The organism is Blautia sp. HCN-1074, from assembly GCF_037890165.1.
Taxonomy (GTDB): domain Bacteria; phylum Bacillota; class Clostridia; order Lachnospirales; family Lachnospiraceae; genus Blautia_A.
In genome coordinates, this window is record NZ_JBBKBP010000008.1 from 1 (window position 1) to 57,671 (window position 57,671).

Here is a 57,671-nt window from a genome sequence, read left to right on the forward strand (position 1 = left end):
GATGTTAGATAGAATACGGATATAAGGAGATTACTAGTATGGATATACAGAAATTTCAGCAGAAGCTCACAGAGGCCTGCGAGCTTGGCGAGAAAAATGGGAAAGTGCTGAAACCGGCACAGATAAAAGAATGTTTTGGGGAACTGGATCTGGATAAATCACAGCTGATCAAAATTTTACAGTATCTGAAATTAAAAGGCATTACGATTGAAGGCGCAGAGGTACTTGCGGCGGCGCCACAGGAAGAACATGAAGAGGAATCCGCACAGAGCGAAGAGAAAGTACCTTTAACACCGGAAGAGGAAGTTTATCTGAAAGAATATCTGGAAGGGTTAGAGGAACAGGAGCAGGGAACAAGAAGTGCTGAAGAGCTTTTTGCACTGCTTTCTCAGGGAGATGCTATGGCACAGGCAGAACTGTCACAGAAATATCTGCGCGCAGCAGCCGAAATGGCGGTTGAAATGAACTGTGAGGAGATTTTCATCGCTGATCTGATTCAGGAGGCAAATATCAGCCTTCTGATGGCTCTTGGAGAGGAAGGAGCGGCCCGGAAGGATGAAAACTGGCTGCTTGGACGTATCCGTGCGGGAATACGCAATGCGATCGAAGAACAGACACAGAGAAAGTTTGAAGACGATTATCTGGTGGCAAAGGTTGAAAAACTGGAATCAGCGGTACGTGAGCTCACAGAGGGTGACGATGATGAAAGTGCTAAGTTCAGCATAGAGGAACTGGCAATCATCCTTGATATGGATGTGGAAGAAATTCGTGATGTTTTACGCCTTACGGGAGATGATAAATAATATGATACCAGGGTCAAAAGGTCAAAAAGCTGTTCGTGCTTGCACGATAAAGCTTTTGAACTTGGGACCCGCCAAATATGAGGAAGTAGCGATTTACGCAGTAAATCAGCGGATTCCGAATATTTGAAGGATTGCGGGAGCAGCACAGCTGCGGAGCAATCCGTGATATCAAGTTAGGGTCAAAAAACCTTTTGACCCTAACATCATATTATGATGTTATATGAAAATGTTGGTATGCAAAAAAAATTAGCACACCAACATTTTTTTGCGTTTCCGCGTATTTCATAGTTGTAAAAGAATCTGAAAACCTGTATAATTGTATGTAAAATAATAAGATCTAAAAACAAATATGAAAAAACAGGAGGAAATGTTTTGAAAAAAACAATTCTTGTGATCGATGCGTGTGTCCGCAGGGAAGAATCCAGAACTAAAAAGCTTCTGGAAGCAGCACTGGATACAGTGAGAAAAGAACATCCAGACTGGAATCTGGAAATTCTGAATCTGATGGATCTTGACTTGATGTACTGGAAAACAGAGACATTAAAAGAGCGTGATGAGCTTCTGGCTAAAAAAGAATACGATGCACCTGTATTTAAATACGGAAACCAGTTCCGGGAAGCGGACGGGGTAATCGTGGCGGCACCTTTCTGGGATCTGAGCATTCCGGCGGTCCTGAAGGTTTATATTGAGAATATTTCCGCAGAAGGCATTACATTTGGATGTAACGAGAGTGGATTGTATGGCCTCTGCAAAGCGAAATGGCTACTTTTCCTTACTACCAGAGGAGGAATCTGGGCTGACAGCGATATGGAGCAGGGAAGCACTTATATGGAGGCACTGTGTAAGTTCTTTGGAATTGATGAATATGCGTGCGTCTATGCGGATGGAATTGATGTGCAGGAACTTGATGGAGAAGAGATTCTTCGTGAAGCGATAGAAGAGACAAAGGGAATATGTACGCGTCTTTCCTGCGAATGAATCAGTTATTTGTCAAAACATATCGTGGGTGGCGTGTGAACAGGAATGATATTACCGGGAACAACAACGGCATATAGGATAAGCGTATTAAATATAGGAATATAGAAAGTTGGTAAAATTAATAAAAGTAATAACAGAAATAAAAAGGAAAGAGAGGACAGGATATGGTTTATTCAGACAACGGAAGAGCATTTCACATTGATGTAGCACCGGGAGAGGTAGGCAAATACGTTCTTATGCCGGGAGATCCAAAGAGATGTGCGGCGATTGCCAAGTATTTTGATGATCCGGTACAGATTGCAGATAAGAGGGAATTTGTAACTTATACCGGCTATCTGGACGGAGAGAAAGTCAGCGTGACTTCTACCGGAATCGGCGGACCGTCCACTGCTATCGCTCTGGAAGAACTGGTACAGTGTGGGGCAGATACTTTTATCAGAGTCGGAACCTGCGGTGGAATGGATCTGAGCGTAAAAGGCGGTGATATTGTCGTTGCAACAGGATCTATCCGTATGGAAGGCACAAGCAAGGAATATGCACCGATTGAATTTCCGGCAGTGCCGAATCTGGAAATAGTGAATGCGTTGGTAGATTCTGCAAAAGAGATGGGATGTAATTACCATACAGGAGTGGTGCAGAGTAAAGACTCTTTCTATGGACAGCATTCCCCACAGACAAAACCGGTAAGCTATGAACTTGAGAATAAATGGGAAGCATGGATAAGACTTGGATGTCTTGCGTCAGAAATGGAATCAGCGGCGCTTTTCACAGTTGGTAATTATCTGAGAGTACGCTGTGGAGCAGCTTTTCTGGCGGTTGGCAATCAGGAGAGGGCAAAGAAAGGAATGGACAACCCGCAGTGCCACGACACAGACATGGCTGTGCGCGTGGGTGTGGGAGCGTTGAGACTTCTTATTGCTCAGGACCGTGCGAAATCCGATTGTCCCAGATAATTCCGGCAGCAACAAGAACGATACCGAGAAGCTTTTTAAGACTGATATTCTGGAACATCAGTGCATCAAAGAGAATGCCTGCGGTTAACTGACCGACCAGCAGGAGAATGGTGGATTCCATAACCTTGAGGTGAGAGAGTGTGATCATGGAAATAATAAATGCTACGATTCCGAATGCACCTCCAAGGTAAGCCCACCAGGGTGCCTGACTAAAAGAGTACAGATTTACGGAAAATCTGGAGGATACCAGCAGGAGTATAAAAGATAACACGCTGGCAACGATATAGTTAACAAGAGAACCATTATTTGTTCCCAGGTATTTGGTACAGCGGTAGTTGATCATTTTAGAAATGACGGTTGCACATCCGTTTACGAATGCCAGAGTAAGTACAAATGCCATGATAAAACTCCTTTCATGAAAGATTAATGATGATCAGACCGACTAAGATCAGAGCAAAGCAGGGAAGACGCTTCAGATTGAACGGAATCTTTGGAACGCCGAACCAGCCGAAGTGGTCGATCACTGCAGAGATCACAAGCTGTCCGGTGACGGAGAGACATGTCATTACGGAAACTCCGAGTGCTCCGATGCAGTAACTGGAAGTAACAACCAGAAAGATGCCAAAGAATCCGGCAGAATACAGGTACCATGGCATTCCGGAGATTTTTAATTTCTCATGGCAGTACAGTTTCATGTATAAGATCAGAAGGATACCGCCAACTGCATGAACGACAAGGCTCATGCCAAACATTCCCACATAATCTGTGAGCATACGGTTCAGACTGCCCATAGCAGACTGGCAGGCACCTGCAAACAGAGTAAAAAGTGCGTACATAAATAATTTCCTCCTCCTAAATAGTGGATGTTGTGAGAGTTTTGCTCATCAAAAGTTACCGGACACAAAGAGAACAGTTACCATCAAAACATCATATCACGCTATTATACAAGAAAAAAATAGCGCTTACCAGTTCTTTCGGACAAAATTTATTGATAATTATCGGTTGTTGTTATCGGAGGTCCATATTTTCTGCATCGCGAAGCGTGTTACTGAGAACGCAGTGAATAGTAACCTATATTATGGAAAAGCACACCTTTTGTCTAAAAAAGGGTGGAAATTCTGATAAAAGTACGTTACAATGGATATATTAAACCAAAATGTGGGTAAAACTCTCACTTTTCTGTTCAATAGTACTAGTGTAGTACAGATTGCAGAATGAAATTTTCAAGTACTTTTTAAAAGGAGAATTTAATTATATGAAAGCATGGGAGATGGCGCAGAATATTTTCTGGAACGCACAGCCTGTGATTCGAAGCGAAGAAGAGCAGACATGGACAGATAATGTAGATGTATCTGGTTTCTATGATGATAACCTGTCTCTTGACTGGGGCAGTAATGTACCGGGTTCAGGAGCACCGGAGAAAATCATGGTAGCTGCGGTTCAGGCTTTGGAGAACAGAGGATATCAGGTCAGTGAGAAAGGGTATCAGCTTTTGCAGGATGGACTTTTGGCACATGCAAAGAAAGATTTTGTGAAGCTTCATCAGATTTCAGCTTTACTTCGCAGAGAGCTGGCAAATGCGGTAAAAGATGATACATCACCATACTGGAATTACAGATATTATCACTCCTTTGAGGAGTATGAAGAGCAGGTTATTTTTCCGAAGGCGGTTACGGTAGACTGCACAACTTCGGAATTTGAAGAGAAAATTCACGCAGGGTGGCTTGCACAGCTGATTGGCGGCGCCATGGGAACTATGGTAGAAGGCTATACCAGCGAGAATTTAAAGAAAACTTTTGGAGATGTAAAAGAATTTTTAAGAGAACCCAATACATATAATGATGATATAACCTTTGAACTTGCATTTCTGGATGCATTTTCAAAAAAAGGATATGAGGTCACATCAGAGGATATTGCACTTGCCTGGGTAGGACTGATCCCGTGTGGATGGTCTGCCGAGGAGCTTGCTATCCGTAATATTAAGAATGGTATTTTTCCACCGGAGAGCGGTACACACTGCAATCCGTTTAATGAATGGATCGGAGCTCAGATGAGGGCCGGTGTATGTGGTATGACAGCACCGGGAAGACCTTATATTGCAGCGATGCTTGCGTGGCGTGACGGAGAAGTTTCCCATGCAAATAACGGGATTCTGGGAGAAGTTTTTAACGCAGTAATGACTTCGCTGGCGTTTGTGGATGACGATATCCGCAGTGTGGTGAGAACTTCTATACAGATGATTCCGAAAGACAGTGAATATTATTCGGTGATCTCTTACGCGTATGACTGCTGTATACGTTATGAGAACTGGCAGGATGCATTATATGCATGTATGGACAGATACAAAAAATATAACTGGATCCATGCGTACCCTAATGCGTGCTGTGAGATCATCGCATTAATATATGGAAACGGCGATTTTCGCAAGACGCTCCATATCATTACCATGTGTGGCGTTGATGTGGACTGCAATGCGGGAATGATCATGCCGCTTCTGGCAATTCAACAGGGAATGAAAGCCATTCCCCCTGAACTGATCCATCCGGCATTTTCCAGGCTGGACACCTATATGAGAGGAGAATACAGAACCATTTCTCTGCAGGACTTAGTTCAGGAAACAGTAAAGAGCGTTAAAAAGGCTGAACAGGCAAAAGGAAAAGGAGGAACTAAATAATGAAGAAAAAATTAGTAGCAGCAACTCTCACCGCATCAATGATCCTGTCCATGGGAGTAGCAACCGTACCGGTTATGGCAAAAGACGATGGTGAGCCATACAAAGTAGCACTTCTGCTTAACGGAACTCTGGGTGACAAATCTTTCTTTGACTCTGCAAATGCCGGAATGGAAGCACTGCAGGAAGAACTTGGAGAAGACAAGTTTACTTACAAAGTAGAGCAGATGGGAGCTACATCAGCAGATGAAGCAAAATGGGAGCCTACAATGTATGATTACTGTGATGATGGTTCTTATGATATGATTATCTGCGGTACTTATCAGATGCTGGATGCTCTTACAAATGCAGCGAATGATTATCCGGATCAGAAATTCATCTTCTTTGATGAAGCTTTTGATTACAGTGCAGGCGGTGAGGACAATGTATACAACGTAATGTACAAACAGAACGAAGTATCCTATCTTCTGGGCGCTATGGCTGCAATGATGACTACAGATGATTCTCTTGATATGATCGATCCTTCCAATAAGATCATCGGATTCCTTGGCGGTATGGACAACTCTGTTATCGAGGACTTCCTTGTTGGATATATCCAGGGTGCAAAGGATATCGATGAAGAAACACAGGTTGCTCTTGCTTATGTAGGTAACTTCTATGATTCTGCAGCAGGTAAGGATATGGCGCTTACTCAGTACCAGAATGGCGCAGACGTAGGATTCAACGTAGCAGGAAGTGCAGGTCTCGGACAGATCGAAGCCGCTGTAGATGCTAAGAGATATGCGTTTGGCGTTGACTCTGACCAGGCAGCAGTTCTTCCGGATTACGCAGCAAACATTCCTACATCTGCTCTTAAGAACGTAGGAAACTCTCTGGTACGTGCAATCAAAGAAGATATAGATGGCGAGCTTCCATACGGTACTCTTGAATATCTCGGACTTGCAGATGGCGGTGTTGAGCTTGTAGAAGACGAGCATTATGAAGAAGTAGTTCCGGAAGACATCCGTACAAAAGTAGAAGAACTGAAACAGGATATCATTGATGGTAAGATCACAGTTCCGACTACTCTTGGCGATGATGCAATGAGCCCGGATGATGTTCAGGCACTGATCGATTCTGCAAAATTAAGCTAAGGGCAAAAGTTTTTTTGACAATAACATCGTTGAACTGAATAATGAAAAAACGACCAGGCCTTGGGCCGGCAATATATTAGACTGTCTGATAATGGAGACACCAAATATATCAAGATGACAAGCAAAGGTGCGCGTCATGCTGTTTCGCATGATGCGCATTCTGTGTCTTGCAGTGAATGGTTTGCTTATAGTTCGTAAAGATGCAGATTACAAAGCCCTTGTCTGATACAAGGTTTTGGTCAAAGATGAGCAATGATATCAGGTTCCAAAAGCGTATCGTTCAAAAGTAAAGTTTTTGAGTTTTTTGAACCTGATATATGTGATAAATAAGAAACGAGGTGAACAGATTGGGTAATCAGACTGTATTACAGATGAACCACATTATGAAAATTTACGGTAATGGTGTGGTAGCCAATGAAGATGTATCCCTTGAGCTTCGTAAGGGGGAGATTCACGCGATGCTTGGAGAGAACGGTGCCGGTAAGAGTACGTTGATGAAGGTACTGTTCGGACTGGAAGCACCTGATCAGGGCGAGATTATTCTTAAGGGACAGCCGACAACGATCAAATCTCCACAGGATGCGATCAGCAAGGGGATCGGTATGGTCCATCAGCATTTCATGCTGGTACCTTCACTTACGGTTGCCGAGAACATTATCCTGGGAGTTGCGCCTAAGAAAGGCCTGTTCATTGATATGGACAAGGCAGTCAAGGCTGCAGAGGACATTGCGAAGGAATATAACTTTGACATTGATGTCCGTCAGAAGGTAGAGGAGATTCCGGTAGGTATCAAACAGAAAGTTGAGATTCTGAAAGCTCTTTACAGAGGTGCGGAGATTCTGATCCTGGATGAGCCGACAGCCGTACTGACTCCGCAGGAAACAGATGAGCTTTTCATTCAGTTAATGAAGCTGAGAGAGAAAGGACATACGATCATCTTTATTTCCCATAAGCTGGATGAAATCAAGAAGATCTGCGACCGTGCGACAATCATGAGAAACGGACGCAGCATGGGAACATACGATGTAAAGGATATTTCCACACAGGAGATGTCACGTCTGATGGTGGGAAGAGAAGTATCTCTGAAATTTGATAAGAAAGAACAGCACCTTACCGATGATGTATTTATGAGAGTCCGTAACCTGACTGTACATAATGCACAGGGTGTCTTGAAGGTAGACAATCTTTCCTTTGACCTGAAGGGCGGAGAAATCCTTGGCATCGCCGGAGTTGAGGGTAATGGACAGAGTGAACTGATTGATACACTGACAGGTCTTAATAAGAACTACAGTGGTGAAGTTAAAATCAAGGGTGAGGATATCACGAAGGATTCTATTGAGGATATCCGAGAACTGAAACTTGCACATATCCCTGAGGACCGTATGACTTCCGGATGCGCAGGAAACCTGAGCATCATGGAAAATATATTTTCCAACCAGTATAAGGATAAGAAATTCTCCGGAAGATTTCTGCTGAAACGTAAGGCAATGGAGCAGAGAAGCGATGAGCTGATCAAGGAGTATATGGTTAAATGTAAATCCAGAAAGCAGAACGTTGGAATGCTTTCCGGTGGAAATATTCAGAAGGTTATCGTTGCCAGAGAATTTTCTACAGGTCCGGATATCATTATTGCGAACCAGCCGACACGTGGTATTGACGTAGGCGCCGCTGCATTTATCAGAAAGAGACTTCTGGAGTTTAGAGATGCCGGATGTGCAGTTATCCTGATCTCAGCAGACCTTACAGAGATTTTCTCCCTGAGTGACAGACTTGCTGTTATGTATAAGGGCAAATTTGCCGGATTCTTTACAGACGTGGAGAATGTAACAGAGGACGAGCTTGGCCAGCATATGCTGGGTATCAAGCATGATGATGTACTGGAGGGAGTTTTATATGAATAGTGCAAAAAGATTTGATATGGTGAGGACCGTTTTTTCCGTCCTGATCGCACTTGCCATTTCTTTTGTGATTATCTTCCTGGTAAGTGATCAGCCGCTGGAGGCAATTAAATATTTGCTGATTGGTCCTTTTACAAACAAGAGAAGTATGGGTAACGTAGTGGAATCCATGATTCCGCTGATCTTCACAGGTACTGGTGTCTGCATTATGTTTTCTGCAAACCAGATCAACCTGGCAGGTGAGGGTGCATTCCACATCGGTGGTCTGATCGCTTCCTGTGTGGCTATCAAACTGACTGCCACTTTTGTATCTCCGTTTATGGCACTTCTTTGTGCCGGACTGGTAGGTGCACTGTTTACAGCAATCCCTGCTATTATGAAGATCACAACGACAGCATCTGAGATGGTTTCATCCCTGATGATCAACTATCTGGCGTTATATTTTGGAAACTATATGTTAAATAATGTAATCGGTGACCCGAAAGCGAGTGCTGCTTCTTATAAACTGGCAGACGCTGCAGAACTTCCGGTGCTGATTCAGGGAACTCGTGTACATTTAGGTTTTATCATTGCAATTGCAGTGGCTGTTCTTGGATATTTCTTCCTTTACAGAACAAAGACAGGATATGAACTCCGTCTTGCCGGTGAAAATGAAGAATTTGCAAGATACTCAGGAATCAGTATTGTGAAAGTTATCATGATCTCCCAGCTTCTGGGTGGTTTTGTTGCAGGTTTAGGCGGTGGTGTGGAAATGCTCAGCCCGATTTACGCAAGATTTACCTGGACTTCCCTGTTAGGATATGGATGGGATGCGATCATTATCTGTACACTTTCCAAAAAGAACCCATTGTATACACCTTTTGCAGCTTTGTTCCTTGCTTATCTGCGTACAGGAGCTTCTATCATGGCACGAAGAACAGACGTTACACTGGAGATCGTTCAGATCACACAGGGTATCATTATCCTGCTTGTAGTTGCTGAACAGTTCCTGAGCAAGTATAAACATAAGATCATTGCAAAAGAAGCAAAAGCAGCACTGAAAGATGAGGAGGCGGTATAGGTATGTGGAGTGCGATTTTATCCCCTGACTTTTTTTCAACGATTTTAAGATCGGCAACTCCGATCCTGTTTGCAACCCTGGCAGCCGCTATTGCAGCGAAAGCTGGAATCTGTAACATGGCTCTTGAGGGAATCATGCTGTTTTCTGCTCTGTTCGGAGTTATTTTTTCATCACTGACTCATAGCGCATGGCTGGGACTTCTGATCACTATGGTGATTGGCGGACTGATTGGTCTGATCCTTGCATTCTTTATCCTGAATCTGAAGACGGATGAGATTCTGGCAGCTATCGCTATTAACCTGACGGCGACTGGTGGAACTGTATTACTTTTGGTTGCAGTATCCGGAGACAGAGGTGTTTCTTCTTCTATCCGAAGTGTGTCTGCACCGTCAGTAGTGATTCCGTTTATTGAGAAGATTCCGTTTATCGGAAGTGTTCTTTCCGGACAGAATATTCTGACATGGTTTTCTATCCTGGCAGTGATCCTGCTTCATCTGTTTCTGTATAAAACACCTCTGGGACTTGCAATCCGTGCAGTTGGCGAGAATAAGAATGCAGCAGAATCCGTAGGTATCAGCTCAAGAAAGATTCAGTACATCGCACTGATCATCAGTGGTGTGCTGGCAGCGATGGGCGGTTTCTATCTGTCCGGTGGATATATGAATATGTTCACAAAGGATATGGCGGGCGGCCGAGGCTTTATTGCTCTGGCAGCAGCAAGCATGGGTGGAAATACTCCGATTGGTGGTTTCCTCGTATCCCTGCTCTTTGGTATTGCACAGGCGGTTGCAAACGTTATGCAGCTTACCTCCGTTATGCCATATGAAATTATCCTGATGGTACCTTATCTGACAACTCTGGTCGGACTTGGTGTTTACTATTATGGACAGAAAAAGAAAAAAGAGCGTCTGAGTGGTAAGTAAAAAGAAGAGTAATAAAGTAACAGGTGAAAATGTGTCGCCTGAATGCTTTAAGCAAGAAAATCCCTGCTTATATTGCGGTATGGCAATAAGCAGGGATGCTTGTATACGGGATACTTCAAAAATTTAGTTTTGCAAATTCCTCATCCGGAAGAATAGCGGATGGAGTTGACACAACAGCAGAGGAAACACGGTTTGCCTTTGCGATAGCATCATGTAAGCTGTCTCCATTTTTCAGACAGGCGATGACAGAGCCGATGTGTGAATCTCCTGCCCCGATGGTGTCTGCCTGAGTGGTTGGTACCGGCGGGACGATTTCTTCGGTAGTTCCGTCGAAATAATAGCAGCCTTTTTCGCCGAGGGTGATGATCACGGTGTTATGCGTCTTGCTATAGAGGTATGCACCGGCTTCTGAAACAGATGATTTCTGGCTGACTTCCAGTGCTTCTGTCTCATTAAGGTGCAGAATCGGTGAGAGGTTGTAAATGCGATTTACAAGAGCAGGATCAATGACAGTGAGTCGTGGTCCAGGGGCGAAGAAAACAGTAAGTTCTGGATTCTTTTCCAGGAACTCTACGACATTACTTCCGGTAGTTTCTTCAATTTCAAGACCACAGATGTATACAGAATCAATTTCTTCTGTATCAATAAGGTTAAACCAGTCTTTCTGGAAGAGATATTCTGCGCCATGATAGGAGATGAAGGTGCGTTCCCCGCTTTTCTCTACGAAACAGTAACAGCAGCCATTGTCCATGTCAGGAGACGGGATAGGGTTGGAGATTCCTTTTTTCTTTAATTCTTCTCTTACGAAATATCCGTAGACTCCTGTGCCTACAGGAGAAAAAAGAATGTAAGGAATCTGAAAGTGACGGACGGAATCAGATACATTATAAGCGCATCCGCCCAGAGACATATGCTGGCTGCGGACGTGGACATCTTCTCCGGTTGTGGGGAGAGAATCAACAAGATTTACAATAACATCTACAACAGTAGAACCAATAATCAGTGCTTTTTTCATGATGGAAAACTCCTTTTGGTGTAATTATGAGAAATATGCTACCACACATGGATTTTACTGGCAATATAGAAAGGGTGAATTTATGCAGAAAACAATTTTACTTCAGAGTGCAGGGATTCTGGATGAAGAAGCGAAATGCACACTGAAACAGAATGTTTATATTAAAGATGGAAAAATCTTCAGGATCGTTGCAGAGAATGAAGATGACCATTCTGTTGCGGCAGATGAGACGATTGACTGCAGCAGATATTTTGTAAGTCCGGGACTGGCAAATCTTCATACTCATACGGCTATGAATATTTTTAAGGGAATTGCAGAGGACGTAACTGCAGATGCCTGGTTTAATGAAATGATCTGGCCATATGAGAGCAAGATGACGGATGATGACGTTTATATCGGAACATTGATGGGAATCTCTGAGATGATCAATAATGGTGTGACTGTTTTTGCAGATCACTATTTCGGAGAGGAACAGGTTCTGAAAGCTGTAAAAGAGACAGGAATCCGCGGAGATCTGGCACCGACATTGTTTGGTATGACTCCTGGTTTTCACGAGCGTCTGGCGCAGGTAAAAGAATTTATTCTGGAGCATAGGAATGATTCAGATAAAATCGCATTTCATATGGGACCACATGCCAATTATACCTGCCCGTCACCGACTCTGAAAGAAATCATTGATGTGGCTAAGGAACTGGATCTGCCAATTCATCTTCATGTATCCGAAGAAGATGTACAGGTCGAGAAAGCCAGAAAAGAAACAGGGATGACACCGTTTGGAATTCTTCATGAGGCGGGCGGATTTGACTGTAAGGTGCTGATTGGACATGGACTGTGGATCGAAGAGGATGATCTGAAATATTTAAGAGATGATACCTGGTTTGCATTTTGTCCTAAGACTTACATGAAGCTGGCTTCTGGTAAGGGTGGATTCTTTGATCATTATAAGAAGTTAAACTATGGTTTTGGAACAGATGGAGCGGCAAGCTCTAATACGCTGAATCCGATGGAGCAGGCGAGACTTTTTGGACTGCTTGGAAAGTATCAGGACAGAAACTCTGCAGCATATACAGCTGAGGAAATCTGGAAACATCTGATGGCAAGCCACCAGGCATTTCCGTTTGGAAGCGGAAGAATGAAAGAGGGAGCACCGGCTGATCTGGTTATCTGGGATCTTTACCAGCCGGATACATTCCCATTCTACAATCCGATTTCATCGATCCTTTACAGCAGCAACAGTCAGAGTGTAAAATATACTATGGTAGCAGGTGAATTCCTGAAATATGATGGTAAGCTGAAAATGGATACAGATGCGCTGACAAAAGAAGCAATCCGTTTACAGAAAGATCTTCTGGCCAGAGGCAAGGGAAAAGCGGAAGTTACTTACTAAAATAAATATGTACTTCATGGCAGTGAAAAAATGTTCATGTTATGGAAAAATGATTGTTCATTTTATTTTTTGAAACATTTTAAATGCTGCTATAGAGATAAAAAACAAAAAAGGAGGAAATGACTATGTGTATTCCAACACCACACAACACTGCAAAGAAAGGTGACATTGCAAAGAAAGTTCTAATGCCGGGAGATCCGCTGCGTGCGAAATATATCGCAGAGACATACCTGGAGAATCCTGTATGCTTTAATACAGTAAGAAATATGTTTGGTTATACCGGAACATATAAAGGAGAGCAGGTATCCGTTATGGGCGGTGGAATGGGTATGCCGTCTATGGGTATTTACAGCTATGAGCTTTACAATTTCTATGATGTAGAGAAGATCATCCGTATCGGTTCTGCCGGTGCTTTACAGGATGATGTAAATGTAATGGATGTTGTAATCGCTATGAGCGCATGCACAGATTCTAATTATGGAAGCCAGTATCAGTTACCGGGAACTTTTGCGCCGACTGCAAGCTATAATCTGGTTGCGAGAGCAGTAGAGGTTGCAAAGGAACAGGGAACTCCGGTTCATGTAGGTACGGTTGTATCTTCTGATGTGTTCTATAGTGATAATCCGGAAACTTCTAAGGCATGGAGAAAAATGGGCGTTCTTTGCGCAGAGATGGAGTGCGCAGCGCTGTTTATGAATGCTGCAAGAGCTGGTAAGGAAGCGCTTGGTATTCTTACTATTTCTGACCATATGTTCAGAGAAGAAGCGATTTCTGCAGAGGCTCGCCAGACTTCCTTTAATAAGATGATGGAGATTGCGCTGGGAATCTAATCTAAGTGCAATGACAGTTAGAGTGACAGGAAAGCCCCTTGGCTGGTATGTGGTATATCAGACAGGGGGCTTTTTACAACATAATTAATCAAAATAAGTAGCGAAAGCAGATTGTGAACAGTAATAATGTGGGTGGTTAATGACGACTGTTCTCAAGAAGAATAATTGAAAGTTCTCTCATTTTGTGTTAAAATAAAAACAATATGGGAGGTATTTTGAATGCAAATTAGAAAATCGGCGGAGGATTATTTGGAGACAATTTTAGTGTTGTCTAAGCAGGGGGGCGGTGTTCGTTCCATTGATATTGCAACGATGCTTGGCGTATCGAAACCGAGTGTGAGTCATGCGATGAAGCTGTTACGTGAGGATGGTTATATTGCAATGGACCGTTATGGCACAGTGACACTTCTGGATAAAGGGGCACAGATTGCGACTCATATTTATGAGCGCCATACAGTATTAAGTAAAATGCTGGAGCATCTCGGAGTGAGTCCGGAGATTGCGAAAGAAGATGCGTGTAAGCTGGAACATGATCTGAGTGATGAGAGCTTTGCGAAGATAAAAGAGCACTTCCACAAGGTAATTGGGGAAGTTGAGTAGCAGATAAGAAAAACGATATGAAAAGTTGTCTGTGGAAAGATATCGTATGTTTTTAAATAATAAATCGGAAAGAAATCAATAAGAAACAGATTTCTTTCCGATTTTTATGTTTGTATTAAATGATGTAAATTTTGGCTTTGGCTGCAAAAATCAGTCTCACCTTCGATTGCCCGTTTCTTTCAAAGTATTATGCGGATTGCTTCTGTGGAAGCTGTGCAAGTATGATCGCAGCAAACATGATGATGCATCCAAGGATTTCTTTTGCGCTTAACTGCTGGCCGAGGATGATCCATCCGGCTAGGACAGAGATGCAGGATTCCAGACTGAGTATCAGGGATGCTATGGTTGGGTTCATGTTTTTTTGTCCGATGATTTGCAAGGTGTAGGCTACTCCGCATGACATAACACCTGCGTAGAGGATTGGCTGCCATGCTGCCAGGATGGATGAGAGTTCCGGATGCTCAAGGAGCAGAGCGGGAATGCCGGAAAGGATACCACATGTCAGGAACTGAATGCAGGAGAGTTTTACTCCGTCTACTTTTGGAGAAAAGTAGTCGATGACCAGTATATGCAGTGAAAATAGAAATGCGCATACCAGTACGAGCAGATCTCCTTTTCCGATAGAAAATCCATCTGTGATGCACAGGAGATAAAGTCCGATCAGAGCCATTGCAACGGCAGCCCAGATAAATTTCGTGCATTTTTTGCCAAGGAACAGTCCGATGACAGGGACGATCACAATATAACAGGCAGTGATAAAGCCGGCTTTTCCGACGGTTGTATACTTGATGCCAAACTGTTGGAAATTGCTTGCCAGACAGAGGCAGATACCGCAGGCGATACCGCCGATAATCAGAGCTTTTTTCTCCTGCATATTGGATACAGTATTACTTGAGGTGTCAGATCTGCCAGATGCTTTGGAAACAGAATTAGAAGGAGAGTTTCTCTTTTGCAGAATAAAAATCAATGGAATCAGAATGACTGCTCCGATAAGGGAACGGACGGCATTAAAAGTAAAGCCTCCTACGTATTTCATTCCTACGCTTTGAGCCACAAAAGCGATACCCCAGATGATCGCTGCGAGAAGCAGGAGCAGGGAATTTTTTAAAGGGATCTGTTGTTTTTGCATGATGTGTGTAATCCTTCCTTATATTAATGTGTAAATAGAATGTATAAAATGTGGATAAAACAAAATATTTATTCATTCAGTGTGGACAGAAGCACTGAAATTTGTAACTGTTCAGTGCCCTCATAGTTATAAAATGTTTCAAATGTATTTTAAGAGTGCCGGTGCCTTATTGACCTGAAAATGAATAAACACTTTCATAATTATACATCATAGATGTAAAAAGAGAAAGAAGATTGTAGAAATAAAAAGAAGCCTCTGCAGGAGACTTCTTTTTGTAAATGTGTATCTGATATAAATATCAGATAAAGATATATTTCAAAATAAACAGTACAGCAAGCACATACATCAGTGCACTGATTTTCTTTTCTTTTGCTTTACCTGTAACAACGTTGATGATCACATAGGAGATAACACCCATGGAGATACCTTCGGAAATGCTGTACAGGAACGGCATTGCAATGATTGCGATAAATGCCGGGATTGCCTCAGTCATGTCGTTGAAGTCAATCTTGGTTACTGATGTGAGCATCAGGAATCCAACGATGATCAGAGCCGGTGCTGTGGCAAAGGACGGGATTGCCAGGAAGATTGGGGATAACAGCAGTGATAATCCGAAAAGGATGGCTGCTACCAGGGAAGTAAGTCCTGTACGTCCGCCTTCAGCAACACCGGAAGCGCTCTCTACGAAAGTAGTAACTGTGGAAGTACCACACATAGCACCTACTGTAGTTCCTACTGCGTCAGAAAGAAGAGCACCTTTGATGTTCGGAAGTTTGCCTTCTTTGTCAAGCATATCAGCTTTGGAAGCAACACCGATCAGGGTTCCCAGAGTATCAAACATATCTACAAACAGGAATGCAAACATAATGACTACGAAATCAAGTGTGAAGACAATGGAGAAGTCCATTTTCATAAATGTGGGAGCCATGCTTGGAATGGAGATTCCGTTTGAAAAATCAGGCAGGAGGCTGAACCAGCCGGCTGCAGGATCAGGTTTGTAAAGTCCTGTCAACTGACAGATAATGCCAAGTCCCCATGTGATCAGGATACCCCAGAGAATGTTTCCTTTTACACCCTTAACAAGAAGGATGGCAGTGATCAGAAGTCCGATCAATGCAAGCAGAACAGTGATTCCCTCAGTATTAAATGTTCCGCCGGCTACGGAAGATTTAAAGGAAAATACGCTTACCAGAGTAGAGTCATTGTTAACTACGATCTTTGCATTCTGCAGTCCGATAAAGGCAATGAAAAGACCGATACCGACGGATACTGCATGTTTCAGGTTCATTGGAATAGCGTTAAAAATCGCTTCACGTACATTGGTGAGTGATAAAAGTATAAAAATAATACCTTCTACAAATACGGCTGCCAGTGCCTGCTGCCAGTTGTATCCCATGCCAAGAACAACTGTGTATGCAAAGTAGGCATTTAAGCCCATGCCCGGTGCAAGAACGAACGGGTAGTTAGAAAGCAGTGCCATCAGGCAGGTGGCAATAAAGGATGACAGTGCGGTCGCTGTAAAAACAGCTCCTCTGTCCATGCCGGACGCTTCCAGAATGTTTGGGTTAACAGCCAGAATGTAAGCCATTGTCATGAAAGTAGTGATACCAGCCATAACTTCTGTTTTTACGTCTGTGTGGTTTTCTTTGAGATGAAACATTTTGTCAAGGTTCATAATCTTTCCCCCTTTTAAATTTAAAATTGCCGTCGGGCTCTGTATTTCCTGCAGTTACAGAATCTTTCTTCCGGCTACATATTTAGCGGTAATATTGCGGTCATCGGAAAGGTAGATCAGTCTTTCAAGTCTGTCCTTCGGAGAGAGCTTCAGTGGAGTTGGAATAGTGCTGTCATTAAGCACAACCGCATCAAATTCATACCCTTCCTTAAAGCTTCCAACCTTTCCAAAGAAGGAACCGCCTCCTTCTGTTCCCATATAAAAGGCCTCTTCAACAGTAAGCGGCTTCATGGAAGAATCAACCAGCCGCCAGTACAGCTTGGAAACCTGAATAGCATCAGCCATGGCACGCAGAATAGAAACAGAAGTTCCACCTGCAATGTCAGAACCCAGTCCGATGTGTAAACCTTCATCCAGATAACGTCTCGCAGGAGAGATACCTGAGGCGAGATTTGTGTTGGACTGCGGACAATGAGCGATATAAACGCCCTGCTTCTTCATAAGGGCAATTTCTTCATCCGAAGAATGAACGCAATGAGCCATGATCGTCGGACAGTCACCGCCGAAAAGATCGAACTGGCTATAGGCTTCTCCATAAAAATGTGTATTCGGACAAAGCTCTTTCACCCAGGCAATTTCACCGAAATTCTCAGAAAGGTGTGACTGCATCGGCAGATGATACTTTTTCTGAATCTCTGAAAGCTTCTCCATCAATGCATCAGAACAGGATGGAGTAAATCTCGGAGTAAGAATTGGCTTTACATTTTCAAACTTATCAAGCGTATCTTCAATCCACTGAACCGTAGCATCAGCAGAAACCTGAGCACTCTCTTCCTGCAATTGCGGAGAGCCGTTGCGGTCCATATTTACCTTTCCGACCATAGCTTTTATTCCGGTTTTATCCAGTTGTTCCATCAGGATCTCGGTAGCGGGGACATGCAGAGTTCCGAAAATACATGCTCTTGTATTCGGGCTCTTCTTCATATCCTCAGCGAAAATAGAATAAGCCTCTTTGGCAAACTCCGTATCTTCATAACGCGCTTCCTGTGGAAAAGTATAAGTATTCAGCCAGTCCAGCAGCTCCAGATCCATACCCGAGGCACGAAACGTATACTGCGGAGCATGAAGATGCAGATCAGTCAGTCCCGGAATGATCAGCTCATCACCAAAATCTGTGCATGAGATTCCTGCAAATTTCTCAGGAAGCTCATCAAACACCCCTGCACATCGCCCATCTTCACATACCAAATATCCATTTTCAGTGATGGAAAGTTCCGTCAGAGAATTACTGTAACAAATAGTACCCTTTAATGCAAAAATCTGTTTGTTCATAATCATACCTTCTTTCTTTGTGATTAAGGAAAGGCAAAAAAAATCTACCGATGCTGCCTTTACCTCATGCTATCCCTATGTGGACACAGAACTTATAGACAACTATTACGGTAGTTGGTAGAAACATCCAACCGATTATGGACATATATAAGTTTCTTGCTATTGTTTATAAAATGATTATAAAATATTTAGAGTTGACTGTCAATTCTTTTGATGATTTAAATTAATTAAAAAAACGGCACGGTCTACTTTTTTATGACCATGCCGATTTTACTCATTGCGTTTTATGATTATTTGTTTTCTAACTCCGCACGTTTCTTATCAAGAAGTTTCTGGAGCTGTTCGATTTCTTCTACTGTGATTCCATCGGATTCCAGAAGCGCTGTCATCATTTCTACCGGGCTTATCTTTCTGCTTTTGGCATTTCCTTTTAAGTAATCCTCTCTTGAAAGAAGAGGGGTATAATTTCTTGCATAGACCTTGCCGTTCATAGAAGTTCCTGCGACTTTGATAATGTTCTCTTTTAAAAGAAGCTCTAGGCATCTTCGTACAGTTGGCATTTTCAGCTCCGGTGCAATGTCATTGATCTCAAAAGCAGACAATGGTCTTCCTTCTTCCCAAAGCACATTCATAATATCATAACGTTTACCTTTTAAGATGTCCATCTTAAGATCTCCTTCCATTTTTAACCAGATATTACTATAATAAAGAAATATCAGATTAATTACAATTACAGAGACCTTACACTGAGTTACAGTCCTTTTACAAAATTATCTCAATCAGTTGATAATTTCGTCATAAAACGAGTTGCTTTTTCTCGAGTCGTGCATATACCCACTCTCTGAAAAGTGTGTAGATTACAGAGACTGTCGGGATGAAGATCAGCATTCCCACAATTCCCATCAGGCTTCCGCCGAGAGTTACGGCTACCAGTACCCAGATAGATGGAAGTCCTACGGAACCGCCTACCACATGAGGATAGATCAGGTTACCTTCAATCTGCTGTAAAATAAGGAACAATCCAAGGAAGAGGACTGCTTTTATCGGGCTTACCATCAGGATCAGGAAGAAAGCAACCCAGCATCCAATGATTCCGCCGAATACAGGAATTAATGCTGTAAAGGAGATCAGGACTCCAACCAGCATGGCATATGGGAAGCGCAGGATTGTCATAGATACGAAGAACATGCTTCCGAGGATGACTGCTTCTATGCACTGGCCTGTAATGAAACTGGAAAAGATTCTGTTTGCCAGATTCCATACGTGTGCCAGATATCTGACCGGCTTTTCCGGGAATAATGCGTACATTGCTTTTTTTATCTGCTGCATGAGTTTTTCTTTCTGGAGAAGAACATAGCAGGCAAAGACAAAGCCGATGGAGACATTCATGGCTGTTGTGAGGAGTCCCATGGTAATTGATACGGTGGATGAAACAATGTTGTTGACTCCGCTTTTGAGTACGCTGAGTACGGAATCGATCATTTTGCCGGGCTCAATGTTAAGGGACTGGGTCCATTTCACAATTTCCGGGTTGTTTCCGGATACGTTATCAATCCATTTTTGGAATGCAGGGATGTTTTCCTCGATTTTCTTTGCGATATTTACAAATGTTGAGCCGAGCTCCGGGACTACTACCAGCATAACGATTATGATTATGCAGATTACGAAGCCGATGGAGAGCACAAGACTGATGGGGCGGGCTAATTTTTCGGCCGCTTTTTTCTTTTGTTCAAGGGCTTTGCCGAACAGGTGGTGTTCTATGAATTTCATTGGGACATTCAGGATGAATGCGATTCCGAAGCCGATGATGAATGGGAATAAAAAGCTAAGGAGGACTTTGGCGGTGTTGATGACTATGTTCAGGTTCTGGACGCCGAGGTATAGGAGAACGGCGAAGGCTATGAGCCATCGGATTTTTTTCATGGTTTCTTTGTCTAGCTGCATTGGCGGTGATTCCTTTCTTTGATTGTATATAGGGTTGGAAGTATTGTAGCATATTTTGAAGATAAAAGGGACGCTTAGAAAAATATTTTATTTCCTATGCGGTTTCGGCATCTAAGAGATTCTATAGCAATCCTCGTAAATAATGCATTTAAGACAGTTCAGCAGAGTGCGAAAGACAAGGAAGATATCTGCAGGCGTGCTGACGCACGGCAAAGATATCTGACGCAGGATTTCACACTCTGATGGGCTGGATTAAGATGCATTATTTTAGAGGATTGCTATAAGCCATCCGAAATCTGCTAAAAGCATGAGAAGAAAAGTCTGGATTACTCGCTGCGCTCAGATAGAGGACTTATTTTGGGAGTTTGAACATTATAAAAAAGAACAGCCAGACGGATCAAAATCCTGTCTGGCTGTAATAGGTTCTGTTTAATTATTTCTTGTTCTGCTCAACTTCTTTTAACATCATAGCACGAACTTTCAGTGGAAGTCCGAATAGTGTGATGAATCCGTCTGCATCATGGTGGTCATAGAGGTCACCTGTTGTGAAGGATGCAAGAGACTCGTTGTAGAGGCTGTATGGAGAAGTTGTACCGGCTTTGATGATGTTGCCTTTGTACAGTTTGAATTTCACTTCACCTGTTACATATTTCTGTGTGGACTCAACGAATGCCTGAATTGCCTCGCGAAGCGGTGTGTACCATTTTCCTTCGTAAACAACCTGAGCGAACTGGCTGCCAAGTTTCTTCTTGGTTTCCATTGTCTCGCGGTCAAGTGTAAGTTCTTCGAGCTGTTCATGAGCTGCCATAAGGATTGTTCCGCCAGGAGTCTCATATACGCCACGGGATTTCATACCAACAACACGGTTCTCAACGATGTCAACGATACCGATACCGTTCTCGCCGCCTAATTTGTTGAGTTCTGTGATGATCTCGGAAACCTTCATTTCTTTTCCGTTTAATGTTTTCGGAACACCCTGCTCGAATGTCATTGTTATTTCTGTTTCTTTATCAGGAGCTTTCTCAGGTGTAACACCTAAAACAAGCATATTGTCATAGTTTGGAGCCTGGGAAGGATCTTCCAGTTCCAGACCTTCATGGCTGATATGCCATAAGTTTCTGTCGCGGCTGTAGCTGTGGCTTGCATCGAATGGAAGGTCGATTCCGTGAGCTTTACAGAATGCAATCTCATCCTCACGTGACTGCATGGTCCATTTGTCTGTCATACGCCATGGAGCGATGATCTTGATGTCAGGAGCAAGAGCTTTGATGCCAAGTTCGAAACGGATCTGGTCATTACCTTTACCTGTAGCACCGTGGCAGATAGCAACTGCGCCTTCTTTACGTGCAATCTCAACTAATTTTTTAGCGATTGCCGGACGGGCCATGGATGTACCAAGGAGATATTTGTGTTCGTATACAGCACCTGCCTGTACACATGGAACGATGAAGTCATCACAGAATTCATCTACGATATCTTCAATATATAATTTGGAAGCACCGGAAAGCTTTGCTCTTTCATCCAGTCCGTCCAGTTCGTTTCCCTGACCGCAGTTTACGCAGCAGCAGACAACATCATAATCAAATGTTTCTTTTAACCATGGGATTAAGGCTGTGGTATCAAGACCGCCTGAGTATGCTAAAACGACTTTTTCTTTCATGATTGTATTCCTCCTGAAATTGGATTTTATTATTTTCCTGATTTGTAAAAATTTCCTGAGATATCCGTTTGCCGAAAGTAAATGAATAGGTCGGGAGTTCAGCGCATTATTTTTGAATAAATGCGGTAATTTCTGATTGAAATTTTTGAATAAATATTCAATGCGGAACAAGTTGATTTCGTGTGATTCCGCTTAACAAGTGATAATATACACCTTTTTTTATAAATATGCAATAGAAAAATGCAAAAAAGTTTTATCTGCTTTTGCATAAATATGCAACATAATATAGGAAAAGACAGGGGGAAATCTGTGAAGTGAAATAAAATCCATGTAAAAACATTGAAAAATGACTATTGCATATTATGCAGGTAAGATGTATAATTAGTCCAGCACTCTGATAGAGTAAAGTTTTACTATGAAATGAAGATCGCCGGATGAGGCGAAGATGGAGGAAATTATTATGATTAAAGCAGGAATTATCGGTGCCACAGGATATGCAGGTAACGAGATCGTGAGACTGCTTCTGGGACATAAAGATGTGGAAATTGCGTGGTATGGTTCAAGAAGTTATATTGACCAGAAATATTCAGATGTTTACCAGAACTTTTTTAAACTGGTAGATGCCAAATGTATGGATGATAATATGGAAGCATTAGCTGATGAAGTGGATGTGATCTTTACAGCAACTCCGCAGGGACTTTGTGCTTCTTTAATTAATGAAGGAATTCTTTCCAAAGCGAAGGTAATCGATCTGAGTGCGGATTTCCGTATTAAAGATGTGAAGAAATATGAGAAATGGTATGGTATCGAGCATAAAGCTCCACAGTTTATTGATGAGGCGGTTTATGGTTTATGTGAGATTAACCGTGAGGATATCAAGAAAGCCAGACTGATCGCGAATCCGGGATGTTACCCGACATGTTCTACACTTTCTATTTATCCGCTGATCAAAGAGGGGCTGATCGATCCGTCTACCATTATTATTGATGCGAAGTCCGGTACTTCAGGAGCTGGACGTGGAGCGAAGGTTGCTAATCTTTTCTGCGAAGTGAATGAGAATATCAAGGCTTATGGTGTTGCAAGTCACAGACATACACCTGAGATTGAGGATCAGCTTGGTTATGCGTGCGGTAAGGAAGTGCTGATTAATTTTACACCTCATCTGATTCCTATGAACCGTGGTATTCTGGTGACTGCTTATGCTTCTCTGACTAAGGATGTTTCTTATGAAGAAGTAAAGGCAGTTTATGATAAGTATTATGAGAAGGAGACTTTCGTTCGTGTGCTTGATAAGGATGTTTGTCCGCAGACTAAGTGCGTGGAGGGAAGTAATTATGTGGATGTGAACTTTAAGATTGATCCGAGAACTCACAGAGTTATTATGATGGGGGCTATGGATAATCTGGTTAAAGGTGCTGCAGGACAGGCTGTGCAGAATATGAATCTGATGTTTGGATTTAAGGAGGCTGAGGGACTGCTGCAGGTGCCGATGTGTCCGTAAGTTAAATGAAAAGGGGACGCTCCGGAAATTATTTGTTTTTGAATGCGGTTTCGGGGCTTAGTAACTCTAAGTGTTCAGAAATTTGCTAAAAGCGTGGAAAAAAAGCTCAAACTCGCTGCGCTCAGACAGTGAGCTTTTTTTCCACAACGCAAATTCCTGAGCACTAAGAGTTACTACAGTCCCTGCAAATGCGTTCAAAAACAAATAATTTCCGGAGCTGACTTTTCCAGTAACTGGAGGGCGACTGCGCAGGGGACCTGTGGCAGTCTGGAAAAAGTGTAGCGAGTTAGAAAGGATGATGGAATCATGAAGATTATAGAGGGCGGCGTTACGGCGGCTAAGGGATTTCAGGCAGCGGCTGCTGCGGCTGAGATTAAGTATAAGGGCAGAACGGATATGGCTATGGTTTATAGTGAGGTGCCTTGTGTGGCTGCGGGGACTTTTACTACCAATGTGGTGAAGGCTGCGCCTGTTAAATGGGATCAGGATATTGTTTATAATCATCCGTCTGCGCAGGTGGTGATCTGTAACAGTGGTATTGCCAATGCATGTACTGGTGCAGAAGGGTATGGTTATTGTAAGGAGACTGCGGTTGCGGCTGCGGAGGTTTTGAATGTGGCTGCGGACAGTGTGCTGGTTGCTTCTACCGGTGTTATTGGTATGCAGGTTCCGATTGACCGTATTAAGAATGGTGTGAAGATGATGGCTCCGAAGCTGGATGGTTCTCTGGAGGCAGGTACTGAGGCTGCGAAGGCGATTATGACTACTGATACTAGGAAGAAGGAAGTTGCTGTTCAGGTTGAGATTGGTGGTAAAACTGTTACGATTGGTGGTATGTGTAAGGGCTCGGGTATGATTCATCCGAATATGTGCACCATGCTTGGTTTTGTGACTACGGATGCGAAGATTTCCAAGAAGATGCTGCAGGAGGCATTAAGTGAGGATGTTAAGGATACCTACAATATGGTTTCTGTTGATGGAGATACTTCTACTAATGATACAGTGCTTCTTCTGGCCAATGGTCTGGCTGAGAATCCGGAGATCACAGAGAAGGGTGAGGATTACCAGACCTTCAAGGCTGCGCTGAATTATATTAATACTACTCTGGCGAAGAAGATTGCAGGTGATGGAGAGGGTGCGACTGCACTGTTTGAGGTCAAGATCATTGGTGCAGAGTCTAAGGAACAGGCGGTTACACTGAGTAAGTCTGTTGTTACTTCTTCTCTGACAAAGGCTGCTATCTACGGACATGATGCAAACTGGGGAAGAATCCTGTGTGCTATGGGATATTCCGGTGCGAAGTTTGATCCTGAGAAGGTGGATCTGTTCTTTGAGAGTAAGGCTGGTAAGATTCAGATTATCGAGAATGGTGTGGCTGTGGATTACAGTGAAGAAGAGGCAACGAAGATTCTTTCTGAGGAAGCTGTCACAGCAATTGCTGATGTGAAGATGGGTGATGCTACAGCAACTGCATGGGGCTGTGACCTGACCTATGATTATATAAAAATCAATGCAGATTATCGTTCATAACAAAATCCTGTGAATAAGGATGATTTTAACCGAATCAGGTAAGTCTCCTGCTTTAATTGCGAAAAGCAATAAGCAGTGGATGAAGAACAGACATTGACTGGAAAAAGGAGAGAATAATGGTTAATCAGAAATATTTGGACAAGGCGGAGGTGCTGATCGAGGCGCTTCCTTATATTCAGAGATTTAATCGTAAGATTGTGGTTGTAAAGTACGGCGGAAGTGCCATGCTGGATGATGAGCTGAAGAAGAATGTTATCAAGGACGTTGTTCTTCTGAAGCTGGTTGGTTTTAAACCGATTATTGTTCATGGTGGTGGTAAGGAAATCAGCCGCTGGGTTGGCAAGGTTGGTATGGAGCCGAAATTTATCAATGGTCTTCGTGTAACAGATAAAGATACTATGGAGATCGCAGAGATGGTTCTTGCGAAGGTGAATAAGGAACTGGTTGCCATGGTGGAATCTCTCGGCGTAAATGCTGTAGGTATCAGCGGTAAAGATGGTGGTCTGCTGAAATGCCGCAAGAAACAGACAGAGGGCGGAGACATTGGATTTGTAGGCGAGGTTACAAAGGTTGAGCCGAAGATCCTGGAAGATCTTCTGGAGAAAGATTTCCTGCCGATCATTTTCCCGGTAGGCTATGATGATAATTTTGCTACTTATAATATTAATGCAGATGATGCGGCGTGTGCCATTGCAGAGGCTGTTCATGCCGAGAAACTGGCATTTCTTTCTGACATTGAAGGCGTTTATAAGGATAAAGATGATCCCTCCAGTCTGATCTCTGAGCTTCATGTAGATGAGGCTGAGAAACTTATCAGTGACGGTTATGTAGGCGGAGGTATGATTCCGAAGCTGAAAAACTGTATTGATGCCATTGAAGAAGGTGTTAAAAGAGTACATATCCTTGACGGAAGAATTCCTCACAGTTTACTGCTGGAAATCTTTACAAACAAAGGTATTGGTACTGCAATCTTAAGAGAAGACGGGGAGAAATATTATAATGAACATGAATGAACAGATGAAGGAATCAGAAGAGAATATCCTTCACACTTATAATCGTTTTCCTGTTGTTTTTGAAAAAGGACAGGGATGTTATTTATATGATTCCGAGGGAAAGGAATATCTGGATTTTGCAGCAGGTATCGCTGTAAATTCTCTGGGATATCATTATCCGGGATATGACGAAGCATTAAAAGATCAGATTGATAAGCTGATGCATATTTCCAATTTATATTATAATGAACCGATTATCGAGGCAGGTGCGAAGCTGGTAAAGGCAAGCAAAATGAGCAAGGCATTCTTTACCAACAGTGGTACGGAAGCAATCGAAGGTGCTTTAAAAGCTGCTAAGAAATATGCATATGTACGTGACGGACATGCAGACCATGAGATCATTGCAATGAACCATTCCTTCCATGGAAGAAGTATCGGTGCTCTTTCTGTAACAGGAACTGCTCATTACAGAGAGCCGTTTGAGCCGCTGATGGGTGGTGTGAAGTTTGCAGATTTCAATGATCTGGAGAGTGTAAAAGCTCAGATCACAGATAAGACCTGTGCAATTATTACTGAGGTTGTTCAGGGTGAGGGCGGTATCTACCCGGCGAAGAGAGAATTTCTGGAAGGTCTGCGCCAGATCTGTGATGAGAAGGATATTATGCTGATCTTTGATGAGATTCAGTGTGGTATGGGAAGAACCGGTTATTATTTTGCATGGCAGGCATATGGTGTACAGCCGGATATTATGACAAGTGCCAAGGCTCTTGGCTGCGGTGTGCCGGTTGGCGCATTTGTATTAAGTGAGAAAGCTGCCAAAGCTTCTCTGGAGCCTGGAGATCATGGTACTACTTACGGAGGAAACCCGTTTGTATGTGCTGCAGTCAGCAAGGTATTTGAGATTTATGAGAATGATAAGATCATTGAACATGTACAGGAAATGACTCCATATCTGGAACATAAACTGGATGAAATTGTTGCGAAACATGAATGCGCTGCAACAAGACGAGGCATGGGCTTCATGCAGGGAATCGTGATCCAGGGCCGCCCTGTAGGTGAAGTTGTAAAGGCTGCGCTGGCAAAAGGACTGCTGGTGATCTCCGCAGGCAGTGATGTACTGAGAATCGTACCTCCGCTTGTGATCACAAAAGAACATATCGATAAGATGGCTTCAATTCTGGATGAGTGTATGGAATAATTTTTCAAACACGCTCTAAGGCTGTTGCGTTTTGCAATGGCCTTCTTTTTTACAGAAGATATAATTGATATACAATACAGGAATATATGGATGAATTTTAGTTGTTGTTTTGGGAACAAGTTTAACAACCGTAGCAAGAATTTCCTCACCTCTATAGGTGATGGGATGAATTGCACATTCGAGCATGTCTGCTCAAATTCATAAAAAAGCGTAAAAACACTTGTTCTGATACAATAAATATATTATAATAGAAAAAAGAACAATATGCTCTTGAAATTTGGACGGTCGAAATAAGCAATAAGTGAGTGTACATAATGAGTTTAGATAATAATTCTCATTCAGTGTTTTTGTTTGATTCTGGTTATGAAATATGGCAGAAAGATGCTGGACAATAAGATGTAAGAGAGAACAAAAGAAATCTTTGAAATATAGCACCTGTTGAAACAATCCATCAGTATATAGAGAGTCAGGGTGAGAAAGATAAACCGGGCAGTAAAAATAAGAATCTATCCAAATAAAGAACAGGGATACAGGATAACGGATACGGTCAGTTCCTTTCCATGCTTGGATATAAGCTGGAAGAACGTGGAAAATATCTGATAAAAGTAGACAGATATTTTGCATCCAGTAAGATATGCAGCGTATGCGGACATAAGAAGAAAGAGCTGGCATTATCAGAACGGATATACCTATGTGAATGTGGAAACCGGATGGACCGGGATGTGAATGCGGCGGTCAATATTCTGAAAGAAGGAAAAAGAATATATAAAAAATGTGCATAATAGCACAGAAAAGATCCGTAACCGGATAAAAAAGAACCGCGGGACACGCGGGGATAGCCTGTTTTAGCTTTGCCCTGAAGGGCAATTGAGCAGGAAGCTCCCACTTCAAAATCTGTAAGATTTAAGTGGCGAGAGCATGTCACATGGACGATATATTGACAGGATGATGATAGATGAAGATTTTTGATAGTCCTAAAACTAAATGGGTAATAATATGGAGCATTATCATGTCAATATTCCGAAGGATTTCAGGGATTATTCTACGGAAAACATTAAAGTTTATATTTATGAACCGTTGGATTTATCTGGAACTATTAAAATTGTAAGAAGTAAAATAGTTATTCTCTTTATATGGGGGGAGTTATTTATAATTGGTATTCTATTAATAAGAGCTGTCCAGATAGAGAAAAAAAGAATAATAGGAACATAATCCTTTTTGGCTTGGCAGATTGATTTTGTAGGGTTACGTTATACATTGGTAACATTATACAGACACTATGAAGTATTGTTTTTCACTGTAGATAATAGATTTGGCGCCATTGATATTCTGAAAGAAGATAAGACCTGCGATGATGACTACACAATTGAGTATCTGCGTGCACATTGCGGTATATTTTGTCTGAATTCGGTTGCCGTAGCCCGCTACGACGCCCTCATCCGGACAAAATCTCCCACAAATTGTGACGCACATCTTGCGAAAAGCATTTTTCAAACACACTTTAGGGAGAATATAAGAATAAAGAAAATCGTAAATCTATAATTTTTTATTCGGTTACGATTGACTCGGATGAGGCTGAATAAAAATTGATATTTGTATGTATCCCGATTATACTGGGTATATCATGTTATATTTTAGGTTTGGAGGTTACATCGATGATACATGAAAAAATAGAAATCCATTTAAAAGACTCTGAGTTCACAGCAAACTTATTTACCTATTTTCTGGATAATTCTCCGGAGATAGACCCAGAGAGAAAGAGGCCGGTTGTATTGATCTGTCCAGGTGGCGGATATGCAATGACATCGGACAGAGAGGCAGAAGCACTGGCTGTTAAGTTTATGGCAATGGGGTATCATGCAGCAATTCTTCGTTACAGCGTTGCACCGGCACGTTTCCCGGAGGCACTTCTGCAGTTGGCTACAGCAGTTGCAATGCTTCGTGAGAATGCAGATAAATGGAATATTGATACTGAGAAAATTGTTGTCCAGGGTTCTTCCGCCGGTGGACATCTGGCAGCAAGCCTTGGTGTTTTCTGGAACAAACCGTTTGTGGCGGAAGCTCTGGAAATGGATGCTGAAAAATTCTGCCCTAATGGACTTATGCTCAGTTATCCGGTAATTACTTCCGGAGAAAAAGCACATCAGGGTTCTTTTGAGAGCGTTCTTGGAGAAGACTATGCAGATGAAGAGAAACTCAGATTCTTGTCACTGGAATTCAATGTAACCAAAGATACTCCACCGACGTTCATGTGGCACACTGCCCCGGATGACACCGTTCCGGTAGAGAATTCCCTGCTGTTTTTCCAGGCTCTTCATGCGCTGGACATTCCGGCAGAATTACATATCTATCCCGTAGGAGGTCACGGCTTGGGCCTTGCAACCGCTGAAACCTCCTGCCCCAATGGCTACGGCATCCAGGCAGAATGTGAAACCTGGGTACAGCTTGCCGGGGATTGGATGAAACATACATTTGAAGCGAAAGAAATAATGAAAGCACAGTGGGAATAAGGTGGTACAGACGAGAGGGAGTGCAAGAATAGCACTCCCTGTTTATCTTTTTTTACATATCAGCTGAGATATGAAAATTCACTCAATATCCAGTTCCGGCGGCTCATCCATAGTGTCGGAAACATATTTCCCGTTTTTCTTACGCTGCCGGACGCATTCAGTAAGCAGATACTCGATCTGGCCGTTGACGGAGCGGAAATCATCTTCTGCCCAGGCGGCAATCTGATCATAAAGCTTTGCAGAAAGCCTGAGCGGAATCTGTTTCTTTGGTCTGGTATCAGCCATTAGTACAGACTGCCGGAATTAACCACCGGCTGGGCATCGTGATTGCCACACAGTACAACGAGAAGATTAGAAACCATGGCCGCTTTCCGCTCCTCATCAAGCTCAACCACATTGTTCTCGTTCAATCGTTCCAGTGCCATTTCAACCATGCCAACAGCACCATCTACGATCATCTTTCTCGCATCAATAATAGCAGAAGCCTGCTGTCTCTGCAGCATAACAGCTGCAATCTCAGGAGCATAAGCCAGATAGGTGATGCGTGCCTCAATAATCTCAAGACCAGCCTCCGCAACCTTCTGCTGAATCTCATCCCGGATACGTCCGGCTACAATTTCGCTGGAACCACGCAGGCTGCCCTCATCTGCAACACCATCCCCTGTTGTATCCACATTCGGAGCTACATCATAAGGATAAATCCTTACAATATTGCGAAGAGCACTATCACACTGCAGGGAAAGATATTCCTTATAGTTATCGACATTAAAAACAGCCTTTGCAGTATCTGTCACACGCCATATAACCGCAATTCCGATTTCTACAGGATTACCCAGACAGTCATTGATCTTCTGACGGTTATTGTTCAGAGTCATGATCTTCAGGGAAATCTTTTTACTCACATAAGAGCTATTGGAAGATCCGCTGGTGCCTGCCGCAGCTAATGTCAAAACTGATTTGGCAGCATTACCGCCATCTACATCGCCGCTCTGATTTAATTTCGTCTTAGCTGCCGGATTCACTGCTGTACAAAAAGGATTTACCCAATAAAAGCCGTCATCCTTCAGTGTGCCCACATAATTACCAAACAAGGTAAGAACCAGAGCTTCCTGAGGCTTTAGTACCTTTAATCCAAGAAATGGAATCCATCCCAAAGATAACCAGATGAATCCGACCGCAGCCATTGGAATACAATGAAAGATGGAACCGATTATAGCAAGTGCTGTTGCTGCCGCATACAACAAAATGAAGAGAATCATCATTGCCATACCATTCTTCTTACTGCTTAAAACTTTTTCCTGCATAATAAACCTCCTGACTGGTATATGCATTGCTTTACCATAAAAATATGTATGAACTGGTTGATGTACAAATGATATCATTTTGATATCAAAATGTCAATGCTGAAGAATATTGGATGTGATAAAGAAGAACATTTAATGTGTAGAGGAAAATTTCAGTATAAAAATTCGTAATTCTCAGTTATAATTGAGCTAACACGTTCTGGAGTAATGAGAGATGAGGGTGAATATCTCAAATAATGTAACCAAACAGGCAATTAAAGATGCCTGTACTGCTTATAAGAACTTTTTCAGGGGTTTGCAAAAGTTCCCAGGATTCAAGTCAAAAAAGAGATCAATGCCGAAGTTCTATCAGGACAACGTTAAGATACGCTTCAGTAATACACACGTTAAATTTGAAGGCTTTTCTTCCGGCAGGAAAGCAAATAAAAAAATGAATTGGGTAAGACTTGCAGAACATGGACGTATTCCGACAAATGCTAAATATATGAACCCGAGAATATCTTTTGACGGATTGAACTGGTGGATCAGCGTATGTGTAGAATTTCCTGACTGCAGGGAAACACTTAATGATGACGGAGTCGGCATAGACCTGGGAATCAAAGATCTGGCTGTCTGCTCTGATGGGACTAAGTATAAGAACATCAATAAGAGTCGGAAAGTAAAGAAATTAGAAAAACAGAAACGCAGATTACAGCGTAGTATCTCTCGTTCTTACGAGAAAAATAAGAAAGGGGAAAGTTACTGTAAAACAAATAATGTAATCAGAAAGGAAAAACTTTTATTAAAACGAAATCACAGATTAACAAACATCCGTAAAAATTATTTAAATCAGACCATATCGGAGATCGTAAATCGAAAACCAAGATTTATATGTATTGAAGATCTGAATGTCAGCGGAATAATGAAAAACAGACATTTATCCAAAGCAGTTCAGGCACAGGAATTTTTTGGGTTTAGAAAACAGCTTGAATATAGGTGCAGCGATAAAGGGAACCAGCTTATTGTGGTCGATCGGTTTTATCCATCCTCAAAGCTTTGCAGCTGTTGTGGAAACATCAAAAAAGATCTGAAGTTATCTGACAGAGTTTATAGATGTGCGTGTGGGAATATGATTGACAGGGATTTCCAGGCATCTATAAATCTCAAGACTTATGGAGAAAAATTTGCAGGCTGACACTGAAATGTTAATGCAAATATGTACGGATACGTTAGTCTGGAATTTACGCCTATGGAGAGTACAGGAACTTGTGAGTAGATTGATATTTATATCATCAAAAGCATACTCGTTGAAGTAGGAATGGAACATAGAAGTTTATAACTTTTTATAAGTTTTCAGTAACGGAGGCTGCATATGTTTTATGGGAGAGAAACTGAGAGAAAAAAATTGTGTACCATGTTCCGCTCAGACGGTCAAATGATTTCTCTGATTTATGGCAGACGGCGAATTGGAAAAAGTGAACTTATTAAGCAGGTACTAAAAGAAACAGATATAAAAAGCATTTATTATGAATGTAAACAAACTACAGAACAGAATAATGTAGAAAGTTTAGCTGAACTTATAGGCGAAATATTTGACTTTCCCAAACCTGCATTTGAAAATATGGAAGCTCTGTTGCGATTTTTGTTTAAAAAATCAGAAAAAGAACCGATGATTTTTGTTTTGGATGAATATCCATATTTAAGGGAAAATTCAAAGGGACTTGACAGCGTTTTGCAATCTGTCATAGATCATTACAAAGATACTTCTAATATGAAACTTATTGTCTGTGGTTCTTATGTGGATACGATGAAAGCTCTTTTGGAAAAACAAAATCCGCTATATAGAAGAATTGATCTTACGATTAATCTGAAGCCAATGGACTATTATGAATCAGCAATGTTTTATTCTGGGTTTTCAGAAGAAGATAAAGTAAGATTGTATAGTGTGTTTGGTGGAATTCCGTATTATAACCGGCTGATTGATGCAAAAAAAGTGTACGGGAGAATATCATTGAATTGATTGCTTCATCCGGGGCACGTCTGGAAAATGAGGTATCTATGTACCTGAACTCAGAAATTTCAAAAATTACAAATGCAAATGAAGTCTTTGAAGCACTTGCAAAAGGATTTAGCAGATATAAAGATATCCTTGACCAGTCGAATGTCTCAAGCGGACCTGCGTTAGTAGATATTCTTGATAAGCTGATGCGCATGGATGTTGTTGCAAAAGAAGCTCCGATTAACGATGAAAACAACAGAAAAAAATCGGGATATTTTATTTCAGATAATCTGTCTTTGTTCTATTATAAATATATTTTCAGAAATATGTCGCGAATGAATATTATGGATCCGGATATTTTTTATGATAGATATATTGCAGATGATTTTGAAACAAAATATATACCAAAGTGCTTTGAGAGGATTTGCAAACAATATCTGATCAGAAAAGAACCTATAACAGAGAGTATTGTCCAAAATGAAATCCGTCAGGTAAAACAAACCGGACTGGAATGTTATCGATATGGATTTTTTTCAAGATCAGGATTTACCTGTGAAGAAGGAACAAACCGTATATTGATTGAATTAAGGGAATTGTATAAATAAAAGGCTGATTCCAGTGCCCGTATGGATAGTATAAGTAAATACAGGTCATCTGCTGTCGGAGCAGAAAAAAATGCAAAGTAGTGCTGAGTAAAGATAATAAAATCAAATACTCAGCATAATTTTTGCAGAGAAAATCCCGTTTTCATAGGTGAAACTGCATGCACCGCCGTTTTTGTCGGTAATGTGGCGGACGGATTCGATTCCTATGCCGTTTCCTGAGCGTTTGGAGGATTGGAAAATATTGTTTTTTTGCTGTATTTTGCCATCGAAGGTGTTCTCCACATGAATCAGAAGGAGATGATTATGATGGGGGTAAACTTCCACATTAATCTTTCTGCGGGCAGGCTCTGTTTTCGCACTTGCCTGGATGGCATTTTCCAGCAGATTGGAAAACACAAGGCACAGATTAATCTCATCTATGGAAAGATCAGCAGGCAGAGAAACCAGTGCATGAAAAGGAATGTTTTCTCTTTCTGCAAGGGTGGAATAATATCCGAAAACACTGTCAACAGCCTGATTTTCACAGAAATGCAGGTTATAGTCAGAGATTTTTCCGGTTGCAGCGGAGAGATATTTTTTGATCTTTTCCATGTCACCCTGTTCTGCCAGAGAGGATAACTGCACAAAGTGATGCCGGATATCGTGACGCGCCTGTCTGGCTTCTTCAATAGCCATGCAGAGATTCTCGTATCTTTCCTGCTGAAGAGTAAGAAAATGGTTCTCCTGCTGAAGTCTGGCATTTTTGTTCAGACTGACTGCCATCATAAGAAACATGACATAAAACAGAAGCAGGATTATGAGCAGTACAAGACTTAAAACAATATAGCACTGCAGGACCCGTCCGGTATATAAAGTACCGCGGTATTTAGGAATCATAAAAAGATTCACTCCGATGAAGATTACCGGAAGAATCCAGAATACGTACCAGGTCTGGGCAAAGTTCTCGTCTGTGATCATTGTCTGTACACAGTGGCGGGCAGGATACCAGGCTGCCAGAACAAAAAGCAGACAGATCACGTTATAGAAAATCCCGGCACCGGTGTGAAACCACAGTTCATTTTCTGTAATATGCAGGTCTGCGGTCATAAGTGCATTAACTGCCCGGGACAAACTTTTGACACATGTAAAAACTGCGAAGACTGCAAGAAAAATACTGACAGATTTCCAGACAGAGATTTTCAGTGTTTTGTGATAAATGAGCATAATCACAGGCAGCAGAGGAAACAGGAACCATCTGGTGGGAATTTGCAGGGCACAGCAAACCGCTCCTCCCAAAATACAGATTCCCAGAAGAAGAGGAAGAAGCCATGCTGTCAGCTTAAGCGGTGTCTGTCTCAGATAGCTCTTTACAGGCAGATATGCCAGCAGTATACCGGGAATGATTACGGAAAGTTCAAGTACAGGGCGAAGTATGTCAGTCATTTCAGGACCTCCTTTGGAACAGAAATTCCATAAATGTCTGTCTGGCGTTTTTGAGAAGCTTCCTGCTTACCGGGATATTACTTCCGTTATCAAGGCGAAAGCCTGTTCCGTCAAAATCAACGGCATGTTCCAGATTGATCACAACGCCCCGGTTACACTGATAGAAACGTGAGTCCATTTTCAGGGAGGTTATGAAGGAGTCAAAGGACTGACGGGTGACCAGTTCCCTTTCACCGGCAGTGTGGATGTGGATCATATGGGAAAAATGCTCTGCGTAGATTATTTTCCGGAAGGGAATCTGAATATTACTGCCGTTTACCTTTACATCTATGTATTTCCCGGAATCCGGGATGCGGGAAAGGATTTCATCTGCCAGTGCGGAAATATCATTTTCACTGTAGGGCTTTACAAGATAGTGCAGAGCCCGGACCTGAAATCCCTCTAAAGCATGGTCAGTGGAACTTGTTGTAAAGATCAGCAGACAGTCAGTGTCTGATCTGCGAAGTTCTTTTGCTGTATCAATTCCGTTAGAACCATTCATATAAATATCCAGAAACACTACAGTGAAAGGACATTCCTTCGCTGCAGTGAGGAAAGCTTCTCCATTTTCATATTCCAATATATCTGTATGGACATTGCGCCTGGAAAACTGAGATTCCAGTCTGTTGTGAAGCAGTGTCCGTTCTTCTGAAATATCATCAACAATTGCAATTCTCATAGTAAATCTTCCTTATATTTATAAAATCTACTATAAGTATATCACAAAATAACACCACGGAGTTGCAATTCGTGTCATTTTCTGCCGTTTCGTGACAGAATTATTGAAAAAATTTATGACTTTTTTATAATGAGGATAACAAATGGGAGTACAGCAAATGGAAGAGGAGGGATGTCGTGTATTGTATTGCCATATTGACTGATCAGGAACAGGAAGGACAGAACTGTGCGGAATATATCAGGAATTACTGTACAGAAAAGAAAGTTTTTCCATTGATTGAAATCTATCAGGATCAGGAACAATTTTTTGAGAGGACACGAAAAACAGTACCGGCAGTGGTGTTTCTTGCATTGCCAGGGGTGTCCGGGCTGAATGCGGCAGAACATCTCCGTTCCCTGTATCCGAAATGTGGGATCATCTGGTGCAGTGATCTTGATTTTTCGCTTCATGCGTTCAGGATGCGGATAGAATATTTTTTTATGAAGCCTGTGGAAGAGCAGAAAATAAAAGAAGGACTTTCCGTCTGGTTTGAACGAAGAAAAGTAATATAACAAAAAACACTCAGGAGGAAAAAATAATATGAAGAAAAGAGCTTTAATTCTTGCAATGATCGCTTTTATAACAGCTATAGCATCTGAACCGGCAGTAAATACGGTATATGCAGAGGAAACACAGACAGAAGAAAGTGCTGGTCAGGCATCAGAACTTCCGGTCAAGGCACTTACACCGAAGGCTATGGATGTGAATCCTTATATGGCAGCCAGTGATTCTAACATTCATCATGACTGCTATAATACAGATTCAACAGATGAGGTATTGCCTGTTGATATTTATTCTGAGATCAATGTTTCTTATGAAAAAGTTAATCCCAATGCTTCCCCGGCAGTCTTTTTTGATTCCTATGGACATTCTGTGGTTCCGCTTCTGGGTGGCCTGGCGATCCGTGATATTAATGCAGATGAGGCACAGACCCTGGGCTATTTTTCACCAAAACAGCATGACAATGGAAGCTATCTGATACAGAGTTCATATTCTTTTGTAGATGAGAGCAATCGCATTGTGTGTCCGACGAACGATAATCGGGTACTTATGCTTAAGGCTACAGATGAGGAGGGAAATGTACTTCCGGAATTTGAGAAGGTTCTGGATATCGACATTAAAGCGGCAGCAGAGGCAGCGCTTGGAAAAACACTGGATCAGAATCTGTTATCTGTAGTTTTTGATTATGAGGGAAATCTCTGGTTTGCAACAGGAGGCTTCCGCATTTATCCCGACAGAAAACAGCAGGGAACCTTTGGCTATGTTTCACGTGCAGCTATCGATAAGATCCTGAATGGAGAAGATGTGGATCTGTCAGATGCAGTATTTGTATATGAACTGGAACCGGGAGAGGGTGCAGAGAATGGTATTGCGGCATCTAAGGAGGGTGCGGTCATTCTGACAAATCTGAAGTGTTATCTGCTCCAGGCGGATAATGGTGTGAAAAAAGTCTGGGAAACTTCCTATAAAAGTGTGGGTGCCAAGGAAAGCAAAGAAGGCGACGAGACGACAGGTGGCGGTCTTGCATGGGGAGGTGGATGTTCCCCGTCTCTGACCAAAGATCTGGTTATGTTTACAGACAATCAGGATCCGGTAAATCTTATTGCGGTGGATATGAAAACAGGAGAACAGGTTGCGAGTATGCCTGTTATAGATGAACTTCCGGAAGGTACACAGGTGTCTGTGGAAAATTCTGCAATTGTATATGATGATGGAGAGGGAACAGTAAGCACGATCGTATGTAACTGGTTTGGTGCAGGAAGTGCGAAGCTTGGAGAAGCAGATAATGATTCCTCAATACAAAGCTATGAGAATATTTATGATGTGGGCTGGCTGAGACAGGGCAATAAAATGATTGCGCCGGGTATAGAACGTGTGGATACAGTTAAGACGGAGGACGGATATGAGATGAAGAGTATCTGGTGCAGAAGTGATCTGTCTGACACTTCCATGATGAAGCTGTCCACTGCAACAGGATATATTTACGGATATGTTCAGGATATGGAAACTGGTATGTGGCAGTATATCATGCTTGATTTTGAGACAGGCGAGACTGCATTTACCATGGATATTTCTGACAAACCGGGATACAACAATATGGCTATCGGTATGTATGCGGGAAACAGCGGAAATGCGCTCTATTGTCCGACCGGTTATCTGGAACTGCTGAGACTTCAGGATAGGTTTGTATATCTGCCGGAAATGCCTTACCGCAAGGTGGATCTGGATCAGGCAATGCGCAATGTGTTAAGCCAGGAAAAATTTGCAGCAGACGGTGGTCAGGGAGATGTGGAAGGATGGCTGAACACGATCACAGTTGAAAATGTACATCCGAATACGACCGTTGCAATACGTATGAAAGGAATCTCAGGGGAAACAGGTTCTTTGAAGCTGTATGCATATGGTACAGATGGTACCTTGAAGGAAGTTCCGACAGAAAAATGGCATATCCAGACAGAAGATGGTGAAACACCGGATACGCTGACAGAAGATGTACTGTATGAGGTACACATGACTGTGGAAGATGGCGGCGATTTTGACCTCAGTGAAACGGAAAAAGAAATTAAGATGTCCGCTGTTCTGGGTGCCTGATCAGATTTGAATAACTGCGCGTCGCATTCTCGTTACTTTAGTGATGAGTTAGACATTTACACAAAATGCAAAAATGCCACAGGTTATGAAATCCTGCTTGGAAACAAATACAAAACCTCCGCAGGAGAGAAATATCCTGTTAAGAAATACGTGAAACGTACAGAAGGCAAAAATACTGTAACTGTAACCTTTACAAACGTAAAGAAAGACACCTGGTATGTGACAGTACGTTCCTGGAATAAGACCTCCAAGGATAAATCCAGAGTTTACAGTCCATACTCCGCAATGAAGAAATTTACTGTATGTTTTTTTCGTAACTGAATAGACTAATACTAAAGAAAACAAGAGGTACTGCTAAAAGGCGGTGCCTCTTTTCGGTACAGGAATGATTACCGGAGTAAGCAGAATGATCATATTATCCAGGAGGGCAGATTTATGTGGGGATTTATAGTGGCATTGATTTCAGGGGCGCTGATGAGTATTCAGGGTGTTTTTAACACGGAGGTGACAAAGCAGACCAGTCTCTGGGTATCAACCGGCTGGGTGCAGCTGTCGGCTTTTGCAGTCTGTGTTTTTGCCTGGCTTTTTACAGGCCGGGAAAGTGTGGCTGCACTCTGGCAGGTGGACAATAAATATACACTCCTTGGTGGTGTGATCGGAGCGTTTATTACAATTACAGTAATCCAGAGCATGGGAGCTCTTGGACCGGCAAAGGCAGCAATGCTGATTGTTATTTCTCAGCTGGCAGTTGCCTATGTAATTGAATTGGCCGGGCTGTTTGGGGTAGATAAAGAACCCTTTGAATGGCGCAAAATCCTAGGATTGCTGATCGCGATTTCCGGAATTGTTATATTTAAGTGGCAAAAATAAGAGTTTACTATTGTAAAATCATTAAGATTTCGTTACAATAAGGGTGGCATTATGGACAGGGGGACTCTTACTCTGAGAAATAAGAGGAGGACCCTTATGATAAAAATAAAAAACAGATGTTGTTATACTGTGACACTGATATTATGTGGAACTTTGTTTCTTACAGGACTGACAGGATGTAAGAGCAGAGAGGCACAGTTTCTGATAGATGGATTGCAGGAAGCAAAGGCAGAGGTGGATGCGGAGTCATCGGAAGAGAAAACATCAGGACAGAAGTCGAAGAAAGATACAGCTGAGAAGAAAGCTGATACAGAAGACCGACAGAATGATGATGGCAGTTCTGCAGAGTCCCGGAAAAAACAGGCAGAATCAGGTGGTTCAGATGCGGGTAATGGGACGGAGATAAATTCAACTGGGGAAACACAGCCTGAGATGATCTATGTAGATGTGTGCGGAGCAGTTGCAAATCCGGGAGTCTTTCAGCTGGCAGCCGGAAGCCGGGTGTTTCAGGCTATTGAGGCAGCCGGAGGATATCTTCCTAAGGCAGTGCAGAATTGTGTAAACCGTGCAGGAGTTCTGACAGACGGACAGCAGCTTTATATTCTTACACAGGAAGAGATGGAGCAGCAGGGGTTGGATCCGGCAGAGATGGCCGGAGCATCAGATGGACAGATGAACGGAAGTGCCGGGACAGGACAGAACACAGGGATAGCCGCTCAGGCTCAGCAGGATAACAGGATCAACATAAATACAGCAGATGTAACCCAGCTTACCACACTGACAGGAATCGGTGCGACACGTGCGCAGGCGATTATTGCCTACCGGCAGGAGAACGGGCCGTTTGCTGCGATAGAAGATATTATGAATGTACAGGGTATCAAAGAAGGTACTTTTGCAAAGATAAAAGATGAGATAGTAGTAGGATAAGGAGAACCGAATGAGCAGGAAAGTTTTGGTAGTAGATGATGAGAAGCTGATTGTAAAAGGAATCCGTTTCAGTCTTGAGCAGGATGGTATGGAAGTGGACTGCGCTTACGATGGAGAAGAAGCAGTAGAGAAAGCAAAAGATAAAAAATACGATATTATCCTTCTGGATCTGATGCTGCCAAAGATGGACGGACTGGAAGTGTGTCAGCAGATTCGCGAATTTTCCAACGTACCAATCGTGATGCTGACAGCTAAGGGCGAAGATATGGACAAGATTCTTGGCCTGGAATATGGCGCTGATGATTATATCACCAAGCCATTTAACATCCTGGAGGTGAAAGCGCGTATCAAAGCAATCATGCGACGTGCAGGAAGTGACCATGAGGAGAAGGAAAAAGCCAAGAGTATCGAGGTGGGCGATCTTCGTATGGACTGCGAAGGAAGACGTGTGTTTATCGCAGGCAGAGAGATCAATCTGACAGCGAAGGAATTCGACGTACTGGAACTTCTCGTGTTTAACCCGAATAAAGTTTACAGCCGTGAGAACCTGCTGAATATTGTATGGGGATACGAATATCCGGGTGATGTGCGTACAGTGGATGTACATATCCGCCGCCTCCGCGAGAAGATTGAAACCAATCCGAGTGAGCCGAAATACGTGCACACCAAATGGGGCGTGGGATATTATTTCCAGGCACAATAAGATTTAACCGAATCAAGTAAGTTCCTTTCTTCAATTGCAAATATCCGATTGACAAGGAAAAATTTTAAAGATGAAATTGTAATGCAGTTGTGAAGATTGGAAATAGCTGTAATATAACAGAAAACAAAGAAGCTGATATTTCATAAATCATATGGTTATGAAATATCAGCTTTTTTGTATCAGTATCATTGTATCAGTATCATAGGAAATTACTCAGTAATATTTCTATGATATAAAAATCCTCCAGACAGGATCGAGAATATCTTGTCAACTTTATGTGATGTTTTGTTTTGTCTTATTTACTTTAGTGTATAATTTTATTGATTTGACAAAAATTAAACAAACAAAAGCAACATTTATAGAGAAAAATGATATAAAATTAGAAAATTTCTATAAATCAGGTTGTTAAAATGACGAAAAAGGATTATAATTATCGTTACAATATGTAAAGAGTGCAATAAAAAGAGAAAAAGAAGGTATAAGGAGGGTGCGAAATGCTAGATCAATCATTTTATCAGAAAGCGGACGAGATTATTGCTTTCTATGGTAAAAAGCCGGCATCACTGATTCCGATCATGCAGGATATTCAGGGCGTGTACAGATATCTGCCGGGAGAACTGCTGACCTATGTGGCTGATCAGATCGGAGTAACAGAAGCGAAAGCATTCAGTGTTGCAACATTCTATGAGAACTTTTCATTCGAGGCAAAAGGTAAATATGTGATCAAGGTCTGTGACGGAACAGCCTGTCATGTAAGAAAATCCATTCCGGTTCTGGAAGAACTGTATAAGAAACTTGGTCTGTCCAAGACAAAAAAGACGACAGACGATATGATGTTTACAGTGGAAACAGTTTCCTGTCTTGGTGCATGCGGACTTGCGCCGACAATGATGGTCAATGATGATGTTCATCCGAGAATGACACCGGAGAAAGCAGATGAGCTGATTGATAAACTGAGAGGGGGCGAACAGGGATGATCCAGAATAAAGAAGCATTGGACCAGGTCAGAGAAGAAGCCATAAAGGTGCTGGATTCTTATGACTGTCGTATTCTCGTCTGTTCAGGTACCGGATGTGTAGCGACCGGTTCCCAGAAGATTTATGAGAAATTCCTGGAGATCGCCAAGGATGCCCCGGGAGTAAGTATTGAATTTGGACCTCATGACAAAGATGCACACGTAGGTGTGAAGAAAACCGGATGTCAGGGTGTCTGTGAACTTGGACCGCTGGTTCGTATCCAGAAGGGTGACGACGTAATCCAGTATACAAAGGTTCAGATCGAAGACTGCCAGGAGATTTTTGAAAAGAGCGTTCAGGGAAACGAGACAATCGAGAGACTGCTTTATCAGAAAGGCGGTAAGGTAAGCCGCGGACCACAGGATATCCCGTTTATCGCAAAACAGACACGAATCGTTCTGAAAAACTGTGGCAAATTTGATGCGGAATCTCTGCAGGAATACATAGCAAGCGGTGGTTTCCAGGCGCTGGAGAAAGCGATGTTTGAGATGGATCCGGATCTGGTTATCGATCAGGTTGATAAATCCGGTATCCGCGGACGTGGAGGCGGTGGCTTCCCGGCTGGTAAGAAATGGATTCAGGTAGCCCGTCAGGCTGATCCTGTTCATTATGTAGTATGTAATGGTGATGAGGGTGACCCGGGAGCATTTATGGATGGCTCCGTAATGGAAGGTGATCCGTATCGTCTGATCGAAGGTATGATGCTTGCAGCTTACGCAGTAAGAGCACAGCATGGATATATTTATGTACGTGCAGAATATCCGCAGTCTGTAGCACGTCTGAAACATGCAATTGCAGTTCTGGAGGAGAACGGACTTCTGGGAGACAATATTCTCGGAACAGGATTCTCTTTCCATATGCATATCAACCGTGGTGCAGGTGCTTTCGTATGTGGTGAAGGCTCTGCCCTTACTGCTTCTATCGAGGGAAGCAGAGGTATGCCTCGTGTAAAACCGCCTCGTACAGTAGAGCAGGGACTCTGGGCGAAACCTACAGTTCTTAATAACGTAGAAACTTATGCAAATATTCCGGAAATCATTCTCAAAGGTGCTGACTGGTACAGAAGTATCGGTACAGAGGGTTCACCTGGAACAAAGACTTTCTCATTGACCGGTTCTATCGAAAATACAGGTCTGATCGAAGTTCCGATGGGAACAACTTTAAGAGAGATTATTTTCGATATCGGTGGAGGACTGAAATCCGGCGCTGCATTCAAGGCTGTTCAGATTGGTGGTCCGTCCGGCGGATGTCTGACAGAAGAACATCTGGATGTACCGCTTGACTTTGACTCTGTCAAGAAATACGGAGCGATCGTTGGTTCCGGTGGTCTGGTAGTTATGGACGAACATACCTGTATGGTAGAGGTTGCACGATTCTTCATGGGCTTTACTCAGAGAGAATCCTGCGGTAAATGCGGACCTTGCCGTATCGGTACGAAACGTATGCTTGAGATTCTTGAGAAGATCGTAGATGGTAAAGGTGAGATGGAAGATCTGGAGAAACTGGAACATCTTGGAAACTTTATCAAAGACCGTTCACTTTGCGGACTTGGTAAGAGTGCACCGCTTCCGGTACTTTCCACTTTAAAGAACTTCCGTGATGAATATGTAGAACATATCGTAGATAAGAAGTGCGCAGCTCATGTATGTAAGGCAATGCGTTCTTATGTGATCGATCCTGAAAAATGTAAAGGATGTACCAAGTGTGCAAGAAACTGCCCGGTTGGTGCTATCACAGGAAATAAGAAAGAGCCTCACAGCATTGATACCTCCAAGTGTATTAAGTGCGGAACATGTCTGGAAAATTGTGTATTCGGTGCAATTTCTGTGAATTAAGGAGGGTGAAAAGATGATTCATTTGACAATAGATGGAATTCCTGCAGAGGTAGAGAAAGGTACGACTATTCTGCAGGCTGCCAGACAGATCGGAGTGGAGATTCCTACACTCTGCTATCTGGAGAATGTATTGCCGGATGGTTCCTGCCGTTTATGCGTGGTAGAAGTAACAAACAATGGCAGAACCAAATTTGATACGGCATGTACACTTCGCTGTTCAGAAGGAGACGAAGTACAGACAATGTCCGAGAAGGTAGTTGCATATCGTAAAGATACACTTGACCTCCTTCTTTCCGACCATCGTGTACATTGCTTCTCATGCGAGGCAAACGGTGACTGTAAATTACAGGATTACTGTTTTGAATATGGTGTAACTGAGACAAGCTATCCTGGTGAAATGAAGGATATGCCGATTGATGATACAAACAAATTCTTTACCTATGATCCAAGCCTGTGTATTCTCTGCCACCGCTGCGTGAATACCTGTAAAGAAATCGTAGGAAGAGGTGCGATCGATACCATGGATCGTGGTTTCAACTCCGTAATCGGTGCACATTATAAACATAAATGGAATGAAGGTATCTGCGAATCCTGTGGTAACTGTGTTCAGGCCTGTCCGACAGGTGCGTTAACCATGAAGCGCAGAAAGAAATATCGTTCATACCAGATTGACAAGAAGGTTCTGACTACCTGTCCACATTGTGCAACAGGCTGCCAGTATTATCTCCTCATAAAAGACGGAAAGATTGTGGATACAGAGGCTGCAAACGGACCATCCAACAAAGGTCTGCTCTGCGTTAAAGGCCGCAGCGGAAGCTTCGATTTCGTACAGTCACCGGAGCGTATCAAATATCCGTTAATTAAGAATAAAGAGACAGGTGAATTTGAACGTGCAACATGGGATGAAGCACTTGATCTTGTAGCTTCCAAGTTTATGGAAATCAAGAAGAAATATGGCTCTGATTCCCTTGCAGGTTTTGCATGCTCCAGATCACCCAATGAAGATATTTACATGGTACAGAAGATGGTTCGCTGCTGCTTCGGCACCAACAATACAGACAACTGTGCACGTGTATGTCATTCCGCATCTGTATCAGGTCTTGCAATGACTCTTGGCTCAGGTGCCATGACAAACCCTATCGAAGATATCACAAAGAATGCAGATCTGATCATGCTGGTTGGTTCCAATCCTGAGGAAGCACATCCTGTAGTCGGCATGCAGATCCGTCAGGCCATCAAGAGAGGCTGCAAGCTGATCGTAGTTGACCCTCGTGATATTGGTCTGGCTAAGAAAGCAGATATCCATCTGAAACTGAAACCAGGTACAAATGTTGCTTTTGCAAACGGTATCATGAATGTGATCCTTTCTGAAGGTCTTCAGGATGACAAGTTCATCGCAGAGCGTACAGAAGGTTTCGAAGAATTAAAGGAAATCGTAAAAGATTACACACCTGAGAAGGTAGCTGAGATCTGCCACATTGACGCAGACGATCTTAGAAAAGCAGCGATCATGTATGCAAAAGCTGATCGCGCTCCGATCATCTACTGCCTTGGTGTAACCGAACATTCCACAGGTACAGAGGGCGTTATGTCCATGTCCAATATGGCGATGATGGTTGGCAAGCTTGGACGTGAAGGCTGTGGTGTTAACCCGCTTCGTGGACAGAATAACGTACAGGGTGCCTGCGATATGGGTGCTCAGCCGAATGTATATCCAGGATATCAGAAGGTTACTGATCCTGCAGTTCGTGAGAAATTCGAGAAAGCATGGGGTGTAAAACTTGATCCGAATATCGGAACTCATGCAACTGATGTATTCCCGAAGGCAATCACAGGCGAGATCAAGGGTCTGTATATTTATGGTGAGGACCCGGTAGTTACTGATCCGGATACCACACACATTATCAAAGCATTAAAGAGCCTTGATTTCTTTGTACTTCAGGAACTTTTCATGACAGAGACAGCTCAGTATGCAGATGTTATTCTTCCTGGTGTAAGCTATGCAGAGAAAGAGGGTACATTTACCAATACAGAGCGCCGCGTACAGAGAGTCCGCAAGGCTGTCACAGTGCCTGGCGAGATGAGACTGGATACAGATATTATTATTGATCTGATGAACCGTATGGGATATCCGCAGCCACATCTGACTTCTGCTCAGATCATGGATGAGATCGCATCCCTGACACCGAGCTTTGCAGGTATCAGCCATGAACGTCTTGACAGTGAAGAAGTTCACGGACAGGGGCTTCAGTGGCCATGTACCTCCAAGAATCATCCGGGAACACCGATCATGCATGTGGGTAAATTCTCCCGTGGTCTTGGCTGGTTCTATCCGGCTAAATATGTACCGTCCGCAGAGCTTCCGGATGATGATTATCCGATCATCCTGATGACAGGACGTATCCTGTATCACTACACAACAAGAGCTATGACCGGAAAGACACCTGAGCTTATGGAAATCGAAGGTAAATCATTTATTGAAATGAATATCGTAGATGCAGATAAACTTGGTATCAAAAACGGTGATAAAGTCAGAGTTTCTTCCAGACGAGGATCTATCGAATCTACCGCACGTGTAGGTACTAAGACTTCACCGGGTGAGAGCTGGATGCCATTCCACTTCCCGGATGGAAATGCAAACTGGCTGACGAATGCAGCGCTTGACAAATATGCAAGAATACCGGAATATAAGGTATGTGCAGTTAAGATTGAGAAAGCATAAAAATTATATGGGGCTGTCGCTTGGATCTGCTGTCCTGGCGGCAGCTCCATATTCCTTTATATAAAATGAGATGAAATGATTTTTTATTTATTTACCAGAGCTTTTTTAACACGCTCTAAGATTATTACAAGGAGTATGTGGCATGCAGAGATTTCAGTCAATCCTTCAGTTTAAGAAAGTCAGTTGTAAGAACTGCTATAAATGTGTCCGAAACTGCCCGGTCAAGGCGATTCGAGTCCATGATCATCAGGCGAGAATTATCGAGAGCCAGTGTATTTATTGTGAGAAATGTATTCTTGTCTGTCCGCAGGATGCCAAGGAAGAACAGAATATGATCCCGGCGATTCGCAGTGCAATGGAAAATAAAGCGCAGGTTATTGCCTCGCTTCATCCGGCATATCTGGCGCGGTTCGGGGTAACTGGGATCAATAAAACCAGAGAAGCTATGAAAAAACTGGGATTTGCAGATGTGGCAGATGCGGCTGAGGGCGCAAGTTTGATGACGGCGCAGTATCGGGCTCTTTTTCCAGAACAGAAAGAGCTGGGTGTGATGATTTCTTCCGCCTGTCCGGTAATCGTGCAGCTGATAAAGAAACATTATCCACATCTTCTGGGAAATCTGGTGCAGTCTGCTTCTATGATGCAGTTTCATGCCAATTACCTTAAGAAGCAGTATCCGAAAGCAAGAATTGTTTATGTAAGTCCATGCATTTCTGTTATGTCAGAACTGCGGGAGCCTGGCAATGAAGTAGACTATGTGATCACGTTGGAGGAACTGGCAGAATGGCTGAAGAAGGAAGGCATTTCCGTAAAAGAGGAAGAACCGGAACGAAGTGCCTACCGCTCAAGAGAGATTGCCCTTGCAGATGGACTGACGGATCTTCTGGGAACAGTAAAGGGAATCCGTAAGCTTTCCGTAAGTGGAATGGAGCAGTGCAGGGAAGTTCTGAAAGAACTCCATCCGGAGGATTTTGAGAACTGTTTTCTGGAAATGTATGCATGCAGCGGTGGCTGTGTGGCCGGTCCGTCCTTTCAGATGAAAAAAGGACGTTACCTGGCGGATGTTTTTGCGGTTAAAAATGCAGCTTTTGGAAAAAATTTTCACGAAGAAGCGGGAGATTATGAATTACCGGAATTTGAACTGAGAAGGAATTTCGGTTATTGTCCTGCGCAGGTTCAGGCGGAGGATGAGGTTTCTGAGGAAGAAATCAGAGATGTGCTGGCTGAAATGGGAAAATTTTCTCCAAAGGATGAATTAAACTGCGGTGCCTGCGGGTATAACACCTGCAGGGAGAAAGCAATCGCCATTATCCAGAATAAGGCTGAGGTTGCCATGTGTATTCCGTATATGCGGGCAAGGCAGGAGAGTTATTCTAATAAGGTCTTTAATGCCATGCCAGGACTTCTGGTAACAGTTGATTATAACCTGAAGATTATTCAGATGAATCAGGCTGCAACGAAGTTGTTTAATGTACCGAAAAAAAGGCGGCTGATCGGCAAACCGGTATCAGAGATCATGGACGATTACAGTCTTGCCAGCATTCTGGCTTTTGACCGGAATCTGATGCAGGATGAGATTTATCTGGAAGATCAGAAGTGTTATCTGGATCGTGTAATGACCAATGATAAAGAGAATAAAATGATACTCTGTATTATGAAGGACATCACGAAAGAACGGAAACATAAGGATCAGATTTATCATGCGCAGGTTGAAGCTGCGCGGATGGCGGATAAACTGGTGGAAGAACAGCTAAAGATCGTTCAGCAGATTGCAGGGCTTCTGGGAGAGACTGCGGCGGATACCAAGGTTGCTGTTGAAAAGCTAAAAAATACCATACTTCTGGAGAGTGAAGAACCGAATGAAAAGAAATAGGCATCAGGGACTGAATGTGGAGTTTGACAGACTTTGCATTGATTTTGGTCACGTGAGTCTGAATAAGAAGAAAGAATTCTTATGTGGAGACTGCTATAAAATTGAAGAAAATGATAAAGATCATGTGCTGGTTCTTTCGGATGGTCTGGGCAGCGGGGTGAAGGCAAATATTCTTTCCACGCTGACGGCTACGATGCTCAGTACCATGATCATCAATCAGGTAGAACTGGATGAGGCAGTGCGTGCGGTCGCAAAAACTCTGCCGGTGTGCAGTGTGCGGAATCTGGCATATGCAACCTTTACGGTGCTGAATTTTCAGGGAAAACAGGTCAGTCTTTATCAGTTTGATAATCCGGATGCGATTCTGATCAGAGATGGGAAACTCTTTGATTATCCGGTGGAAACAAGTATGATCGAAGAGAAAGAAATTCATAAGAGCTGTTTTGAGCTGAAAGAAGAGGATATGCTGATCATTATGTCTGACGGTGTGACGAATGCCGGAATGGGAAAGACCACTAATGGAGGCTGGGGCAGAGAAGATGTGATGGCTTTTTGCAGAGCGAAATATCATAAGGGTATGAGTGCGCAGGAGATGGCTGGTTATCTGGCTGAGGCAAGTCTGGATCTGAACCTGAATGAGACAGATGATGATATTACGGCTATCGTGCTTAGAATGCGTCAGAAACAGGTTGTAAACATTATGATCGGACCGCCGAGTAAGGAAGAGCATGATGAACGATATCTGAAATCTTTCTTTGAGGAAGAAGGGTATCATGTGATTTGTGGCGGGACGACTGCCCAGTGTGCTGCCAGATATCTTGGAAAAGAACTGGTTTCTCTCAGTGATACTGCCTGCGGGGAGGTTCCGGGGTATTATAAGCTGGAAGGAGCAGAACTGGTGACGGAAGGCTTTCTCACAATTGAACATTTGCTGGAATATTGTGAGGAGTGGCTGGACGATAAGCTGGCATTTAATAAGCTGAAACGAAAGAAAGATGCAGCTGCATTGCTGGGAGTTCTGCTTTTCGAGAAGGCTACGGATATTAATTTTTATTTTGGTGGTGCGATTAATAAGAATAATGCAGAGCTGGGAATTACGGAGAAGCGTAAAGAAGAAGCGGCAGAACAGCTTGTGGAATATCTTCGGAATGCGGGGAAGAATGTCAATATTGCATTCTGGGCTATTTAACCGAATCAATAAGCAGTTATTCGGTGTAGAGTCACGTAGCGGAAGCGGATTGCGAATGTCCGATTGACTATTTATACGTTTGGCAAACAGGAAGGATGAGGCAGAAAATGGCGAAAATATTATGTGTGTGTATCAGCAAAGAACGCAAGACCAGTTCGCAGAACATTCATGAATGCGAAGCAGATCTGCAGGGACTTGTTGGCGATGTGCACTATGGAATGGGCGGAAGAAAACAGGTCAGTCTTCTCCCGTATGAAAAGGTAAAAGAATACTTTGACAAGTCAGATGAAACTTTTCGATATGGAAGGTTCGGCGAGAATCTTCTGGTAGAGGGAATTAACTGGGAAACAATTAAAGAAGGAAATAGATTTCATTGCAAAGATGTGCTTCTGGAAGTGGTTCGGATTGGAGCAGGAGGTACTGCATCCGATGCATATAAAGGCGAGAAAGTCTGCTCACCGATGGAACCATGGTTTGTTTTTTGCCAGATTCTGAAGAAAGGGATCCTAAAAGAAGGAGCGGAAATTAAAAGATAAAAGGAGGATTTAGTGCGTGGAGGGAATCAGTGTAGAACAGGCAACAGAGATGATTCTGCAATATACGCCTGTAATAAATGAGACAGAAGAAATTGAACTGGATAAAACAGGGGGAAGAATTCTGGCACAGGATATGGTGGCAGAGTTTGACAATCCTCCTTTTGATAAATCTCCGGTGGATGGTTATGCGTGTAAAGCGGAAGATCTTGCAGGTGCATCACCGGATACTCCGGTGATACTGAAAGTAATGGAAGAGGTTGATGCGGGGCAGTATTCAGAAAGAGAGATACAGAGGGGGCAGGCAGTACGCATTATGACCGGTGCTGCGATTCCGAATGGCTGCAATTGCTGTATTTATCAGGAGAATACCAATTACGGAGAAGATATCGTAGAAGTATATTGCGGGCAGGAAAAATGGGACAATTATTGTTTCGCAGGTGAGGATTTCAAAAAAGGAACGACGCTTCTGAAGAAAGATACGCGTATTGGCTATGTGGAAGCCGCTGTTCTTGCAGGTATGGGCGCGGCGAAAGTGCCGGTGTACCGCCAGCCCAAGATCGTTCTTCTGACTACAGGAGATGAAGTGGTAGAACCGGGAAGTCCTTTGCCGGAAGGAAAGATTTATAACAGCAATATGACCATGCTTTCAGCCAGACTGCGGGAGCTTGGAATCACACCTTTTTATATGGAGGCGGTCAAAGATGATCCGCATATTATGGCAGAGAAACTGAAAGAAGTGGCAGAACAGGCAGATATGATTATTACCACAGGCGGCGTTTCTGTGGGAAAGAAAGATATCATGCACGAATCCCTGAAACTCATTAGCGCAGAGAGAATTTTCTGGAGAGTAAAAATGAAACCGGGAATGCCGACACTGTTTTCGGTTTATCATAAAGAGGTTTCTGATAATGCCGCTACAGATGGCAGTGATTCCGGGAAGGATATTCCTGTTATCAGTCTTTCAGGAAATCCATTTGGTGTTGCAGTTACTGTGGAAATGTTGATTCGACCGGCATTGGAGAAAATGATGCGAAATCCGTCTGTTGGCTTGAAACAGGTAGCTGGGATCATGGCTGATGACTTCCCGAAAGGAGTAAAAGGCCGCCGTTTTATCCGCGCGCATTTGGAGAATGGGGAATTTCATCTTCCAAACGGACTTCATTCCAATGGCGTACTCAGCTCTATGGCAGGCTGTAACTGTCTGATTGACACGAAAACGATGGAAAAACCGGAGAGTAAGGATCTGAACGTTGGAGATAAGGTGAGCGCGATTTTACTTTGAGAGGAATAGGAAACTGGTGGAAAGAAAAAGAATATTTGCAATCAGCGGAGTGAAGAATTCCGGAAAAACAACACTGATCTGCAAATTGCTGGAGATTTTTAAAGAAAAGGGGCTTAAGGTGGCTGTATTGAAGCATGATGGTCATGATTTTGAGCCTGATGTACCGGGAACGGATACATATCGTCAGCTTCAGGCGGGAGCTTACGGGACAGCAGTTTTTTCGGCGGGGAAATATATGCTGGTAAAGCAGCAGCCTCAGATATCGGAATCGGAATTAGTGGAATTTTTTCCGGAAGCGGATTTGATTTTGCTGGAGGGATTTAAATACAGCGATTATCCCAAAATTGAAATTATACGTAAAGGAAATTCAATGATGAGTGTCTGCAATCCAGAAAGACTGATGGCGATTGCCACCAATCTGGATGCAGAAGAAAGAGATACATTGCCTATACTGGAGAAAATACCGTTTTTTGAACTGGACAATGCAAAGAGTATAGCGGAATTTATTCTGTCGGATTATTTCCATTAAAGAGTTTCATACGGTCGCGGCGTGCGGCGCAGATTAGTGTAAGCTGATATTCTTTGGCCATGGCAACTGCCTCGGCGGATGGAGAGGCCTTACTTGCCAGAACAGGAATGCCGGCGCGGATTGCTTTGATCGCCATATCAGTAGGGATACGTCCGCTGGAATAAACGATACATTTTTTCAGATCAATGTTGTGGCGCAGAGCATAGCCGATGGCTTTGTCCAGTGCATTGTGGCGGCCGATATCCTCACACTGGAAAAGCAGTTCTCCGTCACAGGACAGAAAACAGCTGTGAGTTGCCCAGGTCTGGCTGTGAAGTGGTGTGCCGTTTGCAAAACAGTCTGCCAGATCGAAGACCCACTGTTTCTTCCATGGAATCGGAGTGACTGGTGCAAGTGGCTCATCTGTGGTAAAATAATCATTAAGAATACGATTTCCGGTGCAGCAGGTAGGAGTAGGCGCAATATAATCTTCGTTTTCCTCATGAGGCTGCCCGGATTTATTTTTATTTAAGATCACGCGGGCACGTTTGCCAAATTCGCAGATGTAGATTTGCTCTATATCATCAGCGGATGAGATGATTCCCTCGGTGAAGAGACGTCCGAGAATCAATTCAGCCAGATGTTCCGGAATACAGACAAGCTTCATAGTTAAACGCTCATTTACGTACACATTCATCATGTGTTCCACCAGAATAGGTTCTGTCTCTTCGTGAGCTTCTCCATCACGGCCAAGAAACTCATAGGTGACATTTTCGAGAAGATTCAGATTGTGGTATTGTTCGTTGATTTTCATATGATGAGTCCTTTCTTATATAAGGAGATTTTGTATTACTGTTCGGATGATACATCATCCCCTGAGATATTTGGTACGAATGTAAAAAATGGGGGATATATGATACAAATTTATGTGTTTGGATTACGGAGCAACAGTAATATTATTTGATACTTCCAGTATAAACTGCGGTCTGTAGGGTGTCAAATGAAATGGAGATTGTTACTAGGAACGGAGTGAACAGTAACACGGAGTGAACAGTAACTGGATATTAACTATAAATTAAAAGGCAGGTAGAGCCAATTATGATAGATAAATACGGAAGAAACATTGACTATTTAAGAATTTCCCTCACAGACAGATGCAATCTTCGATGCATCTACTGTATGCCGGAGGAAGGCGTGAAATCACTTTCGCACGCAGAAATCCTCACATATGACGAGATCCTTCGTATCTGCAGGTGCGGTGCAGAACTGGGGATTCGCAAGATAAAACTGACAGGCGGAGAGCCCCTTGTGCGAAAAGGCTGCGCAAGTCTTGCCGGACAGATCAAGGCAATTCCGGGAATCGAAAAGGTAACACTGACGACAAACGGAATTCTGCTGGAGGAACAGCTGGATGATCTGCTGAAGGCAGGAATTGATGCCATTAATATCAGTCTGGATACGCTTGATCCGGAGCTGTTTAAGAAAGTGGCAAGAAGAGATGACCTTGCCAAGGTGTTAAAGGGAATTGAAGCAGCACTTACTCATCCGGGACTGTCACTGAAAATCAACAGTGTACCTGTCATCAAAGAAAAAGAGAACTTCATAGCTGTTGCCGGACTTGCAAAGAAATATCCGATCCACGTGCGGTTCATTGAGATGATGCCTATCGGATATGGAAAACAATTTCCATTTCAAGACGAGGAATCCATCAAAACAGTACTGGAAGAAGCATATGGACCGATGCATGCGGTAAAAGAACGCTATGGAAATGGACCTTGTCATTATTATGAAATTGCGGGATTTAAGGGAAAAATCGGATTTATCAGTGCCATGACGCATAAATTCTGCAATCAGTGTAATCGTGTGCGTCTGACATCAGAAGGATTTATGAAAGGATGCCTCCAGTATCAGGAAGGCACAGACCTTAGAGGGTTAATGCGCGGCGGATGCACAGATCAGGAACTGAAAGAGGCAATTTACCAGGTAATCTGGAATAAACCGGTCAGCCATAATTTTTACGAAGCAAAGACAGAGCAGGATGAGATTCGAGGAATGTCGCAGATTGGCGGATGATTTACAAAAGCAGGGGGAGTTGATAATGCAGAAAATATCTATGATAATTCTTGCCGGTGGTGCAAGCCGCCGTATGGGATGTGATAAATCAGATCTTATGATAGATGGAAAGACGTTTCTTGAAATGCAGATAGAAAAAGGAGAAAAGCTTGGAATCAGTGATATTATTTTGTCTGGTTATCATGGAGAAAAGAAATATAAATATCCGGTTGTGACAGACCGCATTCCGGGAAAAGGACCACTTGGAGGTCTGGAAGCATGCTTGCGCAGGGCAGAGAACCCACATTGTCTGGTGCTTGGTGTTGATGTGCCGCTAGTTCCGGTGCAGGAGTTGTCTGCATTGATTAGTACTGTGAACAGAGCAAAGTCAGATGCTGTAATTCTGAGACATAGCGGTCATGAGGAGCCATTGATGGGAATTTACAGGACAGACCTGGCGGATTCGATGCTGGAGGAAATCACTCTTAGAAAGGGTTCTGTATTTGCTTTCCTGAGAAAAACTGGATATGAATGCTATGAAAGCCAGGCAGAAGACTGGTATTTTTCTAATATTAATGATCCGGAAATTTATAAAGAGACAGTTGAAAAACATTTTGGACAGAAATAAAAAGGTTCAGGTTAAGGAAAAATTTATATGCCAGATAAAAACGATTAGCTTATGATTTGGGTTTATGATAGAAAATTTATGGTAGAAAAGCTTTTTCTTATGTGATAAGATGATATCAATTCGGGAAACAAAAATGTGTTCTGCGGATAAAGAATGTATGGGCAAAAGTGCATACAAAAAGAGAACGGAGTTGAAAAGATGAAAAAGAGAAACAATTTTTTCAGAAGTCTGCGTTTTCGTATTCTGATTATCTTGATCATTCTGGGAATTGTGCCAGGTGTTATTGTGACTTATACAATGCTCCATAACTATCAGGACCGGGCGGTTTCAATGCTTTCTGAGAGAGTAAGCGACCAGTGTGATATTCTGTGCAATCTGATCATCAAAGAGAATTATCTCAATGATACAGACTCAGAGACTGTAAACAGCAAGCTGGAGCTGTTTTCCAATGTGTATAATGGACGTGTTCTGCTGGCTGACAGAGATTTTAAGATAGTGAGCGATACGTTCCACACGGAAGAGGGAAAGACACTTCTGAGTTCTTTAGCTGTATCATGTCTTAAGGATGGAATTTCAAGCAATTATGATGCAAAGAATAAAGTGCTGGAACTGGCTGTGCCTGTCCAGAGTCCGGATGTTCAGCAGTTTCAGGGAGTTATGCTTGTAACTGTTTCGGCGATTGATATCGCAGAGACACTTGCGGAACTGGAACAGAGAGGCGTCATGCTGATTGGAATCATTATTGTTCTTGCAGGATTTCTGGCATGGCTGTTATCGACGATACTTGTAAAACCACTTGCCAGAGTAACGAAATCTATCGAGGATCTGACGGATGGAGTGCTGGATGAAGAAATCAGTGTTCCTGACTATACAGAGACAGAACTGATCACAGATGCTTTTAATAAGATGGTTAACCGCATGAGAATTCTGGATGAATCCAGACAGGAGTTTGTATCAAATGTGTCTCATGAGCTGAAAACACCGCTGACATCCATGAAAGTCCTGGCAGATTCGCTGGTAGGGCAGCAGGGAATTCCGGAGGAACTTTATCAGGAATTTATGGGTGATATCACTGCCGAGATCGACAGGGAAAATAAGATTATCACTGACTTACTTTCTCTTGTAAAAATGGACAAGAAAGCTGCGGATGTGAATATCACGCATATGGATATCAATCAGCTTCTTGAGGACATCCTTAAGCGCCTGCGCCCGATTGCAGATAAGCGGAATATTGACCTGATTCTGGATTGTTTCCGGCCTGTAGAGGCAGATGTGGATGAGGTCAAATTTACTCTGGCGATCAGTAACCTGGTGGAGAATGGCATTAAATATAATGTGGATGATGGCTGGGTACGCGTATCGCTGGATGCGGATTATAAGTATTTCTATGTAACAGTGGCAGACTCCGGCATGGGAATTCCAGAGGACAGTATAGAGAGAATCTTTGAACGTTTCTATCGTGTGGACAAATCGCATTCGAAAGAGATCGGAGGAACCGGTCTTGGACTGGCAATTACCAAAAGTTCTATTGCAATGCACCATGGAGCAATCAAAGTATTCAGCAGAGAGGGCGAGGGAACTACATTCTCAGTCCGCATTCCTCTGTCATATATACCGTCATAGGAGGTGCCGTTGTGAGAAAAAAATTTACAATGATCATATCCATGTTGATATTGAGCCTCCTATTGGCAGGATGCTCAATAGAGGTGCATGAAGATCCAAATAAACAAAAAAGCGTATATTATCTGTATGATATCAGTGCTGACGAAACACAGCTTCAGAAAGAATCTTATTTTCCAGAGGAGACAACTGCGGAGTATATGCTGAAAGATATGATGCAGCGGATGAACAGTCAGGAAGCTGACTCGGCGGATGGAATAGGTCTTTTGCCAGAGGGCGTGCAGATGAATTACAGCATTGAAGGAGATGTACTGGTTGTGAACTTTAACAGTCAGTACAGTGATATGAGTCGTGCAAGAGAACTGCTTGTGCGTGCGGGGGTTGTCAAAACTTTCCTGCAGGTTCCGGGAATCAGCTCTGTGAAGTTTACGATAGAGAATGAAGACCTGACAGATTCCAGAGGCCAGGCAGTGGGAAATATGACAGCAGATACTTTTGCCGAGTTTACGGGAAGTGAGCCGGATGCCTACTGCAGCAATACATTTACGCTCTATTTTACGGACAAAGAAGGTCAGAAACTGGTAAAAGAGCAGAGGACAGTGCGGTATAAACGTAGTATTCCAAAGGAAAGGATCGTCCTGGAGCAGCTTATGAAAGGACCACTGGAGAAAGGGCATTACCCGACGATTCCGGAGAACACCGAGGTTTTGGATGTAACGATAGCAGACAGAGTCTGTTATGTAGCATTTGACAGGGTATTTTCCTCTTATGCATTAGATGTGTCGGAAAATATACCGGTGTATTCTGTAGTAAACTCACTGCTGGATGCGGTTGAGGCGGACAAAGTGCAGATTACCGTTGGTACGACGGATAAGCTGGATACCTTTGGTGAGAAAATGGCGCTGTATCGTTTCTATGAACGAAATGACAAGTTGGTCATTAAAGAATGAGAGATGAAAGTTCTTATGTGATTAATTAAATGACTATCATGATCAGCAGACGAAACATACAAGTTAAAATTTTGTTATCAGATGTAAATTCGTAATGGTTTCGAACTCGCAACTCCGAGCGTAGGGAATAATTGCGAAGCAACAATATAAGAGAAGAGGTGCAAGAGTGAGGAGACGCCCGGTGTGTATCCTGTGCCTGCTTCTGGTTGTTTTTCTGTGTGTGACAGACTGGCTGGGATTTTCCCTGATACGGGGAAATCCACTGCCAGAGTCTGTGCAGACATGGATCAATAAGCACCCGGAATCCACCATCTGCGGGGAGGTGGTCAGGTGCCAGGAGAATGAAGAAACACAATCTGTATATCTGAAAAATACTTATCTTATTTACAATTCTGAAAAAGTTTCCATTGATAATGTAAAGGTTTATTTGCAACAAAAAAAGTATAATACGGACAAAAAGGACAATCACAATAAACTTCTGGCAGGAAGTCTTGTTTTTGTGTCCGGAAAGCTGGAAGAGATAGAAAGTCCACGAAATCCGGGTGAATTTGACAGTAAACAGTATTATGCCTGTCAACAT

General features: G+C 42.8%; 55 protein-coding genes and 1 riboswitch (1 of these 56 running past the window's edge). Of the genes, 41 read left to right on the forward strand and 14 right to left on the reverse strand.

Features of this window, described 5'->3' with window-relative positions:
• The first annotated feature begins 38 nt into the window (after positions 1 to 38).
• The 3 genes from WKT11_RS08645 (at position 39) to udp (ending at position 2,734) form a co-directional block, all read left to right on the forward strand.
• Positions 39 to 803 carry a hypothetical protein gene (locus WKT11_RS08645; protein ID WP_117677445.1) on the forward strand — a complete coding sequence of 255 codons (765 nt, stop codon included), beginning with the start codon at positions 39 to 41 and terminating at the stop codon, positions 801 to 803.
• 372 nt (positions 804 to 1,175) lie between these two features.
• Positions 1,176 to 1,781, forward strand: a complete 606-nt coding sequence (locus WKT11_RS08650) for an NAD(P)H-dependent oxidoreductase (RefSeq protein WP_181977733.1) — start codon at positions 1,176 to 1,178, stop codon at positions 1,779 to 1,781.
• 164 nt (positions 1,782 to 1,945) lie between these two features.
• On the forward strand, positions 1,946 to 2,734 hold the full coding sequence (udp, locus tag WKT11_RS08655; protein WP_117677447.1) for a uridine phosphorylase: 789 nt from the start codon (positions 1,946 to 1,948) through the stop codon (positions 2,732 to 2,734).
• Here udp and WKT11_RS08660 read toward each other — a convergent pair.
• Both WKT11_RS08660 and WKT11_RS08665 read right to left on the reverse strand, forming a co-directional pair.
• The gene (locus WKT11_RS08660) at positions 2,694 to 3,134 is read right to left on the reverse strand and encodes a DMT family transporter (protein ID WP_117677448.1); all 441 of its coding nucleotides are present in this window, start codon (positions 3,132 to 3,134) and stop codon (positions 2,694 to 2,696) included. The genes udp and WKT11_RS08660 overlap by 41 nt on opposite strands.
• A 13-nt stretch (positions 3,135 to 3,147) precedes the next feature.
• The gene (locus WKT11_RS08665) at positions 3,148 to 3,570 is read right to left on the reverse strand and encodes a DMT family transporter (protein WP_117677449.1); all 423 of its coding nucleotides are present in this window, start codon (positions 3,568 to 3,570) and stop codon (positions 3,148 to 3,150) included.
• 419 nt (positions 3,571 to 3,989) lie between these two features.
• Here WKT11_RS08665 and WKT11_RS08670 point away from each other — a divergent pair, with 419 nt between their 5' ends.
• From WKT11_RS08670 to WKT11_RS08690, 5 genes are all read left to right on the forward strand, one after another.
• Entirely contained in the window at positions 3,990 to 5,408 is a 1,419-nt protein-coding gene (locus WKT11_RS08670; RefSeq protein ID WP_118590755.1) for an ADP-ribosylglycohydrolase family protein, read from the forward strand.
• Positions 5,408 to 6,538: a BMP family lipoprotein gene (locus WKT11_RS08675; protein WP_118590757.1), complete on the forward strand. Its 1,131-nt coding sequence runs from the start codon at positions 5,408 to 5,410 to the stop codon at positions 6,536 to 6,538. The genes WKT11_RS08670 and WKT11_RS08675 overlap by 1 nt, the downstream gene beginning before the upstream one ends.
• Positions 6,539 to 6,909: 371 nt before the next feature.
• Positions 6,910 to 8,439, forward strand: a complete 1,530-nt coding sequence (locus tag WKT11_RS08680) for an ATP-binding cassette domain-containing protein (protein ID WP_207658825.1) — start codon at positions 6,910 to 6,912, stop codon at positions 8,437 to 8,439.
• Positions 8,432 to 9,496 (forward strand): ABC transporter permease, encoded by a 1,065-nt coding sequence (locus WKT11_RS08685; RefSeq protein WP_117677453.1) that lies wholly within the window; start codon positions 8,432 to 8,434, stop codon positions 9,494 to 9,496. The genes WKT11_RS08680 and WKT11_RS08685 overlap by 8 nt, the downstream gene beginning before the upstream one ends.
• A gap of 2 nt (positions 9,497 to 9,498) precedes the next feature.
• The gene (locus WKT11_RS08690; RefSeq protein ID WP_117677454.1) at positions 9,499 to 10,419 is read left to right on the forward strand and encodes an ABC transporter permease; all 921 of its coding nucleotides are present in this window, start codon (positions 9,499 to 9,501) and stop codon (positions 10,417 to 10,419) included.
• A 115-nt stretch (positions 10,420 to 10,534) separates the two neighbouring features.
• Here the strand turns inward: WKT11_RS08690 and WKT11_RS08695 are convergent, their stop codons facing one another.
• On the reverse strand, positions 10,535 to 11,434 hold the full coding sequence (locus WKT11_RS08695; protein WP_117846267.1) for a PfkB family carbohydrate kinase: 900 nt from the start codon (positions 11,432 to 11,434) through the stop codon (positions 10,535 to 10,537).
• Between the two features lie 82 nt (positions 11,435 to 11,516).
• Here WKT11_RS08695 and WKT11_RS08700 point away from each other — a divergent pair, with 82 nt between their 5' ends.
• The 3 genes from WKT11_RS08700 to WKT11_RS08710 all read left to right on the forward strand — a co-directional run bounded on the left by WKT11_RS08700 (position 11,517) and on the right by WKT11_RS08710 (position 14,251).
• The gene (locus WKT11_RS08700; protein ID WP_117846273.1) at positions 11,517 to 12,821 is read left to right on the forward strand and encodes an amidohydrolase family protein; all 1,305 of its coding nucleotides are present in this window, start codon (positions 11,517 to 11,519) and stop codon (positions 12,819 to 12,821) included.
• Positions 12,822 to 12,946: 125 nt separating this feature from the next.
• On the forward strand, positions 12,947 to 13,651 hold the full coding sequence (deoD, locus tag WKT11_RS08705; protein WP_117677456.1) for a purine-nucleoside phosphorylase: 705 nt from the start codon (positions 12,947 to 12,949) through the stop codon (positions 13,649 to 13,651).
• Positions 13,652 to 13,870: 219 nt separating this feature from the next.
• Positions 13,871 to 14,251, forward strand: coding sequence for a metal-dependent transcriptional regulator (locus WKT11_RS08710; RefSeq protein WP_117677457.1), 381 nt, complete (start codon positions 13,871 to 13,873; stop codon positions 14,249 to 14,251).
• Positions 14,252 to 14,438: 187 nt separating this feature from the next.
• On the opposite strand, the gene WKT11_RS08715 is transcribed toward WKT11_RS08710, so the two are convergent.
• The 6 genes from WKT11_RS08715 to WKT11_RS08740 form a co-directional block, all read right to left on the reverse strand.
• Complete coding sequence (locus tag WKT11_RS08715) at positions 14,439 to 15,365, reverse strand: DMT family transporter (RefSeq protein WP_118138006.1); 927 nt, start codon at positions 15,363 to 15,365, stop codon at positions 14,439 to 14,441.
• Between the two features lie 313 nt (positions 15,366 to 15,678).
• Positions 15,679 to 17,055 carry an NCS2 family permease gene (locus tag WKT11_RS08720; RefSeq protein WP_118137998.1) on the reverse strand — a complete coding sequence of 459 codons (1,377 nt, stop codon included), beginning with the start codon at positions 17,053 to 17,055 and terminating at the stop codon, positions 15,679 to 15,681.
• A gap of 54 nt (positions 17,056 to 17,109) precedes the next feature.
• On the reverse strand, positions 17,110 to 18,387 hold the full coding sequence (locus WKT11_RS08725; protein ID WP_340283837.1) for an amidohydrolase family protein: 1,278 nt from the start codon (positions 18,385 to 18,387) through the stop codon (positions 17,110 to 17,112).
• Between the two features lie 75 nt (positions 18,388 to 18,462).
• Positions 18,463 to 18,558: riboswitch (purine riboswitch) on the reverse strand.
• A gap of 119 nt (positions 18,559 to 18,677) precedes the next feature.
• Complete coding sequence (locus tag WKT11_RS08730; protein WP_242986923.1) at positions 18,678 to 19,052, reverse strand: BlaI/MecI/CopY family transcriptional regulator; 375 nt, start codon at positions 19,050 to 19,052, stop codon at positions 18,678 to 18,680.
• 130 nt (positions 19,053 to 19,182) lie between these two features.
• Positions 19,183 to 20,331 (reverse strand): AI-2E family transporter, encoded by a 1,149-nt coding sequence (locus WKT11_RS08735; protein WP_117677461.1) that lies wholly within the window; start codon positions 20,329 to 20,331, stop codon positions 19,183 to 19,185.
• A 433-nt stretch (positions 20,332 to 20,764) separates the two neighbouring features.
• Entirely contained in the window at positions 20,765 to 21,991 is a 1,227-nt protein-coding gene (locus tag WKT11_RS08740) for an argininosuccinate synthase (RefSeq protein WP_118138002.1), read from the reverse strand.
• Positions 21,992 to 22,451: 460 nt separating this feature from the next.
• Here WKT11_RS08740 and argC point away from each other — a divergent pair, with 460 nt between their 5' ends.
• The 8 genes from argC to WKT11_RS08785 all read left to right on the forward strand — a co-directional run bounded on the left by argC (position 22,452) and on the right by WKT11_RS08785 (position 29,722).
• Positions 22,452 to 23,492 carry an N-acetyl-gamma-glutamyl-phosphate reductase gene (gene argC, locus WKT11_RS08745; RefSeq protein ID WP_117677466.1) on the forward strand — a complete coding sequence of 347 codons (1,041 nt, stop codon included), beginning with the start codon at positions 22,452 to 22,454 and terminating at the stop codon, positions 23,490 to 23,492.
• A 306-nt stretch (positions 23,493 to 23,798) separates the two neighbouring features.
• The gene (gene argJ / locus WKT11_RS08750; RefSeq protein WP_117677462.1) at positions 23,799 to 25,022 is read left to right on the forward strand and encodes a bifunctional glutamate N-acetyltransferase/amino-acid acetyltransferase ArgJ; all 1,224 of its coding nucleotides are present in this window, start codon (positions 23,799 to 23,801) and stop codon (positions 25,020 to 25,022) included.
• A gap of 116 nt (positions 25,023 to 25,138) precedes the next feature.
• Positions 25,139 to 26,035, forward strand: coding sequence for an acetylglutamate kinase (argB, locus tag WKT11_RS08755; protein WP_019160702.1), 897 nt, complete (start codon positions 25,139 to 25,141; stop codon positions 26,033 to 26,035).
• Positions 26,022 to 27,212 (forward strand): aspartate aminotransferase family protein, encoded by a 1,191-nt coding sequence (locus WKT11_RS08760; protein WP_117846271.1) that lies wholly within the window; start codon positions 26,022 to 26,024, stop codon positions 27,210 to 27,212. Before argB ends, WKT11_RS08760 begins: the two co-directional genes overlap by 14 nt.
• A gap of 527 nt (positions 27,213 to 27,739) precedes the next feature.
• Positions 27,740 to 27,994, forward strand: coding sequence for a transposase (locus WKT11_RS08765; protein ID WP_278308765.1), 255 nt, complete (start codon positions 27,740 to 27,742; stop codon positions 27,992 to 27,994).
• A gap of 202 nt (positions 27,995 to 28,196) precedes the next feature.
• Positions 28,197 to 28,424: a hypothetical protein gene (locus WKT11_RS08770; RefSeq protein WP_117676215.1), complete on the forward strand. Its 228-nt coding sequence runs from the start codon at positions 28,197 to 28,199 to the stop codon at positions 28,422 to 28,424.
• 6 nt (positions 28,425 to 28,430) lie between these two features.
• Positions 28,431 to 28,754: a DUF6783 domain-containing protein gene (locus tag WKT11_RS19995; protein WP_243009973.1), complete on the forward strand. Its 324-nt coding sequence runs from the start codon at positions 28,431 to 28,433 to the stop codon at positions 28,752 to 28,754.
• A gap of 113 nt (positions 28,755 to 28,867) precedes the next feature.
• Entirely contained in the window at positions 28,868 to 29,722 is an 855-nt protein-coding gene (locus tag WKT11_RS08785; RefSeq protein ID WP_117676214.1) for an alpha/beta hydrolase, read from the forward strand.
• 78 nt (positions 29,723 to 29,800) lie between these two features.
• On the opposite strand, the gene WKT11_RS08790 is transcribed toward WKT11_RS08785, so the two are convergent.
• Positions 29,801 to 30,007 (reverse strand): TA system antitoxin ParD family protein, encoded by a 207-nt coding sequence (locus WKT11_RS08790; protein WP_026649632.1) that lies wholly within the window; start codon positions 30,005 to 30,007, stop codon positions 29,801 to 29,803.
• A complete protein-coding gene (locus tag WKT11_RS08795) occupies positions 30,007 to 31,026 on the reverse strand; it encodes an SPFH domain-containing protein (RefSeq protein ID WP_117676213.1) in 1,020 nt (339 codons plus the stop codon). The genes WKT11_RS08790 and WKT11_RS08795 overlap by 1 nt, the downstream gene beginning before the upstream one ends.
• Before the next feature lie 214 nt (positions 31,027 to 31,240).
• Here WKT11_RS08795 and WKT11_RS08800 point away from each other — a divergent pair, with 214 nt between their 5' ends.
• The 3 genes from WKT11_RS08800 to WKT11_RS08810 all read left to right on the forward strand — a co-directional run bounded on the left by WKT11_RS08800 (position 31,241) and on the right by WKT11_RS08810 (position 33,609).
• Positions 31,241 to 32,200 (forward strand): RNA-guided endonuclease InsQ/TnpB family protein, encoded by a 960-nt coding sequence (locus WKT11_RS08800; protein WP_243104297.1) that lies wholly within the window; start codon positions 31,241 to 31,243, stop codon positions 32,198 to 32,200.
• Between the two features lie 177 nt (positions 32,201 to 32,377).
• On the forward strand, positions 32,378 to 33,025 hold the full coding sequence (locus WKT11_RS08805; protein WP_242986783.1) for an AAA family ATPase: 648 nt from the start codon (positions 32,378 to 32,380) through the stop codon (positions 33,023 to 33,025).
• Positions 33,022 to 33,609 carry a DUF234 domain-containing protein gene (locus tag WKT11_RS08810; protein WP_242986782.1) on the forward strand — a complete coding sequence of 196 codons (588 nt, stop codon included), beginning with the start codon at positions 33,022 to 33,024 and terminating at the stop codon, positions 33,607 to 33,609. Before WKT11_RS08805 ends, WKT11_RS08810 begins: the two co-directional genes overlap by 4 nt.
• A gap of 102 nt (positions 33,610 to 33,711) precedes the next feature.
• Here the strand turns inward: WKT11_RS08810 and WKT11_RS08815 are convergent, their stop codons facing one another.
• Both WKT11_RS08815 and WKT11_RS08820 read right to left on the reverse strand, forming a co-directional pair.
• The gene (locus WKT11_RS08815) at positions 33,712 to 35,031 is read right to left on the reverse strand and encodes a sensor histidine kinase (RefSeq protein ID WP_117676212.1); all 1,320 of its coding nucleotides are present in this window, start codon (positions 35,029 to 35,031) and stop codon (positions 33,712 to 33,714) included.
• A 1-nt stretch (position 35,032) separates the two neighbouring features.
• A complete protein-coding gene (locus tag WKT11_RS08820; RefSeq protein WP_117676211.1) occupies positions 35,033 to 35,749 on the reverse strand; it encodes a LytR/AlgR family response regulator transcription factor in 717 nt (238 codons plus the stop codon).
• A 194-nt stretch (positions 35,750 to 35,943) separates the two neighbouring features.
• Here WKT11_RS08820 and WKT11_RS08825 point away from each other — a divergent pair, with 194 nt between their 5' ends.
• The 14 genes from WKT11_RS08825 (at position 35,944) to mobB (ending at position 51,862) form a co-directional block, all read left to right on the forward strand.
• The gene (locus WKT11_RS08825; protein ID WP_207724602.1) at positions 35,944 to 36,300 is read left to right on the forward strand and encodes a response regulator; all 357 of its coding nucleotides are present in this window, start codon (positions 35,944 to 35,946) and stop codon (positions 36,298 to 36,300) included.
• Between the two features lie 28 nt (positions 36,301 to 36,328).
• Positions 36,329 to 38,380 (forward strand): hypothetical protein, encoded by a 2,052-nt coding sequence (locus WKT11_RS08830; protein WP_117676209.1) that lies wholly within the window; start codon positions 36,329 to 36,331, stop codon positions 38,378 to 38,380.
• Positions 38,381 to 38,386: 6 nt separating this feature from the next.
• Complete coding sequence (locus WKT11_RS08835) at positions 38,387 to 38,701, forward strand: hypothetical protein (RefSeq protein WP_242986781.1); 315 nt, start codon at positions 38,387 to 38,389, stop codon at positions 38,699 to 38,701.
• 114 nt (positions 38,702 to 38,815) lie between these two features.
• Positions 38,816 to 39,250: a DMT family transporter gene (locus WKT11_RS08840; RefSeq protein ID WP_117676208.1), complete on the forward strand. Its 435-nt coding sequence runs from the start codon at positions 38,816 to 38,818 to the stop codon at positions 39,248 to 39,250.
• 96 nt (positions 39,251 to 39,346) lie between these two features.
• Positions 39,347 to 40,177, forward strand: a complete 831-nt coding sequence (locus WKT11_RS08845) for a helix-hairpin-helix domain-containing protein (RefSeq protein WP_242986780.1) — start codon at positions 39,347 to 39,349, stop codon at positions 40,175 to 40,177.
• 10 nt (positions 40,178 to 40,187) lie between these two features.
• On the forward strand, positions 40,188 to 40,880 hold the full coding sequence (locus WKT11_RS08850; RefSeq protein ID WP_117676207.1) for a response regulator transcription factor: 693 nt from the start codon (positions 40,188 to 40,190) through the stop codon (positions 40,878 to 40,880).
• Positions 40,881 to 41,374: 494 nt separating this feature from the next.
• A complete protein-coding gene (locus WKT11_RS08855; protein WP_117676206.1) occupies positions 41,375 to 41,857 on the forward strand; it encodes a complex I 24 kDa subunit family protein in 483 nt (160 codons plus the stop codon).
• Entirely contained in the window at positions 41,854 to 43,731 is a 1,878-nt protein-coding gene (locus WKT11_RS08860; protein WP_117676205.1) for an NADH-quinone oxidoreductase subunit NuoF, read from the forward strand. The genes WKT11_RS08855 and WKT11_RS08860 overlap by 4 nt, the downstream gene beginning before the upstream one ends.
• A gap of 13 nt (positions 43,732 to 43,744) precedes the next feature.
• A complete protein-coding gene (fdhF, locus tag WKT11_RS08865; RefSeq protein ID WP_117676204.1) occupies positions 43,745 to 46,453 on the forward strand; it encodes a formate dehydrogenase subunit alpha in 2,709 nt (902 codons plus the stop codon).
• Between the two features lie 142 nt (positions 46,454 to 46,595).
• Positions 46,596 to 48,326, forward strand: a complete 1,731-nt coding sequence (locus tag WKT11_RS08870; protein WP_117676203.1) for a [Fe-Fe] hydrogenase large subunit C-terminal domain-containing protein — start codon at positions 46,596 to 46,598, stop codon at positions 48,324 to 48,326.
• Positions 48,313 to 49,515 carry a PP2C family protein-serine/threonine phosphatase gene (locus tag WKT11_RS08875; RefSeq protein ID WP_242986779.1) on the forward strand — a complete coding sequence of 401 codons (1,203 nt, stop codon included), beginning with the start codon at positions 48,313 to 48,315 and terminating at the stop codon, positions 49,513 to 49,515. The genes WKT11_RS08870 and WKT11_RS08875 overlap by 14 nt, the downstream gene beginning before the upstream one ends.
• Before the next feature lie 107 nt (positions 49,516 to 49,622).
• Positions 49,623 to 50,051: an MOSC domain-containing protein gene (locus tag WKT11_RS08880; RefSeq protein WP_117676202.1), complete on the forward strand. Its 429-nt coding sequence runs from the start codon at positions 49,623 to 49,625 to the stop codon at positions 50,049 to 50,051.
• Positions 50,052 to 50,067: 16 nt separating this feature from the next.
• Complete coding sequence (locus WKT11_RS08885; RefSeq protein ID WP_117676201.1) at positions 50,068 to 51,333, forward strand: molybdopterin molybdotransferase MoeA; 1,266 nt, start codon at positions 50,068 to 50,070, stop codon at positions 51,331 to 51,333.
• 16 nt (positions 51,334 to 51,349) lie between these two features.
• Entirely contained in the window at positions 51,350 to 51,862 is a 513-nt protein-coding gene (mobB, locus tag WKT11_RS08890) for a molybdopterin-guanine dinucleotide biosynthesis protein B (RefSeq protein WP_117676200.1), read from the forward strand.
• Here the strand turns inward: mobB and fdhD are convergent.
• Entirely contained in the window at positions 51,837 to 52,655 is an 819-nt protein-coding gene (fdhD, locus tag WKT11_RS08895; protein ID WP_340283866.1) for a formate dehydrogenase accessory sulfurtransferase FdhD, read from the reverse strand. The two genes, mobB and fdhD, sit on opposite strands and share 26 nt — an antisense overlap.
• A 284-nt stretch (positions 52,656 to 52,939) precedes the next feature.
• Between fdhD and moaA the strand changes: the two genes are divergently transcribed.
• The 5 genes from moaA to WKT11_RS08920 all read left to right on the forward strand — a co-directional run.
• Positions 52,940 to 53,914, forward strand: coding sequence for a GTP 3',8-cyclase MoaA (moaA, locus tag WKT11_RS08900; protein ID WP_117676198.1), 975 nt, complete (start codon positions 52,940 to 52,942; stop codon positions 53,912 to 53,914).
• 25 nt (positions 53,915 to 53,939) lie between these two features.
• Positions 53,940 to 54,521 (forward strand): molybdenum cofactor guanylyltransferase, encoded by a 582-nt coding sequence (gene mobA / locus WKT11_RS08905; protein ID WP_178761660.1) that lies wholly within the window; start codon positions 53,940 to 53,942, stop codon positions 54,519 to 54,521.
• Positions 54,522 to 54,719: 198 nt separating this feature from the next.
• On the forward strand, positions 54,720 to 56,144 hold the full coding sequence (locus WKT11_RS08910) for a sensor histidine kinase (RefSeq protein ID WP_118411142.1): 1,425 nt from the start codon (positions 54,720 to 54,722) through the stop codon (positions 56,142 to 56,144).
• A gap of 11 nt (positions 56,145 to 56,155) precedes the next feature.
• Entirely contained in the window at positions 56,156 to 57,091 is a 936-nt protein-coding gene (locus tag WKT11_RS08915) for a GerMN domain-containing protein (protein WP_117676195.1), read from the forward strand.
• Positions 57,092 to 57,257: 166 nt separating this feature from the next.
• Positions 57,258 to 57,671 carry the beginning of a DNA internalization-related competence protein ComEC/Rec2 gene (locus WKT11_RS08920; protein ID WP_118609583.1) on the forward strand. It continues 1,914 nt past the right edge of the window, so 414 of the gene's 2,328 nt are visible here — the first part of the coding sequence; its start codon is at positions 57,258 to 57,260; its stop codon lies off the right edge, out of view.

Excerpts from the sequence above, each read along its gene's own strand:
- WKT11_RS08860 (WP_117676205.1), top strand. The coding sequence starts at position 41,854 with ATGATCCAGAATAAAGAAGCATTGGACCAGGTCAGAGAAGAAGCCATA.
- WKT11_RS08690 (WP_117677454.1), top strand. The coding sequence starts at position 9,499 with ATGTGGAGTGCGATTTTATCCCCTGACTTTTTTTCAACGATTTTAAGA.
- WKT11_RS08660 (WP_117677448.1), bottom strand. The coding sequence starts at position 3,134 with ATGGCATTTGTACTTACTCTGGCATTCGTAAACGGATGTGCAACCGTC.
- fdhF (WP_117676204.1), top strand. The coding sequence starts at position 43,745 with ATGATTCATTTGACAATAGATGGAATTCCTGCAGAGGTAGAGAAAGGT.
- WKT11_RS08845 (WP_242986780.1), top strand. The coding sequence starts at position 39,347 with ATGATAAAAATAAAAAACAGATGTTGTTATACTGTGACACTGATATTA.
- WKT11_RS08820 (WP_117676211.1), bottom strand. The coding sequence starts at position 35,749 with ATGAGAATTGCAATTGTTGATGATATTTCAGAAGAACGGACACTGCTT.
- WKT11_RS08840 (WP_117676208.1), top strand. The coding sequence starts at position 38,816 with ATGTGGGGATTTATAGTGGCATTGATTTCAGGGGCGCTGATGAGTATT.
- mobA (WP_178761660.1), top strand. The coding sequence starts at position 53,940 with ATGCAGAAAATATCTATGATAATTCTTGCCGGTGGTGCAAGCCGCCGT.
- WKT11_RS08855 (WP_117676206.1), top strand. The coding sequence starts at position 41,375 with ATGCTAGATCAATCATTTTATCAGAAAGCGGACGAGATTATTGCTTTC.
- WKT11_RS08645 (WP_117677445.1), top strand. The coding sequence starts at position 39 with ATGGATATACAGAAATTTCAGCAGAAGCTCACAGAGGCCTGCGAGCTT.
- WKT11_RS08695 (WP_117846267.1), bottom strand. The coding sequence starts at position 11,434 with ATGAAAAAAGCACTGATTATTGGTTCTACTGTTGTAGATGTTATTGTA.
- WKT11_RS08700 (WP_117846273.1), top strand. The coding sequence starts at position 11,517 with ATGCAGAAAACAATTTTACTTCAGAGTGCAGGGATTCTGGATGAAGAA.
- WKT11_RS08680 (WP_207658825.1), top strand. The coding sequence starts at position 6,910 with ATGAACCACATTATGAAAATTTACGGTAATGGTGTGGTAGCCAATGAA.
- WKT11_RS08800 (WP_243104297.1), top strand. The coding sequence starts at position 31,241 with ATGAGGGTGAATATCTCAAATAATGTAACCAAACAGGCAATTAAAGAT.
- fdhD (WP_340283866.1), bottom strand. The coding sequence starts at position 52,655 with ATGAAAATCAACGAACAATACCACAATCTGAATCTTCTCGAAAATGTC.
- WKT11_RS08785 (WP_117676214.1), top strand. The coding sequence starts at position 28,868 with ATGATACATGAAAAAATAGAAATCCATTTAAAAGACTCTGAGTTCACA.
- WKT11_RS08790 (WP_026649632.1), bottom strand. The coding sequence starts at position 30,007 with ATGGCTGATACCAGACCAAAGAAACAGATTCCGCTCAGGCTTTCTGCA.
- WKT11_RS08740 (WP_118138002.1), bottom strand. The coding sequence starts at position 21,991 with ATGAAAGAAAAAGTCGTTTTAGCATACTCAGGCGGTCTTGATACCACA.
- moaA (WP_117676198.1), top strand. The coding sequence starts at position 52,940 with ATGATAGATAAATACGGAAGAAACATTGACTATTTAAGAATTTCCCTC.
- WKT11_RS08665 (WP_117677449.1), bottom strand. The coding sequence starts at position 3,570 with ATGTACGCACTTTTTACTCTGTTTGCAGGTGCCTGCCAGTCTGCTATG.
- WKT11_RS08760 (WP_117846271.1), top strand. The coding sequence starts at position 26,022 with ATGAACATGAATGAACAGATGAAGGAATCAGAAGAGAATATCCTTCAC.
- WKT11_RS08870 (WP_117676203.1), top strand. The coding sequence starts at position 46,596 with ATGCAGAGATTTCAGTCAATCCTTCAGTTTAAGAAAGTCAGTTGTAAG.
- WKT11_RS08910 (WP_118411142.1), top strand. The coding sequence starts at position 54,720 with ATGAAAAAGAGAAACAATTTTTTCAGAAGTCTGCGTTTTCGTATTCTG.
- WKT11_RS08850 (WP_117676207.1), top strand. The coding sequence starts at position 40,188 with ATGAGCAGGAAAGTTTTGGTAGTAGATGATGAGAAGCTGATTGTAAAA.
- argJ (WP_117677462.1), top strand. The coding sequence starts at position 23,799 with ATGAAGATTATAGAGGGCGGCGTTACGGCGGCTAAGGGATTTCAGGCA.
- WKT11_RS08735 (WP_117677461.1), bottom strand. The coding sequence starts at position 20,331 with ATGCAGCTAGACAAAGAAACCATGAAAAAAATCCGATGGCTCATAGCC.
- WKT11_RS08770 (WP_117676215.1), top strand. The coding sequence starts at position 28,197 with ATGGGTAATAATATGGAGCATTATCATGTCAATATTCCGAAGGATTTC.
- WKT11_RS08795 (WP_117676213.1), bottom strand. The coding sequence starts at position 31,026 with ATGCAGGAAAAAGTTTTAAGCAGTAAGAAGAATGGTATGGCAATGATG.
- WKT11_RS08880 (WP_117676202.1), top strand. The coding sequence starts at position 49,623 with ATGGCGAAAATATTATGTGTGTGTATCAGCAAAGAACGCAAGACCAGT.
- WKT11_RS08875 (WP_242986779.1), top strand. The coding sequence starts at position 48,313 with ATGAAAAGAAATAGGCATCAGGGACTGAATGTGGAGTTTGACAGACTT.
- WKT11_RS08710 (WP_117677457.1), top strand. The coding sequence starts at position 13,871 with ATGCAAATTAGAAAATCGGCGGAGGATTATTTGGAGACAATTTTAGTG.
- WKT11_RS08815 (WP_117676212.1), bottom strand. The coding sequence starts at position 35,031 with ATGACTGACATACTTCGCCCTGTACTTGAACTTTCCGTAATCATTCCC.
- argB (WP_019160702.1), top strand. The coding sequence starts at position 25,139 with ATGGTTAATCAGAAATATTTGGACAAGGCGGAGGTGCTGATCGAGGCG.
- deoD (WP_117677456.1), top strand. The coding sequence starts at position 12,947 with ATGTGTATTCCAACACCACACAACACTGCAAAGAAAGGTGACATTGCA.
- argC (WP_117677466.1), top strand. The coding sequence starts at position 22,452 with ATGATTAAAGCAGGAATTATCGGTGCCACAGGATATGCAGGTAACGAG.
- WKT11_RS08725 (WP_340283837.1), bottom strand. The coding sequence starts at position 18,387 with ATGAACAAACAGATTTTTGCATTAAAGGGTACTATTTGTTACAGTAAT.
- udp (WP_117677447.1), top strand. The coding sequence starts at position 1,946 with ATGGTTTATTCAGACAACGGAAGAGCATTTCACATTGATGTAGCACCG.
- WKT11_RS08805 (WP_242986783.1), top strand. The coding sequence starts at position 32,378 with ATGTTTTATGGGAGAGAAACTGAGAGAAAAAAATTGTGTACCATGTTC.
- WKT11_RS08675 (WP_118590757.1), top strand. The coding sequence starts at position 5,408 with ATGAAGAAAAAATTAGTAGCAGCAACTCTCACCGCATCAATGATCCTG.
- WKT11_RS08685 (WP_117677453.1), top strand. The coding sequence starts at position 8,432 with ATGAATAGTGCAAAAAGATTTGATATGGTGAGGACCGTTTTTTCCGTC.
- WKT11_RS08830 (WP_117676209.1), top strand. The coding sequence starts at position 36,329 with ATGAAGAAAAGAGCTTTAATTCTTGCAATGATCGCTTTTATAACAGCT.
- WKT11_RS08730 (WP_242986923.1), bottom strand. The coding sequence starts at position 19,052 with ATGGACATCTTAAAAGGTAAACGTTATGATATTATGAATGTGCTTTGG.
- WKT11_RS08670 (WP_118590755.1), top strand. The coding sequence starts at position 3,990 with ATGAAAGCATGGGAGATGGCGCAGAATATTTTCTGGAACGCACAGCCT.
- WKT11_RS08720 (WP_118137998.1), bottom strand. The coding sequence starts at position 17,055 with ATGAACCTTGACAAAATGTTTCATCTCAAAGAAAACCACACAGACGTA.